42 protein-coding genes, 1 tRNA gene and 4 pseudogenes are annotated in these 41,382 nt (G+C 64.8%); 20 read left to right on the forward strand and 27 right to left on the reverse strand.

What is annotated here, in order from left to right:
- Nucleotides 1-194 precede the first annotated feature (194 nt).
- Nucleotides 195-1,466, reverse strand: a complete 1,272-nt coding sequence (locus JZ792_RS28045; RefSeq protein ID WP_216915036.1) for an MFS transporter — start codon at nucleotides 1,464-1,466, stop codon at nucleotides 195-197.
- 414 nt (nucleotides 1,467-1,880) lie between these two features.
- Between JZ792_RS28045 and JZ792_RS28050 the strand changes: the two genes are divergently transcribed.
- Together JZ792_RS28050 and JZ792_RS28055 are read left to right on the forward strand one after the other, a co-directional pair.
- Nucleotides 1,881-2,141, forward strand: coding sequence for a hypothetical protein (locus tag JZ792_RS28050; protein WP_216915038.1), 261 nt, complete (start codon nucleotides 1,881-1,883; stop codon nucleotides 2,139-2,141).
- 168 nt (nucleotides 2,142-2,309) lie between these two features.
- Nucleotides 2,310-2,717, forward strand: coding sequence for a VOC family protein (locus JZ792_RS28055; protein WP_216915040.1), 408 nt, complete (start codon nucleotides 2,310-2,312; stop codon nucleotides 2,715-2,717).
- Nucleotides 2,718-2,848: 131 nt separating this feature from the next.
- Here the strand turns inward: JZ792_RS28055 and JZ792_RS28060 are convergent, their stop codons facing one another.
- Nucleotides 2,849-3,166, reverse strand: a complete 318-nt coding sequence (locus JZ792_RS28060) for a hypothetical protein (protein WP_216915042.1) — start codon at nucleotides 3,164-3,166, stop codon at nucleotides 2,849-2,851.
- 408 nt (nucleotides 3,167-3,574) lie between these two features.
- Between JZ792_RS28060 and JZ792_RS43260 the strand changes: the two are divergent.
- Both JZ792_RS43260 and JZ792_RS42240 read left to right on the forward strand, forming a co-directional pair.
- Nucleotides 3,575-3,688: pseudogene (locus tag JZ792_RS43260) on the forward strand (MucR family transcriptional regulator); the annotation flags it as partial.
- Nucleotides 3,689-3,691: 3 nt separating this feature from the next.
- Nucleotides 3,692-3,868 carry a hypothetical protein gene (locus JZ792_RS42240; protein WP_254190469.1) on the forward strand — a complete coding sequence of 59 codons (177 nt, stop codon included), beginning with the start codon at nucleotides 3,692-3,694 and terminating at the stop codon, nucleotides 3,866-3,868.
- Nucleotides 3,869-4,322: 454 nt separating this feature from the next.
- Here JZ792_RS42240 and JZ792_RS28070 read toward each other — a convergent pair whose 3' ends face one another.
- On the reverse strand, nucleotides 4,323-4,631 hold the full coding sequence (locus JZ792_RS28070; RefSeq protein WP_216915044.1) for a helix-turn-helix domain-containing protein: 309 nt from the start codon (nucleotides 4,629-4,631) through the stop codon (nucleotides 4,323-4,325).
- A gap of 479 nt (nucleotides 4,632-5,110) precedes the next feature.
- Between JZ792_RS28070 and JZ792_RS28075 the strand changes: the two genes are divergently transcribed.
- Both JZ792_RS28075 and JZ792_RS28080 read left to right on the forward strand, forming a co-directional pair.
- Nucleotides 5,111-5,554: a hypothetical protein gene (locus tag JZ792_RS28075; RefSeq protein ID WP_216915046.1), complete on the forward strand. Its 444-nt coding sequence runs from the start codon at nucleotides 5,111-5,113 to the stop codon at nucleotides 5,552-5,554.
- A gap of 177 nt (nucleotides 5,555-5,731) precedes the next feature.
- On the forward strand, nucleotides 5,732-6,025 hold the full coding sequence (locus JZ792_RS28080) for a hypothetical protein (protein ID WP_216915048.1): 294 nt from the start codon (nucleotides 5,732-5,734) through the stop codon (nucleotides 6,023-6,025).
- Nucleotides 6,026-6,168: 143 nt separating this feature from the next.
- On the opposite strand, the gene JZ792_RS28085 is transcribed toward JZ792_RS28080, so the two are convergent.
- The 6 genes from JZ792_RS28085 to JZ792_RS28110 all read right to left on the reverse strand — a co-directional run bounded on the left by JZ792_RS28085 (nucleotide 6,169) and on the right by JZ792_RS28110 (nucleotide 8,847).
- Nucleotides 6,169-6,648, reverse strand: a complete 480-nt coding sequence (locus JZ792_RS28085; protein WP_216915050.1) for a hypothetical protein — start codon at nucleotides 6,646-6,648, stop codon at nucleotides 6,169-6,171.
- 13 nt (nucleotides 6,649-6,661) lie between these two features.
- Nucleotides 6,662-6,853, reverse strand: coding sequence for a hypothetical protein (locus JZ792_RS28090; RefSeq protein ID WP_216915052.1), 192 nt, complete (start codon nucleotides 6,851-6,853; stop codon nucleotides 6,662-6,664).
- Between the two features lie 207 nt (nucleotides 6,854-7,060).
- A complete protein-coding gene (locus tag JZ792_RS28095; protein WP_216915054.1) occupies nucleotides 7,061-7,291 on the reverse strand; it encodes a hypothetical protein in 231 nt (76 codons plus the stop codon).
- Entirely contained in the window at nucleotides 7,288-7,485 is a 198-nt protein-coding gene (locus JZ792_RS28100; protein ID WP_216915115.1) for a hypothetical protein, read from the reverse strand. Before JZ792_RS28100 ends, JZ792_RS28095 begins: the two co-directional genes overlap by 4 nt.
- Entirely contained in the window at nucleotides 7,482-7,757 is a 276-nt protein-coding gene (locus JZ792_RS28105; protein WP_216915056.1) for a hypothetical protein, read from the reverse strand. Before JZ792_RS28105 ends, JZ792_RS28100 begins: the two co-directional genes overlap by 4 nt.
- Nucleotides 7,758-8,100: 343 nt before the next feature.
- Nucleotides 8,101-8,847 carry a GntR family transcriptional regulator gene (locus JZ792_RS28110; protein WP_216915058.1) on the reverse strand — a complete coding sequence of 249 codons (747 nt, stop codon included), beginning with the start codon at nucleotides 8,845-8,847 and terminating at the stop codon, nucleotides 8,101-8,103.
- An 11-nt stretch (nucleotides 8,848-8,858) separates the two neighbouring features.
- On the opposite strand from JZ792_RS28110, the gene JZ792_RS28115 reads away from it, so the two are divergent.
- On the forward strand, nucleotides 8,859-10,016 hold the full coding sequence (locus tag JZ792_RS28115) for a DUF1152 domain-containing protein (RefSeq protein ID WP_216915060.1): 1,158 nt from the start codon (nucleotides 8,859-8,861) through the stop codon (nucleotides 10,014-10,016).
- 399 nt (nucleotides 10,017-10,415) lie between these two features.
- Here JZ792_RS28115 and JZ792_RS28120 read toward each other — a convergent pair whose 3' ends face one another.
- Both JZ792_RS28120 and JZ792_RS28125 read right to left on the reverse strand, forming a co-directional pair.
- Nucleotides 10,416-11,279, reverse strand: a complete 864-nt coding sequence (locus tag JZ792_RS28120; protein WP_216915062.1) for a phosphotransferase — start codon at nucleotides 11,277-11,279, stop codon at nucleotides 10,416-10,418.
- Nucleotides 11,276-12,667: a UDP-N-acetylmuramoyl-tripeptide--D-alanyl-D-alanine ligase gene (locus JZ792_RS28125; protein ID WP_308165492.1), complete on the reverse strand. Its 1,392-nt coding sequence runs from the start codon at nucleotides 12,665-12,667 to the stop codon at nucleotides 11,276-11,278. Before JZ792_RS28125 ends, JZ792_RS28120 begins: the two co-directional genes overlap by 4 nt.
- 382 nt (nucleotides 12,668-13,049) lie before the next feature.
- Here JZ792_RS28125 and JZ792_RS28130 point away from each other — a divergent pair, with 382 nt between their 5' ends.
- Nucleotides 13,050-14,357, forward strand: coding sequence for a helix-turn-helix domain-containing protein (locus tag JZ792_RS28130; RefSeq protein WP_216915066.1), 1,308 nt, complete (start codon nucleotides 13,050-13,052; stop codon nucleotides 14,355-14,357).
- Nucleotides 14,358-14,924: 567 nt separating this feature from the next.
- Nucleotides 14,925-15,566: an NAD-dependent epimerase/dehydratase family protein gene (locus JZ792_RS28135; RefSeq protein ID WP_308165493.1), complete on the forward strand. Its 642-nt coding sequence runs from the start codon at nucleotides 14,925-14,927 to the stop codon at nucleotides 15,564-15,566.
- Between the two features lie 1,638 nt (nucleotides 15,567-17,204).
- On the opposite strand, the gene JZ792_RS28140 is transcribed toward JZ792_RS28135, so the two are convergent.
- Together JZ792_RS28140 and JZ792_RS28145 are read right to left on the reverse strand one after the other, a co-directional pair.
- On the reverse strand, nucleotides 17,205-17,843 hold the full coding sequence (locus tag JZ792_RS28140; RefSeq protein WP_216915068.1) for an MFS transporter: 639 nt from the start codon (nucleotides 17,841-17,843) through the stop codon (nucleotides 17,205-17,207).
- On the reverse strand, nucleotides 17,840-19,237 hold the full coding sequence (locus JZ792_RS28145; RefSeq protein ID WP_216915071.1) for an FAD-dependent oxidoreductase: 1,398 nt from the start codon (nucleotides 19,235-19,237) through the stop codon (nucleotides 17,840-17,842). The genes JZ792_RS28140 and JZ792_RS28145 overlap by 4 nt, the downstream gene beginning before the upstream one ends.
- Nucleotides 19,238-19,354: 117 nt before the next feature.
- Here JZ792_RS28145 and JZ792_RS28150 point away from each other — a divergent pair, with 117 nt between their 5' ends.
- The gene (locus JZ792_RS28150) at nucleotides 19,355-20,170 is read left to right on the forward strand and encodes a helix-turn-helix domain-containing GNAT family N-acetyltransferase (protein ID WP_216915073.1); all 816 of its coding nucleotides are present in this window, start codon (nucleotides 19,355-19,357) and stop codon (nucleotides 20,168-20,170) included.
- Between the two features lie 580 nt (nucleotides 20,171-20,750).
- The gene (locus JZ792_RS28155; RefSeq protein WP_216915075.1) at nucleotides 20,751-21,092 is read left to right on the forward strand and encodes a hypothetical protein; all 342 of its coding nucleotides are present in this window, start codon (nucleotides 20,751-20,753) and stop codon (nucleotides 21,090-21,092) included.
- 16 nt (nucleotides 21,093-21,108) lie between these two features.
- On the opposite strand, the gene JZ792_RS28160 is transcribed toward JZ792_RS28155, so the two are convergent.
- A complete protein-coding gene (locus tag JZ792_RS28160; protein WP_216915077.1) occupies nucleotides 21,109-22,362 on the reverse strand; it encodes a hypothetical protein in 1,254 nt (417 codons plus the stop codon).
- A gap of 182 nt (nucleotides 22,363-22,544) precedes the next feature.
- Entirely contained in the window at nucleotides 22,545-23,927 is a 1,383-nt protein-coding gene (locus JZ792_RS28165; RefSeq protein WP_216915079.1) for a hypothetical protein, read from the reverse strand.
- A 127-nt stretch (nucleotides 23,928-24,054) separates the two neighbouring features.
- On the opposite strand from JZ792_RS28165, the gene JZ792_RS28170 reads away from it, so the two are divergent.
- The 5 genes and pseudogenes from JZ792_RS28170 to JZ792_RS28190 all read left to right on the forward strand — a co-directional run bounded on the left by JZ792_RS28170 (nucleotide 24,055) and on the right by JZ792_RS28190 (nucleotide 27,113).
- Nucleotides 24,055-24,432: an ArsR/SmtB family transcription factor gene (locus JZ792_RS28170; protein ID WP_216915081.1), complete on the forward strand. Its 378-nt coding sequence runs from the start codon at nucleotides 24,055-24,057 to the stop codon at nucleotides 24,430-24,432.
- A complete protein-coding gene (arsB, locus tag JZ792_RS28175) occupies nucleotides 24,429-25,553 on the forward strand; it encodes an ACR3 family arsenite efflux transporter (RefSeq protein WP_216915084.1) in 1,125 nt (374 codons plus the stop codon). Before JZ792_RS28170 ends, arsB begins: the two co-directional genes overlap by 4 nt.
- Nucleotides 25,550-25,954: pseudogene (locus tag JZ792_RS28180) on the forward strand (arsenate-mycothiol transferase ArsC); the annotation flags it as partial. The gene arsB and the pseudogene JZ792_RS28180, both read left to right, overlap by 4 nt.
- 42 nt (nucleotides 25,955-25,996) lie before the next feature.
- Entirely contained in the window at nucleotides 25,997-26,668 is a 672-nt protein-coding gene (locus JZ792_RS28185; RefSeq protein ID WP_216915110.1) for an arsenate reductase ArsC, read from the forward strand.
- Nucleotides 26,669-26,702: 34 nt separating this feature from the next.
- Nucleotides 26,703-27,113: an arsenate reductase ArsC gene (locus JZ792_RS28190; RefSeq protein ID WP_216915086.1), complete on the forward strand. Its 411-nt coding sequence runs from the start codon at nucleotides 26,703-26,705 to the stop codon at nucleotides 27,111-27,113.
- A gap of 161 nt (nucleotides 27,114-27,274) precedes the next feature.
- Here the strand turns inward: JZ792_RS28190 and JZ792_RS42245 are convergent, their stop codons facing one another.
- The gene (locus JZ792_RS42245; protein WP_308165494.1) at nucleotides 27,275-27,679 is read right to left on the reverse strand and encodes a DUF6262 family protein; all 405 of its coding nucleotides are present in this window, start codon (nucleotides 27,677-27,679) and stop codon (nucleotides 27,275-27,277) included.
- Nucleotides 27,680-28,010: 331 nt separating this feature from the next.
- Nucleotides 28,011-29,165 (reverse strand): annotated as a pseudogene (locus JZ792_RS28195) (IS3 family transposase).
- Between the two features lie 169 nt (nucleotides 29,166-29,334).
- Here JZ792_RS28195 and JZ792_RS28200 point away from each other — a divergent pair.
- Nucleotides 29,335-29,405: transfer RNA gene (locus JZ792_RS28200), tRNA-Cys, on the forward strand.
- Nucleotides 29,406-29,664: 259 nt separating this feature from the next.
- Here JZ792_RS28200 and JZ792_RS43545 read toward each other — a convergent pair.
- The 5 genes and pseudogenes from JZ792_RS43545 to JZ792_RS28220 all read right to left on the reverse strand — a co-directional run.
- Nucleotides 29,665-29,787: pseudogene (locus tag JZ792_RS43545) on the reverse strand (Lsr2 family DNA-binding protein); the annotation flags it as partial.
- A 181-nt stretch (nucleotides 29,788-29,968) separates the two neighbouring features.
- Nucleotides 29,969-30,964 (reverse strand): alpha/beta hydrolase family protein, encoded by a 996-nt coding sequence (locus JZ792_RS28205; protein ID WP_216915088.1) that lies wholly within the window; start codon nucleotides 30,962-30,964, stop codon nucleotides 29,969-29,971.
- Between the two features lie 221 nt (nucleotides 30,965-31,185).
- Nucleotides 31,186-32,823 carry a SulP family inorganic anion transporter gene (locus JZ792_RS28210; RefSeq protein ID WP_216915112.1) on the reverse strand — a complete coding sequence of 546 codons (1,638 nt, stop codon included), beginning with the start codon at nucleotides 32,821-32,823 and terminating at the stop codon, nucleotides 31,186-31,188.
- A 2-nt stretch (nucleotides 32,824-32,825) separates the two neighbouring features.
- On the reverse strand, nucleotides 32,826-34,649 hold the full coding sequence (locus JZ792_RS28215; protein WP_216915090.1) for a phosphoenolpyruvate carboxykinase (GTP): 1,824 nt from the start codon (nucleotides 34,647-34,649) through the stop codon (nucleotides 32,826-32,828).
- Between the two features lie 87 nt (nucleotides 34,650-34,736).
- Nucleotides 34,737-35,063: an ArsR/SmtB family transcription factor gene (locus tag JZ792_RS28220; RefSeq protein ID WP_216915092.1), complete on the reverse strand. Its 327-nt coding sequence runs from the start codon at nucleotides 35,061-35,063 to the stop codon at nucleotides 34,737-34,739.
- Between the two features lie 72 nt (nucleotides 35,064-35,135).
- On the opposite strand from JZ792_RS28220, the gene JZ792_RS28225 reads away from it, so the two are divergent.
- Nucleotides 35,136-35,939, forward strand: coding sequence for an alpha/beta fold hydrolase (locus tag JZ792_RS28225; protein ID WP_216915094.1), 804 nt, complete (start codon nucleotides 35,136-35,138; stop codon nucleotides 35,937-35,939).
- A 276-nt stretch (nucleotides 35,940-36,215) separates the two neighbouring features.
- On the opposite strand, the gene JZ792_RS28230 is transcribed toward JZ792_RS28225, so the two are convergent.
- Nucleotides 36,216-36,785, reverse strand: coding sequence for a hypothetical protein (locus JZ792_RS28230; protein ID WP_216915096.1), 570 nt, complete (start codon nucleotides 36,783-36,785; stop codon nucleotides 36,216-36,218).
- Between the two features lie 252 nt (nucleotides 36,786-37,037).
- On the opposite strand from JZ792_RS28230, the gene JZ792_RS28235 reads away from it, so the two are divergent.
- A complete protein-coding gene (locus tag JZ792_RS28235) occupies nucleotides 37,038-37,883 on the forward strand; it encodes an alpha/beta hydrolase (RefSeq protein WP_216915098.1) in 846 nt (281 codons plus the stop codon).
- 85 nt (nucleotides 37,884-37,968) lie between these two features.
- Here the strand turns inward: JZ792_RS28235 and JZ792_RS28240 are convergent, their stop codons facing one another.
- From JZ792_RS28240 to JZ792_RS28250, 3 genes are all read right to left on the reverse strand, one after another.
- Nucleotides 37,969-38,892 carry a universal stress protein gene (locus tag JZ792_RS28240; protein WP_216915100.1) on the reverse strand — a complete coding sequence of 308 codons (924 nt, stop codon included), beginning with the start codon at nucleotides 38,890-38,892 and terminating at the stop codon, nucleotides 37,969-37,971.
- Nucleotides 38,893-38,930: 38 nt separating this feature from the next.
- Nucleotides 38,931-39,587, reverse strand: a complete 657-nt coding sequence (locus tag JZ792_RS28245) for an SRPBCC family protein (RefSeq protein WP_216915102.1) — start codon at nucleotides 39,585-39,587, stop codon at nucleotides 38,931-38,933.
- 85 nt (nucleotides 39,588-39,672) lie between these two features.
- A complete protein-coding gene (locus JZ792_RS28250) occupies nucleotides 39,673-39,909 on the reverse strand; it encodes a hypothetical protein (protein WP_216915104.1) in 237 nt (78 codons plus the stop codon).
- Nucleotides 39,910-40,101: 192 nt separating this feature from the next.
- Between JZ792_RS28250 and JZ792_RS43065 the strand changes: the two genes are divergently transcribed.
- Nucleotides 40,102-41,085: a magnesium transporter gene (locus tag JZ792_RS43065; protein WP_216915106.1), complete on the forward strand. Its 984-nt coding sequence runs from the start codon at nucleotides 40,102-40,104 to the stop codon at nucleotides 41,083-41,085.
- Nucleotides 41,086-41,223: 138 nt separating this feature from the next.
- On the opposite strand, the gene JZ792_RS42740 is transcribed toward JZ792_RS43065, so the two are convergent.
- Nucleotides 41,224-41,382: ClpB D2-like domain containing protein (locus tag JZ792_RS42740; RefSeq protein ID WP_216915113.1), on the reverse strand; the 159-nt coding region annotated here is incomplete at its 5' end.

The following is a 41,382-nucleotide window of genomic DNA, read 5'->3' on the forward strand; positions in this document are numbered from 1 at the left end:
GGATGTGTGGATGGGGGGATGTGGGGCGGTGGCAGATCGGCGGTGTCGGTAGGTTTAGACCTCATTGGCCGCAGCCGAATCCGCTTCCCATACCTGGGCCGGGACCACCCGACCGAGGCCGCGCTCCGCACCTCGGGCGGGGCGTCGACGACCGCACTGCGCTGCCGGTAGTGGTCACATATTCCGAAGTTGCGTTATCGGTTGCTCGATGATTCTTCGAGTCGGGCGTGGCGGAACTGCGATCCGGTCAAGCCCAGAGCTGCTGCGGCGATTCCGGCGACGACGATCCAGAGTGTTGGGCGTTGGCCGCACCAGAGAGCGAGTGCACCGCCCAGTGGTGCGCCGATGACCAACGCGGCACGGTTCATCGACCTGATGGTGGCGCGCATCCGGCCCATCAGCCGGTCCGGTGTCACCGACTGGCCGTATGCCATTTCCAGTGGAGAGTCGATTCCGACCGACAGCCAGAACACGAATTGTCCGGCACACAACACGAGGGCACCGCCTGCCCCGCTGTGTGCCAGCGGGATCGACGCGTACCCGACAACCGCGAGCCAGCGGCCCAGGATGATCGCTTTCCCGATCCCCAGCCGGGTTCCCAGTCCGACTGCGATCGAGGAACCCACGACTGCGCCGACTCCGCCGACGGCCAGGGTCAGCCCGTATATCGCGGCATCGAATCCCAGGTCCGAGACGACGAACACCACGTAGATCGTCGCCACCATCGACGTGCACAGGAACCACGCGTGTGTCGCCCAACTCAGCGGGGCGAGCATCCGGTGTCGATAGACCCACCGCAGTCCTTCTCGTAGTTCGCTACCCATGTCTCGGGGCGGTGGTTGCGCCGGTATCGCTCGTTCGGCGACCCGCAGGCGTGTGATCACGACACCGGAGATCAGGTAGGACACCGCGTCGATCAGAATAGCTGCGGGTGCGCCGAGCAGCTTGATCAACAGCCCCGCACCGACTTGACCGCCGACCTGGGCGACCGCTGCTGATTGTTCGAGGCGGGCGTTGGCCCGGGTGAGCAGCGGCGGGGGAACCAGGTTCGGCAGTAACGACTGGTGGGCGACGTCGTAGGCCAGCGACACCGCACCGAAAACCAGCACCAGGCCGACCAGCAGCGGCATCGTCAACACCTGCACCGCCGCCGCGAGCGGGATCAGCGCCAGCACCGCGGCCCGGATGAAATCCGCGGCGACCACGACCGGTTTGCGTCGGTACCGGTCGATCAACACCCCCGCGACCAGACCGAACAATAGGTACGGCAACCATTGAGCCGCGCGCAGTACACCCAACTCGAAACTCGACGCGCCCAGAGTCAGCAGCGCGAGCAGTCGCAGGGCTTGAGCGGTGATATAGGTCCCGAAGATCGACACACCATCGGCGAACCAGAACCACCCGAAACCCGGCACCGCCAGCAGCGGGTACCGAGAACGCGATCGGACGACATCTTCCGCCGACACTCGACCCCCCTTCTCGTACACGAGATCAACCCTGCCAGAACGCAGTACACCAGCCACCCGGTTCCGACACGTGTGCCTCCGATGAACCCGCCGACCTTCGGACACGCGACCGTGCCCGCCAGCCCCCGGCCCGGACCGAGCAGGTGCCCGTTCGGACACGCCCGTGGGGACGGCTCGACCCACCCGCCGTCGCGCACCCGGTACAGCCTGCCGGGCTCGACCCGGCGGCCGCCGACGAAGTACTCCGGCACCCATGAATCGCACATGTGTTCGAATAATAGACCGATGGGTCCGCTATCCGGTGGGGGCGACGCGGGAGCGATCTCGGGAGCCGCCGCGTGCTGGGCCGCTACGCTCACCTGACCGCGAGGACGACCGAATCGGCGCGGCAGGATCGATAGGGGAGGGGGAACTTTGGTGATTCCGAGATACGAATTCGCCTGCACCTGCCTGGTCGGACGCCACCCCACGCCGACCTGCCCGTACAAAGCTATGGCGTCGGCCTCGGCCTGGAACAGGACCGCCAGCGACATCGACTACCGCACTCGCATGCTCCGGCGGCAGTGGGAACGCGACGGCCTGGCCGCCCCGGAGGAAGCCAACCCATGGCGGTTCCGCTGGTGGTGGATCCCGCTGGGCCTGACCGTGTGGATCGCGCTGATAATTCTGATCTGACCTGCGCTATGTCCGGTTTTCGACACCAAAATGTCCTCCGGACTTAGATATTTCTCGTCAGGTGGATGCCGGGATACCTCGCTGTCGGCCAACCGATCTGTGCGCGCGGTAGTGCGCGCACAGCGGCATGTGCGGATAGTCGGGGCGGCCAGGCCGTAGGCTTCCTCGGTGCATCTAGAGCTCATTGCGATTATCGTTGAGGAGTACGACTCGGCCATCGAATTCTTCGTTGAGGCACTCGGTTTCGACCTCATCGAAGACTCACCGTCGCTGACCAACGATGGACGTCCCAAGCGGTGGGTTGTCGTTCGCCCACCTAACTCGGCGACGGGAATCCTGCTCGCACAAGCAGACGGGGAAAAGCAACGCCTCGCTATCGGCGACCAAGCCGCTGGTCGGGTCGGCTTTTTCCTGCGAGTCACCGACTTCGCCGCGGCCTACCGACGGATGGTCGAAGCTGGTATGAAGTTCGAGACCGAGCCTCGCACCGAAACGTACGGTCAGGTCGCCGTCTTCACCGACATCTCGGGCAATCGATGGGACCTACTGGGTCCGCCGGAATCCGCACTGCTGTAGTTTCCCCGCCTCCGGCTTCTCGTTGGCCGGTCCGGTCAGCGCTGTCAGCGGGAATACCGGATGTTCGTGAGGCGCCGAGCTGCTGTCACAAAACGTGGCAACACCCAGCTGCCGGTTGTGTCGTTGCCACGCTAGCTCGTCGCGGGCTCACTCGCCTCGGGCCGGTGCTGCCGTTGGCTCAGCACGAGCGCGCCCGCTGCCAGCAGGTAGAACGGCGACGGGAGCAGCAAATCCCATCCCGCCGTGTCGTTGTGCTCGAGCGCCTTCATCCCGAGATATCCGTCTACCGTGCCGAGAACGGCCAGAATTCCTGCGGCCCAGCGTGTTCCGCGCCGGACATGCCTGCGCGGCAGCGCGAAGACGACTGCGGGCAGCAGCACCACAAGGCCGGACTCTGCGACGAATACGAGCAATTGCTCAAGCAGCGGCCGCGCCGGCAGGTAGCCCACCCCGACGACGGTCTCTGAGACGACTACCGTGGCCTCGCTGTGGTCCGCCCCGGCGTCACTGTCGGGCAGCTCCGGGAAGTGCGCATATACCACCCGTGGTAATGCGACCAAGACCAAGGTCGCCACGCGCCAGCAGGTGACACAGCGCCACCACCGCCCCAGCGACACCACCATGCCTCCATCCCCTCCGACCGAGCTCTGCGCGGGCGACGCTACCCGCGCAGCCCATCCGCGGCGAAATCCGGCCGCGTCTTCGGCCGGAAACCCACAAGCCGACAACGGATCCCGTCCGAAGGCATGCCGGGATGACGAAGATGGAGTGCTGCAGACCGCGAACGCCCGGGACACCAGAGCTACGGCACCCGGAGCTGCCAGCGAGAACTACGGGATCGTTCCCGACATCCGGTCACCTGCCTGATCTGCGGTCGTCGGTTCCGATCGCTGGGGCCGCACCTGTTTCGCGCCCATCAGATCAGCGCCACGCAATATCGGGCCGAGCACCACCTGCCCGCCACGACCGTGCTCATGGGCGCCGAGACCCGCGAGGTCCTCGCTGCGGCCCAGCTCGCCGAGGTCGCCGAGAATCCGGATCGGCTGACAGCGATGAGGGACGCGACACCGCCTCTCGCCGAACTCGCACGCCGATCCGCCGAAGCCCGCGCGCACCGACCACCTCGCCGCAGTCCGCGCGGCCCGCCGTGACGGAGCGCGGCGCACACTCCCCGCCGCGCAGCAGGCCCGCCGGGAAGCCCTGCTCACACAGTTACGCGCGGCCGGATTCGACTCGATCACCGAAGCAGTGGAGGCCACCGCCCACCTGTCCAGCCGCGCGGCCGCCCAACGCCTCGGAGTCGGCGCCACCACCATCAAACGGTGGCGCAAGCCGCCGAACTGAACTGAACGTCGAGTCGCCGTCGGCCAAACCAGAAACCTGCCGTTTAACAGTCTCGACGTGGGCATGCTCGCCTCCGAACCCGTTGATTAAGAGTCAGCTGCTCCTCAACCCATCAGTCCTGTGATGACCGTGGCCAATGCTGCCAGTCAGGATTTGAGAGAGAGCTGGCTTGGAGCACGGTCATCTGATCATGCTGGATGTTGATCCGGACGTGATCGGCGTTGTCTCGCATCGGGGCCGGTCCACCACTCGATGGTTGGCTCAGGCGTGATTGTTGCGCTTGGGCGCTCGGCTGGTGGATTCGAGGTGCTGTTCGGCGTTGGCGAGTAGGGCCGAGGGTGTTGTTTTCAGCGCTGAGGCTAGGTCCCACAGTCGATCGATTTGTATGCTGCTGTTGCCCAGTTCGATACGGGCGATGACTGGTCTGGACACGCCCGATGCGGCGGCCAGTTCGTCTTGGCTCAGTTCGGCCGCTTCGCGGGCTCGTCGAATCGCCGCGCCGACCGCATCCCGCCTCATCTTGCGCACCTTCCTTTGCTGCGGAGACAGCGAGGCTTCTGGTACGGGCATGGCCGAATCATCGCACGGCATGCCTCGGTGGAGGCCCCGCTGGCGGCGGAGAGCGGACCACATATCGGAGCATATCGTATCGCATGCGATACAAAAACCATGTGAAAGATAGTGACACGCGAACCGGAATGCGCTGTCCTGGATATGGGAGATGCGAGGCTGTGGCGTCATCCGTTCGGGCCGCTATAGTCGCGTCCCGTCACCATCTTCAACGCTCGAACGACCGACACGCGCGAAATTGTCGACGGCAGGTGTGAGTGTTCTGCCAGAGGCGCAGCCGTTCCTCTTCGTTGCCGATGTGCAGGTACGACAGATCTAGCCCCAACAGTGCCGCCATGCTGACTGGAAGCAACGGCAGTGCGGCGTCCATCAAGACAGCTGTCAGTTCATCCGGGGACCTGAGCGAATGGGGCTCGCGTCTCCGGTCGGCGAGATCCTGTGGCCATCGCTGTCGCAGGTTCGAGACTCAGGAGACCACCATGGAGAATCAGGCCGAACCCAGCGACCCGGACCTGCGTCGACTTATCCTGCGCAATCTGAAGGAGTGGACAGCGGCACTCGGCGTGAAACCCGCTGCGGTGCCGGTCTGGCAGTTTCCTTTGCGCGCTTTCGAAATTGCTGCCGAGATGGCTGGAACCGAGTCGGAACCGAACCCGAACCCGATGTCTGCCGAGTTGTGCCTGGAACTGCTGGCCTATACACCCATCCGGCTGCGCAGCTGTGACGGAGTCGAAATCACTACCAGCGTCGAAGCATTGGCCGCCGACGCCGGATCGACCCTGATCGAAGCGATCGCCGATTTCGAGAACGAACGCGACAACGGTGACCTCCGCTGGGAGCAAGGAGATTCCGACGGTGTGCATGTGTCCGCGACCATCAGAGGCCGTGAGACGCAAGCCACGAACGCGGCATCCAAAACGTGACCGGCTGCTTCGCTCGAAGCAACGCTCGAAAACCTGCGCGCGGATCACATCCGCCGCCACGGCAACGGACTGCCGATACGCCGGACCTGCCCAGCCCGTCGCGACGACCTTCACCGTGACTACGGGACCTCGTTCTACCCTGAAACAGAAACGTCGATCCGATGGAGGAAACAACCAATGGACCCCTGGGTTGACGGGGAATCAGATCGTGGCGAGCAACTCCGTGCCGAACTGTTCGCAGCCTACGGTCCTGACTGGCCGTTCCGATTCACAGAGAACCTGCGATTCGACCCCGATGCCGAGCCCGTCGACTTCGCGCCGCCTGACGAGGGCGTTGTCGTCGTCAGGAAGATATTCCTGCGGCTACCGATGGAAGCGGACGAGAAGTTCAAGAGTCTCGGTCGCCGCGAAAACCGGACTCCCAGTGAGATTGCGTCGACTTGGATCGCCGAGCGACTTGCCGACGAGTGATCACCGACGCTGCGAAGATGTGGTGCCGTAGTCTGCACCGCCTTTGAGCGGATGCGTCACTGTGGACACCGAGCCACGGCCGCCGAGCCCTCGGGCAATCTCAATATTTCGTGGTGATCGCGTGTGACAAGTCCCCGGACGCGCTACTCCCGCAGCGCGCCCGTCGGCCAGATAATGGTCACAGGCACTCCGCAGGTGCGGGCCAGCTCCACAACCGAACCCGTGCCGCCTCCTTGGCCGGTTTCACCGTCCCACACCGCCACCAGTTCAGCGATGCTTTCCAGGACCGCTTCGTTGGCGGCTTCGTAGGCTTGGCGACCGGCATCGTCGAAGTCCATCACGCGTACCTTCGCCGCTCGGGCGATGAGATCGTCGAACTCCGCAGCGTGGCCGGGCTTCACCTTCACGGCCCGGTAGTTCCGCGATGGCAACACCACCTCGAGTTGGCCTCCCACGTCGAGCACTGCCCGCGCGAACACGCTGTCGGCTCCGCGGGCGAGGCATGACACCCCTGTCAGCTCGTCGGCTCCGTAGGAGGTCACCAATTCGCGCACCGCCGCATACACCTGAACCGCAGTGGCCTCGGTGATGTTCATGTGTCCGGTGACACCGATACGCACCATGCTGTCTGCTCCTCTATGCCATGGCTGCGACCAGTGGCCGCATCCGTTCCCTGAGTTCGGCGACCGCGGGGATTTTGACGAAGTCGCCGGTGCAGTTGTAAACGGCGGTGAGTTTCTTGGCGACGCGGTCGGAAGCGGTCTGCTCAGTCACCGTCAACGCGGCGTGCCCGACACGGCGCGCTTCTACGTCCTCGCCCTGGATCAATCGGGCGAGCGATAGCGCCGCCTGGGATGCGTGAACGAGCCCATCACATTTGGGAAGGGTCGCGTCGGGAACGGTCGCCGTCGGTGATGAGCGCAACTAGGACATGCTCGATATCGATGCCATCTCTCCCGGCGGCGGATGCGTGTGTTCGGCGTGCACGAGAAGCTGCTCGAGTCGTGGGGTTCGCCTTACGTCTCGCCGCCTATTTCAAGCACGCGGGAAATTGTCTGCCGAGGTTTCGATCTCGATGTCTCGCACAGTGATTGCCCCGATGTCCACAACTCGACCGCCGATCTCAGCGAGCCCGGGCGGTGCCAGAAGATGGAGAACGGCCGGGTCGATCGATTCCTGCCATCCGCACTCGTTGACGATCGACCATGATCCGTCCTCGTGATGGACGAACCCCGCGGGGGCGTGATCGTCGAAGTCCGCGCTCACCGTGTACGCCCCGAGTCCGGCTTGAGTTTGCCGCTGTCGACCAACGTGGAGTGCGCGGTTGTCTTGGCCGCGCACTCGCCGACGACGCACTCGAGGTGCACCTGCATGGCGTGGTGTGCTGCGCGGATGTTCGACCCTGGCCAGTCGGTGTTGCTGCAATCGAGCTTGGCGAGCAACTCCTCGGTCGCCGTCATCTGTATGCCTCGCTCGCCACTGGGGGTATCTGGTATTTCCTGTATGTCGGCGACCGGATGACAGCTCGCCCGTTGAGGGTTATGGAGTACGCGGCGGGCTCGTTGCTCGTTCCGCGGGCGAGTCCGGTATAGATCAGACGTTCGATAGCCGCGCCCGCCGGAACGGCGTCGAGGCCGGTTCTGTCGCAAATATCGTGTGCCGTGAGCGCCTGTCGAGCACCCAGGGTGAACAGCGCGCTGAGCACGATTGCTTGTGGCTCGCTGAGTGCCATCATGTGCCCCCTTCGGTTCGTTGGTTTTTCCAGGCGTCGAGCCCTACGGCGTCCCGACGCCGGGAAGTATCTGCGGCTGCCCAGGTCGGCAGCGCGAGTGCGACGCGGCGAGTCAGTTCGACTCGTTCGGCGGAGGCCGGGCGGCACGGCGGGGCGATCGGGATTCGACTCGGTAGTGCTTTCGATGGCTTCATGGGCGGTCCTTGAGATCCGTCTACGTGTCTTTCCTGCAAGCTCTGGCGGGGCGAGCCTCGCGGCCACAAGTGAACTATGACAGAACATATCAAAGTGTCATAGGACAGTTGGGGAATCGTGTCAGAATTACGCCTGACGGGTATTCAATTCAAAGAATTACTGGATACTCTTGCCTGAACGCCCAAAGCTCCGGCGGGTAGACGGCTTCGTCGAACTGGATCGGTCTGTCGTTCGTGTCGTAGACTGTTAGCCAGTAGACAAGCGCCGCAGCATGTTCGGGCATCGACAGCATGTGACGCTCATCCTCTGTTGCCGCACGGGCGCACACCTGATCTCTGGCGTAGGCCGACCGGATACCGAGCGCCTGCGAGAGATAGCGGACCGTTCCGCCTCGTAGCCGCTCCGGGATCAACAGGCGGGGAGCCACTTCCGCCATCGATGACGCGAACCATGAGGTCGACAGCTCGACCGGACCGTTGACGCCGCTTTCGATCACCCGCTGGCGCTGGATCACGTCGGAACCAAGGGTGAGTCCCAGACCGGCCGCCACATGCGCGGGTGCACGAACGATTCCGACGAACGGGAACCGGACCGACTCCGAGTCGGAATACATCGTGCCCTGTGCCGCCGCGCGTTCGTATCGCTCCCGCGCTCGGGGCGCGGCCTGCGACGTACGCACGAATGTGCCACTTCCGCGGCGCGACTCGACAAGGCCTTGCTGCCGTAGTGCATCGAGAGCCTTGCTGGCCGTCGGCCGGGCAACATTCCATTGCGCGGCCAGTTCGCGCACCGAGGGAACCTCGGTGCCCGGAACAAGGTCGCCACGCACAATCTGATCCCGGAGATAGCCGGCGATTTGCAGATACTTCGGCAGTATCTCTTCGATCTCGGGCAACGTTCCTCCGGGTGTCCTATGTCGCTGGCCAGTGTACGATCAGGCAGCCCATGACCAGTAAAGCTATCGCCATCGCCGCCGGGGGAGGTGGCGACGTCGTCACTACGTCGGTGCTCGCGCCGAAGTTGCGACACCGATTCGACGTCGCGGCCATCATGAGCTACTCATGGGATCGGCTGATCATCGACCCGACACCTGGACCGCGTGGCGTCGGCGACTTCGACGGCCTGACCCGCCGTCATGAGATGGTCGCCGAGGTCACCGAGTCGGTTCGGCTTCGCGGTCCCGGCCGGTCGACACTGCCATCGCTCGCACCATATTTGGCACAACCACTACTGCTCATGGATCCAGCCGGTGGCGCGATCGGACTCGCGGACCAATTCCGCGCAGCGAGTTCAGGCTTCGGCGCGGACACGCTGATCGTTGTAGATGTCGGCGGCGACATCCTGGCCGAAGGACACGAGGCTGGTCTCCGCAGTCCGTTGGCTGATTCGCTCACACTGGCAGCCGCGGTGCTGTCAGGACTGTCGGTGCATTTGCTTATCGCCGGGGTCGGGCTCGATGGAGAGTTGACGCCGACAGAGCTTCGTGAACTCCTCCGCCGTCACAGTTCGACCGCTGTGGCACAAATCGACGCCGGTGATGCGTCGATGGTGGCCGAGGTATGGAATTGGCACCCGTCTGAGGCCAACGGACTCGTGTGCGTCGCGGCCGAGGGCTGGCGAGGTGTGGTGGAGTCCCAGCGTGATGCGCTCATCGACATCACCGATGACGCGACGTCGGTATACGAAGTCGATGCCTACGGTGTAGCAGCGCGCTCGCTATCAGCTGACCTGTCCGACACGGTCTCGTTGGAGCAAGTGGAGAAGCGTATCCGCGCTCGCCGTGGCTACAGCGATATCGACACCGAACGCGATCGGCTCTCTGTGCGCCGAGAACAGCGGACTCCGTCGATCGACACGATCGACGACATTGACCGATATGCGCAGAGTGCTGGACTCCGCGGTGTCGATGCCTTGACTATCCGGCGTGTCATCGAGCTGACCGGTGCTGGTGGCGTACAGGCTGGAGAGATGCTGCGCGACATGCTCGGGCGGGAGCGACCCGGCAATATGCGGCCACCGCTGTACCTGATACGACCATTGTCATCGACCGATGAATCATTCTGACGCTTACTGTTTCGCGAAAGCTGTCACACCATGGCCGCCACGCCGAGGTCCTCTTCCGCGGCCGCCGCATTCAGTCTCGGCGCAAGACCTTGCGGTTGGTGTGTGGAACGTCGACCATTCTCGCGTGCGGCCCGGTCGCAGCTGCGATAGAAGCGACGCGCAAATGCCTAGAGGCTGTCGGAGAGCCCGCCTGCCTGGCGGTGCACGAGGGGAGTCCGCTCGGACGCTCTACACCGCCCGAGCTGCGGTTTGAAGACGAAAGGGTTTATCGGTGCGGGTTGGCCGAGTTTCGGCACGGCAGTGTGGTATTTCGTGGCTGCGTAGATAGTTTGGTCGGAAGCAGAGTAGTCAGGCTAGACGCTTGGGCAGAGGAGCCAACCGCAACGGGTGTCACCAGCCCTACGGTGCCACCCACCGCCACGGCCGGTTGCCATGCTGACCGCGTAGGCACGCGAGGCGGTAGTCGGCTTGGTGTCGGGCGTGCGCGCTGACAGCAGCGTGTCGGAGCGCGAACAGGCACAGCTCGAGTGATCGGATATCGCGGAGCACGGGGTAGCCGTCCCATCGGGTGACGTCTGCGCCGTAGGCGTCACGGAAGGCATACCAGCGCGCTGATGGGTCGGCGAGGGTGTCGGATTGGAACGCGATCGTGGCTTGGTCCCATTCCGGTGGTCCGATGCAGCAGCGCTCGAGGTCGACCATGTGCCCGCCGTGGGTGGTGGCCACGGTGTTGTGTGGGCTGGGGTCGCCGTGGATCACGCACCACGGTGTGGGCCAGTCGATTTCGTCCCACCGGCGGGCCAGTTGAGTCGCGTGGGTTGTCAGCCATGCTTTGGCTTCGTCGTCGACCAGGGCGCGGGCGATCGGTGCGCTGAAGTCGGGCAGACCGAAGCGTGGCAAACCGAGGTGCGAGGGCACCCGGAGCCGATGCAGTCCGCGCAGCAGCGCTGCGGTCTCGACGGCGTCGACCGGTCCGCCGCCGCCGAGGTCTTCCCAGAACGTCACCGGCCGCCCCGCCACCACCACCGGATCGGGCACCAGCGGCTCGGGAGCGCGAACACGATGGGACCGAAGCCAATCCGCGGCGCGTAACTCGCGAACAGCGATATCGAGCTGCCCACGCTGGAGTACGCGGATCACTGTGTGGTCGTCGGTGCGTAGCATCGCGTTGTCGCGCAACCGGATCGGGCTGATCCGCCGCGCGGGTACGGCAGCGGACACACATGCCCGCCGCGCCAACTCCACAATTTCGACGTCGGTCATGACGGCCGCACCTGCGGTATCGGCATCGCCGCCAAGGCTGCGGCGGTCTCGAACAACGCCGCCGAATTCGCACCCTTGAACAACACCACCTCATCACCGCGCAACGCCGGGGCGAGCACGTCGAGTACCTCGTCGCGGTGGTCGAGTTGGATGACCCGCGCCGCGCCGGCCTCGCGCGCGGCGGAAGCCATCAACCCGGCGTTGTCGACACCGACGGTGATCAATTCACCGATACCCAGCTTCGCCGCGTGACGACCGACCTGCTGGTGCACGGCCGCCGCGATACGGCCGAGTTCACGCATCTCGCCCAAGACCGCGATCGATCGTCGCCCGTCGCCACAGATCGCCGCGAGTGAATCCAGTGCGGCCTCGACACTTTCGGGGCTGGCGTTGAACGCGTCGTTGATGATGGTCACGCCGTCACCGCGCTCGGTCACCTCCATCCGGCTGCCCGAGACCAACCCGACTTCGCCGAGGGCCTGGGCGACTGTGGAGAACGGCACCCCGGCACTCAACGCGAGCGCGGCAGCGGCGAGTGCGTTGGTCAGGTGGTGCTTGCCGACGACTCGCAACCGGACCGGCGCGGACTCGGTCCCGGACCGCAGGACGAACCCGGCGCGGGCCTGTGCATCGAGAGTGACGTCTTCGGCGCGTACGTCGGCTTCGGCGCCGATGCCGAACCAGACCACTCGTGCGGTCGTATGCTCGGCCATCGCCCGTACCAGCGGGTCATCGCCGTTGAGCACCGCGACACCGTCGGCGTCGAGGGCTTCGACCAGTTCGCGTTTGGCTACCGCGATCGCTTCGCGGCTTCCGAATTCGCCCAGATGCGCCGACCCGACACCCAGCACCGCCGCGATGCGCGGTCGCGCGATCCCGGCGAGGTGGCGGATGTGGCCCGCGCCGCGCGCGCCCATCTCCACCACCAGAAAGTCGGTGTCGGGGTGTACGCGCAGCACGGTGTGGGGGAAGCCGATCTCGTTGTTGAACGACCGCTCGGTGGCGACCACGCTGCCGTGGCGGGCCAGGATCTGGGTCAGCAGATCCTTGGTGCTGGTCTTGCCCGCGGACCCGGTGATCGCGAGCACCGTGCCGGTGTAGCGGGCCGCGACCTCCCGTGCCAGGTCACTCATCGCGGTTACGACATCGTCGACGATCACCGACGCCACACCGGTCGGCCGGGTCGCCAGCACCGCGACCGCGCCCGAGGAGATCGCGGCGGAGGCGAAGTCGTGCCCGTCAGCGTGCGCACCGACCAAACACGCGAACAACCCGCCCTCGACCACATTGCGCGAATCGAACGCCGTCGGCGCGCTCACCGTGCGCTGTGGGTCATCGACACCATCGAGGCGCCCGCTCGTGGCGACGGCGACCTCGGTAAGAGTCATCGGGATCATCGGTAGTCCTTTCCTTCATGAGCTCCGCAGCGACGAAAACCGTTGCCGCTGAGTTGATAGCGATACCGGGCGGGTACGGGCGGATACAGCTGTTGGGCCACGATCATGCTCCTTCATCGATATAGATCTGCCATCGACACAGCCGTTCATCCCTCATGCGTCCTGAACTTCGACGTAGCCGACCTATCGGGCCGACCGGGGAAGTGTCACAAGTTCTCTCGCTGGGGATGGGACCGTGTACTACCCATGTCATCGGTGAATGCGTGAGTGAGCACAGTGATCACATACGGCTGTCACAAAGCCTCACCCTTCGCGACCTTCGGGCCTATCGTGGACGGAAACAACAGGGCAAGGTTGAGAGCTGGGTGGGGACATGCTCGAGACAGAACATCCGACCGTGGGCGCACTGCTGGCCCGGGCCCGCCGCGACGCGGGACTGACCCAGGCCGTCGTCGCCAAGCAATGCCGAGTCGATCGCACCTATATCGCGCACGTCGAAGCCGGAAGGGCAGTGCCCGAACGCCGGTTCTGGATCGCCGCCGACGCAGCGGTCCGAGCCGGTGGAGCACTGGTGACCGCCTTCGACACCCATACCGCTCACCAGTTCGCGGTCGGCCCCGCCTTCTCGGCAGCGGTCGACCTGCACCAGCTACCCCTCGACCTGAAGGCGTGGATCGATATGAACCGACGTGAACTGCTGGCCTTCCTCGGCGCGACCGGAACACTGCCCGCCGCCGCCGTGCTGGCCGGACTCGATGACGCATCACGAAGCCGCCTCGGATATGCCCTCGGCGGCAAGGTCGACCAAGCCGCCATCGAACAACTCGAAGCTGTCTGCGAGGTCACCGCCCAACAGTACGAATCCTTCGGCCCCCGCGCTGTCGCCGCGATCCGACGCGGGCAAGCCGAACTGGTCGAGAGTTTGCTTCCGGACTGTCCCGCCAAACTCAAACCGCGCCTGCACGCCGTACGGGCCTCACTGGCGCGGGTCATCGGTTGGCAGGCATACGACTCCGGCGATATGCGTGGCGCAGCCACCCACTACGAAGTTGCCCGCACAGCCGCCGACGCCGCCGCCGACCCAGCACTCACCGCGCTCGTCCTGTGCAACGCCTCCCTCGCCGCCACCCGCGACGGCCGCCCCGGACTCGGCGTCGACCACGCCGCGGCCGCACGCTGGTGGGCGACTCAATCCCACGACCGGCTCCTCACCGCCTACGCCCTGGACATGGCCGCCGAAGCCCACGCCGATCGCGGCGACGCACGCCAATGCCGCAACGCGCTCGACGAAGCCGACGACCTCATCAACGACGCCGAGGCCACCGTGGCGACCTACGTATTCGATCCCGCGATTCACCACGGCTTCCGCTCCGAATGCCTGGTCAAACTCGGCGACCGACAGCCAGCGGTCACCGCCGCACGGCAGTGTGTCGACCTCATCGACCCTGCCTACGCCCTGTCACGCGGTTTCGGCGATATCGGGCTCGCCGCAGCGCTCGCCCAGGCCGGGGAGATCGAGGAATCCGCGCGCATCACCCGCGCCACCGCGACCGTCGCCACCGCGTACGGATCACCCCGCCTCGCCACCGAGGTCCAAGCAAATCGCCACGTCCTCAAAACCGCCGCACCCAACGCAACGGTGGTACGTGAACTCGACGAGTACCTAATTGCGAACACATGAGAACGATCGGCCCAACCAGTCCCGGTAGAGGTCGTGGGTTGAGGGGCGAGCAAATCAAATGACTCTTCGCGCTGATCGTTGAACGATCGACGTCCGGTTGCGCGCCACGCCACCGATATGCGGCACCTTTCGCATTGCTGACCGGCCACACCAGCGATGTTAGGTGATTTCGATTACGCTGCCCGAGCGGGGCTTTCAGCATCTGTGGACCGGCGCGCTTTCGTCCTGAACCGGACGAGGTGCCGGCTGTCGAGTAGTCCTCGAGGTCTTCCTGTGCGGCGAAATCCGAGTAATTCGGTAACGACACCCGCAACGATAGTGCGAGCAACTCTGCGGCGTCGGAAGGCATAGGTCGATACGCGCACGACCATGGCACCGCGTACCAACCGCAGACAGGCGGCTATGCCAGGTGTCCGGTGCAGACCTTCCGCCCGTAGTGCCAGGGCACGACATCGCCCGCCAGTACTATCGGTGCTCCGCCGTCAGGAACCTCGCATTGACAGACCGTTGCCCGCGCTTCCTCGCCCTGTTGGACGCGGTGCAAGCAGCCGGGATCGGGAGACTGGTGTGTTCTCCTCCACCGCGGCCGTCTACGGCGAACCTGCCGAACTGCCGCTGGTCGAGACCTCGCCGACCAATCCGGTCAACACCTACGGCGACACCAAACTCGCCGTCGACCGCGCGATCACCACCTACACCCGAGCGTTCGAGTTCGGGGCGATCTCACTGCGCTACTTCAACGTCGCCGGAGCACACGACTGCGGCGACGGCACCATGATCGGCGAACACCACATACCCGAAACCCATTTGATCCCACTGGCCCTGGACGCCGCACTCGGCCGCATTGACAAACTTTCCCTCTTCGGCGAAGGCTGCCCGACCACCGACGGCACCTGCGTGTGTGACTACATCCACGTCACCGACCTCGCTCGCGCGCACCTGCTCGCCCTCGCCGCCGTCCACCCAGGCGAACACAAGATCTACAACCTCGGCAACGGCTTCGGATTCTCGAACCTCCAAGTAGTACAAGCTATCCGAGAGGTTGCAGCCCTGCCCTTCGAGGTAACGAGTGCGCCCCGGCGAACCCGCCAACCTCTACCTCCTCCGAACGCGCACAACGCGCACTCGGCTGGACACCCCAAAACCCGACATCCGCGAGAACGTCGGCGACGCCCGGCGATTCCACCAATTGCTTCGTTGACCACGTGACAAGAAGTCAGGGTCCAGCTGACCAGCGCCTATCCCGGACCCGAGCCTTCCGATGTCCGCCACCGATCGCTGTCGCGGCCACCACGGTGGTCACCGGAGACGAACTGTGCGCGAAGATCTCGGTGGTAGCCGAATCAATCGAGTCGGTACGTGGCTCCCACTGGTGGTGGAGCGTCGAACGAGAATCTCTCCGGTGCGACCGATTCAGATCCCACAGGGTATTCCGCACAGGCTCAAACAGGCACAAGTGTCGCCGCAGGTCCTGGTCAAGCGTGCCCACGGTCTGAATCGCACGCGATACTACATACAGGTAGATCCTTGTTTTACGACACGCGGCATCAAATCTGACGTGTTTGACGTCGGCGGTGACACGCTGTGTCGCGCAGCTGGGTAGCGGCATTGCTACTCGCACTGGACGTGGAGATTCGGAGGCGCGGCGTTGACGACGGTGGTGGTGAAAGGTGTTGAGAACGATGTTGATCCCGCAGCGGAATCATGGTTGGCGACGACGTCTCTAGCGGGCAATAGCGATGCTGCGCTGAGGTTGTCGCGCGCGGTGTCGCCTCGTCGTCACGGATTCGGGGGTCGTGAGCCGTTGGACTTGGCCGCCGAAGGTATTTGTAAGACAGCTATTCTGGATTTACTGCTCGCTGAGCAAGTGCCCACGCCCGCCGCCGTCGCGACAGCAGTGGCACGGGCGCCTTCACTGGGAGTGCGGCGAGAGCGCCGTCAAGCGCTTCGGCTCCAGGCTGAGCGGTATGTGGGGACCGTGCGTGCCGATCGGGGTGCGCTGGGGGAGGTGATGTCTTCGGCGGTCGCGTTGCACTGGATCGATCACGGGGTTGGGCCGACCTGGCGAGAGGCATGGGAAGCCAAGCCGGTCCTAGACTGGTGGGCAGCCACGGTCGGCGATCCGCCACCGTTCTGGGGGTTCGTGCGAAACCCGGTTTTCGCGATGTTGCACGGCTCGGCTTGGTTGGCCTCCAATCGCGTTACCCGCTCGATGTGTCCGGGGCGTCAGTTCTATGTTCGGTTCTATGGCGACCACGTCTCAGGGAGGTCGGCGCATACTGTGGGACTTGCTGTGGCTCGATCCATCGATAAGTTTCGTCGGCGCAATGACTTTCGAAGTCCGACCTGGGAGGACATGGCGGCGTCGGCGACGGACCCATACGGTGTTCCGTTGTTCTTCAACGTCACCGACGCTCAAGCGCAACAGCGATGGTTGATCACGGAGGGCTGGCTCAGGCTGATGGACGGTGAACTACGCTGCGGCACGCGTGCCCACTCCGAGATTCGGAGCCGGGAAGTACTCGAACACGCTGTTCGGCGACGTCGCAGGGTGAAAGGCCGAGGAAATCCGCACGCGAAGAAGGTGTCTGCACCGCGATACGGTTCCGTTCGCGGTGCATAAATCGTCTGTAAGTGCCTGTGAACAAACTGATCGAATAGCGGCGTTGGTGACCTGAGCTGCGAAAACGTCCGGGGCACTGTTGGGGTGGTTGCTGGCGGTTTATCGTCGGTGCGGGGACCGATGGAGGCAGCGATGGTGTCCTGGCGTGAGGAGTTGGCGCGGCGGGAGGCCGGGCTGGCCGAAGAGGTGACGCGGCTGCGTCGCCGGATCGATGAGTTGACCGATCAGCTGGCCGCGGCCGGTTCCGGTGGGTCGGGCCAGTGCCCGCGCAGCCCGAACCGGTGCGCGAGGATTGTGACTGCTGCCAGGACGGTGGCGAGAAGCAGGTCGGTGGTGCGCCAGTCGGTGCGCGCGTCGACCGCAGCGGTCAGGGGCGCGAAGACGGTGCTGGCCAGCCCGCCGACGAGGGTGAGGATCATCAGCGCCCGTACGCGTTGTTCGCCGTGCCAGCGGGTCAGTGCGGCGAACGCTGGCGGGTAGAGGACCGCGCCCATCGCGGCCCCGGCCAGGATCCGGCCGAGGTAGAACACGGTCAGGGTCGGGGCCAGCGCGACCGTGACGACAGCCGGGACGGCCAGAATCGATCCGGTGGTCATCACCGTGCGGGGCCCGGTGCGGTCCAGGACGCGTCCGAGGGGGATGCCGGTGAGCGCGGCGGCGAGCTGGCCGAGGGAGAACGCGGCGGTGATCGCCGGTGGGGACCAGCCTGTGCTGATGGTGATGGAGTTCGACAGCACCGGAAAGGCGTAGTAGAGGATGCCCCAGCTGGTGATCTGCGTGGCACTGAACACGATCAGCACCCGCCGACGACCGGCCGCGTCCAGCCCGGGCACGGTCGGCGGTGTGGTGTTGGTGGCGGTCACGACAGACGTGGCCCGGGCGCGGTCAACGTGATCAGTTCCGGCACGACCTGTCCGGGGGTTTCGACTGCGGCCGGTGCCCCGCAGCAGCCGCCGCCGTCAGGTGCGGATGCGGTGTCCGCGGCGGGATCGTCGAAGACTCCGGCGCCCCCGCACACCCCGGTGTCGGGCAGGACGAGTTCGACGCGGCGGGCGGATTCGTGGTCACCGGCCAGCTCGGCAGCGATGGAGCGAACCTGTTCGTAGCCGGTCATTGCCAGGAAGGTCGGAGCGCGGCCGTAGCTCTTCATCCCGGCGGAGTAGAAGCCGGGTTCGGGATGGGACAGTTCGGTGACACCGTGGGGGTAGACAGTGCCGCACGAATGCACGTTGGGGTCGATCATCGGTGCCAGCCGCACAGGAGCTTGCAGCGTGGAGTCCAGCTCCAGGCGAACCTGGTCCAGCCATGACAGGTCTGGGGCGAACCCGGTCAACGCCACCACCGCGTCCACGTCCTCGACGCGGGCACCGGAATCGGCGACCAACGCCACACGCCCTCCGGCGGTGGGTTCGACTGTGGCGGTGCGGAATCCGGTCACCACCTCCAGGCGACCCGCCTGCACCGCGTGGCGTGCCCGTTCACCTAGCGCACCGCGTGCCGGGAGTTGGTCGGTGTCACCGCCGCCGAAGGTCGCGCCGATCTCGCCACGGCGCAGCACCCATGTCAGTCGAGTGCCCGGCGCTTGCTCGGCCAGGGCTGCCAACGCCACAATCGCGGTCAACGCCGAATGTCCGCTACCCGCGATCACGGTGTGGCGACCGGAATGACGGGCGGACACGATCGGGTCGTCGAGGTCGGGCACTCGGTAGCCGACCACTCCCGCTGCCGCCGCCGATGTTTCACCGAGCGCGCTGAGTCCGTCCCCGCCGAGCGGGTTGGGCACCCCCCATGTGCCCGAAGCGTCGATCACCGCGCTCGCGAACACCCGCTCCTCGCGGCCGTCGGCATGGCGCAGGTACACGGTGAAAGCCGCGTCCTCGCGCCCGGCGTCCACGACGCGGTCGCGGCCACGCCGCGACACCCCGGTCACCTCCACACCCGTGCGCAGCACGTGTGCCCCGAGCGCGGCGGCAAGTGGGGCGAGGTACTGCTGTTGCCAGTCCTTACCGGTCGGGTAGGTATCGGGGGTCGGTACGTTCCAGCCGAGGGGCTCGAGCAGTCGCCGCGCCGGTGGGGCGATCAGTTCGCCCCACCGGGAGAACAGACGCACGTGATTCCACTGGGCCACCGCGGTCCCCGCGACGAGACCGCGTTCGAACACCAGCACATGTCGGCCGCGTTCGTGTAGTTCGGCGGCGGCGGCCAGGCCCACGGGCCCGGCGCCGATCACGACTACGGGGAGATCTGCGTTGCTCATGTCCACTCCATTCATCGACGGTCATCGATTGATGCCTGCGACTGTATCGACGTTCGTCGATGAAATCAACCATCGATGACTGTCGATATTTTGCGGAAAGGTCCATAGACTGGCGATATGACCTCACTGGACATGCCCACCGTGCACGACTCCGCCAAATCTCGGCTGGCGGTGTTGCCGGTGGAGGAAGCGACCACCTACGCGGCGTGGTTCGCGTGCCTGGCCGACCCGACCCGGGTGCGACTGCTGCATCAGGTCGCCTCTCGCCCCGGCGGGGTCGCTGTCGGGGAGCTCGCCGAGATGCTGGGGGTCGGGCAACCCACGGTCTCGCATCATGTGCGCAAACTCGTCGAGGTCGGGTTCGTGACCGTCGCCAAGCACGGCACCTCCAGCGTCGTCGCGGTCAACCCCGCCTGCTGCACCGGCCTGCCGCACGCCGCCGATGCCGTCATGGGTGCCCTGGGTCAGCGGCCCTGCTGCCCCACCGACCTACCCGCCGACGTCACCGTCCGGCCGATGACCGACGACGACCTACAGGTCGTGGTCGGACTCGGCGGGCCGACATCGGTCGAGGGATGGCTGGCCGGGCATCGGTGGGTCGCCGAGATCGACGGCCGTATCGTCGGATTCGCCGCGCTGAGCAAAGCCGGGTTCGGCCCGTCGGTCGACGGGTTGGCCGAGAGCAGCGTGTTCGTCGCCGAGCAGATGCGCGAACGCGGGGTGGGCAAGTCACTGATCCGGGCACTGGTCATCGCCGCGGACGATGCCGGGATCACCACCGTGACAGCCGGAGTCTTGCCGACCGACCGTGCCGGACTCGCGCTGCACCACTCGGCCGGATATCGCACTGTCGGCGTGCGCGAACGACTCCTCCACCTCGACGGCAGCTGGCACGACGTCGTCTTCCTCGAACGCCGCAGCCCCACCAACTGACCACCCTTTCCGGCCATGGCGCCGATAGGGTCTTCGGACACGACCACCGAGTTGGTCGGGTCGCTCCCGTGAGCACGCCTCCAGCATGGCGCCCGAGGTCAAGGTCCCGCTGGGTCGAGGTGGGAGGCAGTATCGACACGGTCGCCGTGCTGGCTTTCGGGGGCGTCATTTCGGCATCGAGGCCATCGATGGTGACCTTGGTCAGCGTGCGGATGAACTTGATGCACGCCTTCGCGTCGGCCAGTCGCACCGTGGGACCGGCTGTCTTGCTGGCTGAACCGTCTCGCACCGCTTGCAGGACGCTGACCTCGGGCATCTTCTCGTCACCGTGGGCGATCGCATGTCGTACCTTGAGCCAGTCCCGTAGCTGCCCCTCGACCTCATGGGGTTTGTAAGTGACTGCGCGGCTGCCGGCCGCGCCGTTGGGCCATGTCCAATACGGACGCGGGTCGAATCCGACTGCCTGCAAAAGTTGGCGGGTGTTTTCGGCATTGGGTGTCGAGAATTTGTCGAGTTCACGTAGCACGAAACCTCGAAGTAGTTGTGCAACACCGTGGTTGGGATCAGTAGGGTTGGGCGTATGGTCGTCCAGCAGAAACCTGGTCATGTCTTGGACCACGGCTTGCCAGCTCGCGATGGCGATCACGATGACGGCGCGGTTGACCGAAATCTCCTCCCGGCGTCGCCCCTTGCCCTCACCGCCGGCACGTTGATGGACTCGCACGAGATTGTCGCAGTGCCCCATCGCGCGCTCGAAGTTGAGTATGACCGCGAGGACCAACCTGAATCCCATCACGAGATAGTAGAACTATGCGATCGAGGCGGGTTCGATGTCGCCGTGGTCGGCATCTCGATGTCGTCCCGCCGCCGCGTCGACGGAGCAGACGTGCGTTGCCGGCCTGACTTGCGCTGGCACGCGTGATGGTTTTGACGGGAGCTCAATCCGAATGATCGTTGTGATCGTCGAGGAATCCGAGCGCGTTGTCCCACCAGCTTTCGAGCCGTTCTCCGTGTGAGAGTGCCACGATGACGGTGCCGGACGAAAGCTGCTCATCGGCAGTACCTTTCAGCGCGACCGCTTCGATGAACGCGATGTCACCGACGGCAGCGGGTGATCGGCGGCGGTCATGTTCGAACCAGCGCTTTAGGTCCTCGGTCGGTGAGTAGTCGGCCATCGGTGAGATCGGTGGCCGTACGGTGTCGAGTACGATCGGAAGTACCTTGAGATCGCCGAAGATGTTGTCGAGGTCTTTTCCCGAGCCGGTTTCCAGGTAGAACACCGTGACTCCGATCGAGGGCAACAGCGGCGTCATCCATGGCCGCCTGGCCAGCAGTGCGGTCAGCGCCTTCGCTGTCTGCTGTTTGAAGGCGGCTGATTCACCCGATCGTGTCGGTAGCGGTCCTAGATCGACGGCGAGACCGTAGTCGAGGAGTCGATGCAATGCTTGGGTAGTCAGGGGTAGACCCACGCTGTCGCAGAAGCGCTTGTCGGCATAGGCGAAGACCACGGCTGCGGACAACTGGTCGGTGATCGCCAGGGAATCCAGTTGATCACGCAGTCGTCGGCGGACATGGTCACGCAGCGCGAAGTCGTTGATGGTGGCGGCATCCGCGCCGGCGGCCCGAAGGAATTCCGGCGACACACCCTCGTAGTACTCGTCGTCGCGGTGGCTGTGTGAATCGAGTTCCCAGTTGGCATCCCCGACGGTCCATCGGGTATCGAGGTCCTCGACTCTGCGCAGGCCGGCGCGAACCTCCGCGACCGTCTGGGCGGTCACCCAGATCGATGGTTCGTCGTTGTCCGTGCCACGATCCAGGCGGGCGAACAGCATCTTCACTTGGCGGTCATCGGCGTAGACGATCGGTTTGCCCTGCGTGCCGCCGAGATCGTCCAGCAGCCATTTGCAGTACTTGTCGATGCGAGCGGGGTCACGCAGGGTGGTCCGCATCGCGATGTCGAGTACCAGGTCCGCGCGCGGTCGCGGCCACCGACCGCCGTACTGTCCGTCCATGCGATGCCACGTGGCAGCATCGCGGAGCATCAACTCCTGCAACTCTCGCTTTCGGGCCTTCCCTTTCGTCGCCTTCGTGATCGGATTCCGGTCGAGGCTCAACCGCAGCGTCGAGACCGACCGGTAGACGTCCTTGAGACGCAGACCGGCTTCAGTAGTCCAGTACGACTGCTCATACATCGCACAATACGAACACCCCGTGATGGCACGAGACAAGCCGATATCAACGACCGGCACGCTGGTCAAACCCTGTGACGATGACGGCCGGTGCCGACATCGGTTCGCGGGGACGTCGAACGCCGCAGTCCTTCTCACTCAACGTGCTGCGGCGATCCGCGGTGGCCGATGATCCGGCATCGGCTCTAGGGATCCGACTTGCCCGGCGGAATGTGGACGGTGGCGATGCACACATGCACAGTGCGGCCATCGACCTCGTATTCGAAGATCGGCCACCCGCTGGGGCCCGGCGCTTCCCCGATGAACCCTGCGACGGTGCGCAGCGCCGCGAGGCGGTCTCGGACAGCGGCATCGAACATCTTCTGTTTGACGAACAGCAGCAGCACTGCGGCAGTGTCGTGAGTGTTGAGGTAGCTGAACAGCTGCGGATCGAGCGCGCGTATCACTGTGCCGTCGTCCTTGGCGATCTTCGCCTCGCAGATGAACACTGTTTCCGGCCCGCGACCGGCGTCGAGCGTGTTGGCGTAAATGAAGATGTCGGACTTCCCTGTGCGGGAGTAGACCTCGCGTTGCGCTCCGGGCAATGACGAATTCAACGCCGCGGTCAGTACGTCGCTGAGCGGATCTTCCCCGATCTTGCTGAACGTCGCCGGGTACCTCTCGACCGAGTCCGCCCACAGTCGAATGACCCGTTGCACATCAGCGAAGGTCGCTTCGTCAAGCCTGGAGCGATGGGTGAACCTGACTCTCGCTCCTTCGGTGAGTGCGTCTTTCTCGGTGGCCGGGTCGGCGACCTCGGGCGAGGGACTGGTGACCAATTTCGGAATCGACATCGGCCAACTCGAGGGGAAGGCGAGCGCGGCGGTGACCCCTTCGCGTGCGGTCAACTCATCGCGCCGATCCATGATGCGTTCTTTGAACCAGTGCGGCAGTTCGGTGTCGAAATAGTCCGCTATCTGAGTGGCGATGCGTTCGACGATCTGCGTAGCGAATTCGATGCGCTCAGTGAAGATCGACTGAATCTCGCGCTCACCGGCGCTGATGGCTCGCTCCTCGTCGCGCGACAGCTCGACGAAGCTATAGAGGGCCCAGATCTCCTCTGTGCCGGTCGGAGGATCCGGCGTGCCCAGGGTCCAGGTCTCCTCCGCGATGCGAAGGCGCTCCAACTCGGCGAACCCGGGTTTCTCACACGCATCGTATTCGGCTCGCGCCGAGGCGTCGACCGGCTCCAGGCCCTCGTCGGCGTTGTCCGGCCAGGTGGCCAGAAGATCGAGGTCCCCGTCGGCTTGGACGGCGATGTAGTGGCGAGTGACTTGTTCGCCGGTGTTCTCATCGGTGCGGCGCCACCGACTTGCGGCGCTCGAAGCGGTCCGGGTAGCACCGAGCGCTGGCGGCATCGGACGTAACGCATCGATCGCGCCAGGCAGGTCAGCCTCGAATTTTTCCAAGTCGCTCACCGAGGTGATCCGGGCCAGTTGTCTCGGCAGCCCGGATTCATCGACGCGTCGCTCGAGAACATGCGACAGCGGTCTTTGACGCTGCACCAGGGAACTGAACACCTCCGCCACGGGTAGATATCGTATTCGCCTCTACCCCTGTGGCGGGCGTGGGCATCCGATCGATCGCCGAGCCGGGACATCTCGTTCACCGACTGTTCGCTTGCCGCCTTACTTCGATATCCGTCAATATAGGTATATGTCGAAGTCGAAGTTGCCGATCGTGTCGGTGCAGGACTGCACCGCCTCACCGCTGGTGCGTGAGCCGCTCTCGGGTGAGGCCGCGGCCGAGTTGGCGAGCGTGTTCAAGGCGCTGTCGGATCCGGTCCGACTGCGACTGTTGAGCGCGATCGCCGCGCGCGCCGGGCAGGAGGCGTGCGTGTGCGACCTGTCCGAAGGTATCGACCTGACCCAGCCCACGATCTCCCATCACCTCAAGGTGCTGCGCGAGGCCGGCTTGCTGGAGTCCCAACGCCGCGCCTCCTGGGTGTACTACCGCATCGTTCCCGAAGCACTGCAACGACTCTCGGATACGCTCCTCGTCGAGAGCGGGTCCACCACGGGAGCGAACGCGTGAGTGTCGAGACCGCCCCCGCCGAGCACGGCGTCGTCGGGAAACTCTCGACTCTGGACCGGTTCCTGCCGGTATGGATCGGGGTCGCGATGGCCGCGGGACTGCTGCTGGGCCGCCTGATCCCCGGGCTCGGTGACGCGGTGAGCGCGGTCGAGATCGACGGGATCTCGCTGCCGATCGCTATCGGGCTGCTGATCATGATGTACCCGGTCCTGGCGAAGGTCCGATACGACCGCCTCGACACCGTCACCGGTGACCGACGGCTGCTGCTCGGTTCGCTGGCGTTGAACTGGATCCTCGGGCCCGCGTTGATGTTCGCGCTGGCGTGGCTGTTGCTGCCGGATCTGCCGGAGTACCGGACCGGTCTGATCATCGTCGGGCTGGCGCGCTGCATCGCGATGGTCATCATCTGGAACGACCTGGCCTGCGGAGACCGTGAAGCCGCCGCGGTACTGGTCGCCTTGAACTCGGTCTTCCAGGTGATCATGTTCGCCGTGCTGGGCTGGTTCTACCTGTCGGTGCTGCCCGGCTGGCTCGGCCTGGAACAGACCAGCATCGACACCTCGCCGTGGCAGATCGCGAAATCTGTACTGATCTTCCTCGGCATCCCGCTGCTCGCCGGATACGCGACGCGCCGATTCGGGGAACGCGCCAAGGGACGGGACTGGTACGAATCCCGACTACTCCCGGCGATCGGGCCGTGGGCGCTCTACGGGTTGCTGTTCACGATCGTGATCCTGTTCGCGTTGCAGGGCAAGCAGATCACCTCTCAGCCACTGGATGTGGTGCGGATCGCGATCCCGCTGCTCGCCTATTTCGCGATCATGTGGGGTGGCGGATACGCCCTGGGCGCGGTCATGGGCCTGGGCTACGAACGCACCACCACGCTCGCGTTCACGGCGGCGGGCAACAACTTCGAACTCGCCATCGCCGTCGCGATCGCGACCTACGGCGCAACCTCAGGGCAGGCCCTCGCCGGAGTCGTCGGCCCACTGATCGAAGTCCCGGTCCTGGTCGGGCTGGTCTACGTTTCGCTGGCCCTACGCAAACGATTCACACCGAAAACACCGAGTATCGCGCGCGCCCCGGCGGTCACGACGACCGATAGGACCCCGTGGGCATGAGCACCACACCGGCGGTAATGTTCGTATGCGTCAAGAACGGCGGCAAATCTCAGATGGCCGCCGGGCTGATGCGCCACGCCGCCAACGGCTCGGTCCAAGCGTTCTCCGCAGGCACCCACCCCGGGGCGCACCTCAACGCCCTGTCGGTGCGGTCCCTGGCCGAAGTAGGCGTCGACCTGCGTGACGAGTCACCCAAGCCCATCGATCCTCGACTACTTCGCTCGGTCGACCTGGTCGTCACCCTCGGTCGTGAAGCCCGGGTCGAACCCGTCGAGGGTGTGCGAATCATCAACTGGGACACCGACGAACCCTCCGAACGCGGTATCGACGGCATCGAACGCATGCGCCTGGTCCGCGACGACATCGCCGCCCGCGTCGACCAGTTGCTAACCGAACTCACACCACCCGCCTGGCCCTCTCCCTGCGAACAACGGATCACCGCAATGACCGAGAGCCCTCTCGCGCACGCCATCCACGTCCGTGACGACCTGACCATCGATCAGCAACTCGCCCTCAAAACCGCCGCCACGCGCCTGCAACGCGAATTCGACGCCACCTTCGGCGTCGAAACCATCGAACGCTTCCTGCACTCGAGCTACGACCAATTCGCCGGACGCGCGACCGTCATCAACTTCCTGCCGTTGCTGGCCGAACGCTTCGCCCGCCAACGGCTGATCGCCTTGGCCCGTGTGGAGGGCAAGGCCCACACCGGCAAACCCACCGTTCTGTTCCTGTGCACCCACAATGCGGGTCGCTCCCAGATGGCGCTGGGGTTCTTCGCCCATCTCGCCGGTGAGAACGCTGTCGCCTGGTCCGGTGGTTCCGAACCCGGTGACGAGATCAACTCGGCTGCCGTCGCGGCGATGGCCGAGGTCGGGATCGACATCACCGCCGAGTTCCCCAAGCCCTGGACCGAGGAAATCGTCCAGGCTGCCGACATCATCATCACCATGGGCTGCGGGGATGCCTGCCCGCTCTACCCCGGCCGCCGATACGAGGAGTGGGATCTGGACGATCCTGCAGGCCAGGACCTCGCCGCGATCCGCCCGATCCGCGAAGAGATCGAAACCCGCGTCCGGCACCTACTCGCCGAACTCGACATCCCCACCTCCTGACCGTCCTCCCGACATCGAAAGGTGTTGTTTTCCTATGGCTTCCAAGCCCAGTGTGCTGTTCGTCTGCGTCCACAATGCTGGACGTTCCCAGATGGCCGCCGGATTCCTTGCTCACCTCGCCGGTGACAGTATCGAGGTCCGCTCCGCGGGTAGCGCACCCGCCGAGACCATCAACCCGGCCGCTGTCGCAGCGATGGCCGAACTCGGTATCGACATCTCCGACCAGTCCCCGAAGATCCTTACCTTCGACGCGGTCGAGGCCTCCGATGTGGTCATCACGATGGGCTGCGGAGACACCTGTCCGGTATTCCCCGGCGTCAGCTACCGGGACTGGGTACTCGAGGACCCGGCAGGCAAAGGCGTCGAATCTGTGCGCCCCATCCGTGACGAGATCAACGCCCGGGTGCAAGCGCTCGTCGCCGAGCTGATACCAGCGCACGCCTGAACCGCACGTGCACCGCTTCGCGATCAGTGGGATGCAGCGATCCGAGCCAGGCCTAGTGCCGCTTGTTCATGTTCGCGAACAACTCTCGGTACGCGGCACGAGCGGCGTCGAGTTCTTGCTCGCGTTCCTCGAGTTGCCCCCTCAGGTCGACGACCTGCTGTTCAAGAGTGGTGATCCGTCGTTGGAGTTGTTCGATGTCGGTGGGTGCGCCGAGACCGGATTCTCGCCACGCTCGCTCGCCCCATCATCTCCGAGAGTTTGCGTTCGAGCTGCTGGTTACGCGAAGCGAGGCGTTGGTCGGCGTTGGCGAGGTAGGCTTTCAACGATTCTCGGCTCACCGGGGCCGGATTCTCCGCCGTCGACGGTGCGGCGGTTTGGGTTATATGGACTTGAGCAAGAAGGTTGGGATGACGGTACAGAAATGACCGGTCGACTCCGGCCGCGCGCGCGATCGCGGAGACGCTGATCTCACCTCCCTGGGCCTGGGTGGTGGCGAGGGTTCTGAGGACGCGCTTTCGGCGCCGCATTGAATCGGCGCGGCGACCGTCGATCATCGGGTTGGCCATCGGCTACGCGCTCCTGTCCGGGCGGACGTCGGGAAGGGGTTGACGAACCCATCGACCTGAACGCCGGCATCCGCGTGGCGTTGAGCGTAGGTGTGACGGTAGGTGTAGGGACGATGCGGCGCTCGTCGAACGGCACCAGTTTGACCACCGTTACGCCGTTGACTTCGACCCCTGATCGCCACACTGACTTCTGGAATGTCTGCGACCCAGTCGCGGTGACGTGCCCCGAGGGTGCCTTCGGTGATGGCTCTGCTTCCATGGGGATTCTCGGCGGGTGTGGGCAGCAGTTTCACAGTGCTGCTGGGTGAATCCGCCCGGTGAGTCCGGAGACTTACTGGTGTGACAGTTCAGCGATCTGCTGAGCTGTTTGTTGAGCGTAGTGGGCGGCCTCCAGTTCAGCGGGTGGTATGTCCCCGCAGTCCTGGTAGAGGCGCCGGTGGTTGAACCAGTCGACGTATTCGGCGGTGGCGAGTTCGACGTGGTCGGCGCTGCGCCGGGGCCCACGCGGTCTGATGAGTTCGGTCATGAAAAGGCCGTTGATCGTTTCCGCGAGCGCGTTGTCATAGCTGGATCCGACCGCACCGACCGACGGTCGGATACCAGCTTCGGCGAGGCGTCGGTGACCGCAAATGATGTGTATTGAGATCCCCTATCCGTATGGTGCACAACATCTTTCACGCCATGCCCCTCCGCGTTCACGGGACCAGGTCGCGTGCTCGATCGCGTCGAGTACGAGCGTGGTCGTCATCGACGTGGACGTGCGCCAACCCAGGATCCGCCGGGCATAGGCATCGATGACGAAGGCGACATAGACCCAGCCCGACCAGGTCGACACGTAAGTCATGTCGGCAACCCACAGACGGTTCGGCCCCGCCGGCGCGAACCTGCGTTGCACAAGATCAGCCGCCCGGACCGCGGCCGGATCCGCGATCGTGGTGCGTTTGACCTTGCCGCGGACCACGCCACGCAGACCGAGCCGACGCATCAACCTCTCGACGGTGCAGCGGGCCACAGCGATGCCTTCCCGGTTCAGTTGCAACCACGAGTTCCACCTCACGCAACTCTCGCGCCGACGTGATCCGGTTGCGGTGCTCGTAGTAGGTCGAAGGGGCAACTTTCACGCTGAACTCAGCGAGTTCCGCGCAGATCGACTCGATGCCCCACCGCAGACCGCCGCCCTCACGACGACCCTGGTGCTCGGAGATGAACTCGATGATCAGCGGTGTGGCCGGTCGATCTCGGCCGCGAAGAAAGCCGAGGCAGCTTTCAGAATTCCGTTGGCGCGCTTCAGTTCTGCATTCTCACGCCGCAAACGCCTCAACTCCTCGGACTCCTCACTACTCACCCCCGCACGCACACCGGCATCGACCTGGTCGAGGCGCACCCACTTACGAACCGTCTCCGGCGTCCCCACCCCCAACAGATCCGCGACCACCCTCATCGCGGCCCACTCCGACTCATGCTGCCCCCGGATCTCCACGAACATTCGCACAGCCCGCTCACGCAACTCCGGCGGATACCTCTTCCTCGATGACACGACTCCATCCTCTCCAAGAGATGAAGTCCCCGGACATGCCGGGCGGATTCAAGGTTCGGCAACTCCTCGTCAGAGGCTTCCACAGATAGCTCTGTTACTCTGACCTGACACTTCTGATGGTGGGGTGGCCGAGAGGCGAGGCAGCGGTCTGCAAAACCGTCCACACGGGTTCGAATCCCGTCTCCACCTCATTCGAACGGTTCGACCGATGACGTATGTCGGAAGCAGTGTCACAATTCAGCTCAGCTATCCAGGAGAGATAGAGTTGCGCTTCGGGCAATCGCACTCTCCATTCGCGGCGTTTGCCGGTGAACCCTATTTCTGTGCGACAACGGGGACGATGGCATTCACGTGCCAAACCTGTCCATAGGAATAGGCTGCACAGGTGAAAGGGTCGATGCTCTCGCCGACTCTCGCTATCGGAACGACACGGTCTTCTGAATGGTGGTCAGAGATTCACCGCTCGGAATTCGCAGTGTCTCTGGTCAGCTCGTGGCCGTGGTGTAGGCGGAGACGATTCTGTCGAGATTCGGCCTCGGTCCGAAATCCTGTGCCCGTTCTCGCGAGCCCATGGGTAGGTGCAGAACCTATCGAACTACCGATCTATAGGTTGACCTCGCGTTGCTCGGAATCGCCCCGTACCGTTCAATACGTTTCGGACAAAGGGCCTGTCCCAACCTCGATTTTGTCGTGACCCGCGAGGGGCTGCTGCTCGCGATTCGAGGTCGGGCAGAGTCGAGGCGGAGTGGCCGTCATCGGCCGAGACAGCTGGCGAAGAAGTCGAGGACGGGGCGGTTGTACTCGTCCTGCCATAGATGATTCGCCAGACTGCGCCGTGCGCCGCGAAGTAGGAAGTCCGGTTCCCCGGGATAGCCGTGCGCGCGTAGCTGGCGAGCGACCTTCTCGGCGCACGAAACATCGTTGATTCCGTCCATCTCGTGATGGAAGAGTCGGAATGTCGGCTTCGACGGTTCCTGCCCGTCATCCCAGACGGACTCGTTCGGGTAGCTCTGTGATAGGCAGGAATTCCGCTCGGTGATCTGCTTACCGGTCTCGTTGTCATATCCCGCGCCCTCGACCTTGCGGCGAGGTGTCAGGCCCGGCTCGCAAATCCGATGCCAGCCGTAGGGGTCTCCGCTGGAAACAGGCGCGAAAGCAGTGACGAGGGCGTTGAAATGCGTGGCCGCCCGGACAGTCATGTACCCTCCGGAGGACAATCCGGTGAGGAAGATCGCACCCTCGCTGCCGGCAGGGCGCAACGGTGGAATCATCTGCTGTACAACCTGTTCGATGAATGGTAGATCCAGATTCGGGCGGTCGCGAACCTCGTCGTCCCAGACCTTGCCGCAGATGCGACCTTGGCTGTCGCTCACGTCGCTCGACGAGTTCAGCAGAAAGACGGCGAACCCTTCTTCGACGGCGAGTTCACTGAAACGCACTTGCGCCGCCGCCGAACCGAAATTCGACCCGCACCATTGGACATGTTCGCCACCGCCGCCGTGCATGACGATGATCGCGCCTTTGGGCCAGGATTTTGCGGGCGCCTTCCACAACACCTGGCGTGGCTTGCTCGATACGTCGATGACGCCGGATTGCCATCGGTGGTCCGCGCATTGACGTTCCTGGGGCGAGGTGGCGCCCTGATCGGAACCGTGATCTTGCGCGACCGCACCGGCAACCAGAACCGATCCCGCGACGACGGCCGATAGCAGCAAGGCGATCGCCAACCGGGACTTCGGATACTTCATCCTTCGGCAACCTATCCAAGAAAATCAGATCCGACCGATCAGCCTCCGCCACAAGCTACACACCCGAGACCGGATAAGGCCATAGCCCTGCCGCCCGCTACGGCGGCTGGAGCGCTCTCCAAAGCCGTAAGCATCCTCGATGGGAGGTCGCAAGCAGAGCTGGCAGTTCGCCGGAATTCCCGATATCAGTGAGTTCGGCGAGTAGCGGGTAGGAACCGGCATCAGTGAGTTCGGCGAGTAGCGGGTAGGAACCGGCGTGCGTAGGTGATGGCCGCACCGGTGTCGGGGAACACCGCGTCGTCACCGCCCGCTGGGAGCGCGCTCATCGCGGCCAGCCGCCGGCGGTGGTCCTCGCGCAGGCCGGACATGAGCACTGTGATGTGGCGATGCTGCAACTTGGTGATGGCATCCTCGAGGACCCGTGCGCCGGTGGTGTCGAGGGCGGTGACACGCGACATCCTCAGGATCACCACCTTCACATCGGCGACGTCGGCCAATTCGAGCAGGAAGCGGTGGGCGGCGGCGAAGAACAGGGGGCCGTCGATGCGGTAGGCGACGATATGATCGCGCAGCAGTTCGTGTTCCTCGCCCAGGTGGTCGGTCTCGTCGAGCGGCACCTGATGCAGGTTCGCCTCGCGGGCGATCGCGCGCACCGCCAAGACCAGCGCGAACCCGATACCGATCACCACGGCGGCGACCAGGTCCAACGCGACGGTAACGACGAAGGTGGCCGCCATGACGATCGCGTCGCCCCTCGAAGCGCGGGCGATCGCGGCGAGTGAGGCCGCCTCCACCATCCGCACCGTCGTCGCCAGTAGCACACCGGCCAGCGCCGCGATCGGGATATCGGCGACCAGTCCGGCGGCCAGGTACACGATGCCCGCCAGGATCACCGCATGGGTGAGCGCCGCCAGCCGGGTGCGCGCGCCCGAGCGCACATTGACCGCGGTGCGGGCGATCGCGCCGGTCGCGGGTACACCACCGAACAGCGGCGCTGCGATATTGGCCAAGCCCTGCCCGAACAGTTCCCGGTCGGGGTTGTGGCTGGTGCCGACGGCCATGGCGTCGGCGGCGGTGGCCGACAGCAGCGATTCGAGTGCGGCCAGCGCGGCGACCGCGAGCGCGGGCAACAGCAGGCTGGTCAGGTCATCGAGTCGCAGGAAGCCGAGCGAGGGTGCGGGCAGACCGGCCGGGATCGTTCCGATGCGCGCGAGCGGCAAGTCGAAGATGTTCGCGACCACCGTCGCCACCAGCACAGCGACCAGCGCGAACGGCAGTTTGGGTAGATATCGCCCGCCGATCAGGATCACCACGGCCACGACGAGCGCCGTCACCGGTGCGGTCGCGTGTGGATCGTCGGCGAACTCGCGTACCGCGTCGAACGCGGACTGCCAGACCTTCTCGCCCTCGGCTCCGGACACTCCCAGCGCGCCCGGAAACTGTTGCAGGGCAATCACGACCGCGATGCCCGCGGTGAATCCCTCGATCACCGGGGCCGGCATGAAACGTACGGCTCGGCCGACACCGGCGAACGCCAGTGCGACCAACAGCACCCCGGCCATCAAGCCGACGGTCAGTACCCCGGACGTGCCGTGTTCGGCCACGATCGGCACCAGCACCACGGTCATCGCGCCGGTCGGCCCCGACACTTGAAAACGAGAGCCGCCGAATACCGCGGCCAACGCACCGGCGATGACCGCCGTCGCCAGACCGGCGGCGGCGCCGAGGCCGGAACTGATGCCGAATCCCAATGCCAGCGGCAACGCCACCAGCGCCACGACCAGCCCTGACAACAGATCCGTGCCCGGCGCCCGGAAAGCGGGTTTCCATTCCGACCAGGTCGGCAGCAGTGCCCGCATGGTCATCGGTTGCCGAACAGGCGCATCTTCAGTGCGGCGAGTTGCTCGCGCAGCTCCTCTGGTAGCCGATTGCCGCCGATGCGGGCGAACCATTCGTCGATGGACTGGGTTTCGGCGACCCACTCAGCGGGGTCGACGGTCAGTGCCTGCTCGGCCAGTGCTCGGTCGGCGTCGTCGAAGCCTGCCAGGTCGATGGCGTCGGCGGTGGGGATGTAGCCGATCGGTGTCCGCTCGCCGTCGGCGGTACCGTCGAGGCGTTGCAGCGCCCACTTCAGCACGCGCACGTTGTCACCGAAGCCTGGCCACAGGAAGGTGCCGGCGGCGTCGCGCCGGAACCAGTTGACCTGGAAGATCTTCGGCAACTTCGCGGGGTCGGCCTGCGCGCCGAGCCGTAGCCAGTGCGCGAAGTAGTCGCCCACGTGGTAGCCGAGGAACGGCAGCATGGCCATCGGATCGCGCCGGACGACGCCGACCGCGCCGGTCGCCGCGGCGGTGGTCTCCGATGACAGCACCGAGGCGGTGAATACTCCGTGTGCCCAGTCGAACGTCTCGGTCACCAGCGGCAGCGTGTTCGCACGGCGGCCACCGAAGAAGATCGCCGAGATCGGCACGCCGGTCGGGTCGTTCCACTCCGGCGCGATCGACGGGCACTGCTCGGTCGGCGTGCAGTAGCGCGAATTCGGGTGTGCGGCAGGGTGTCCCGACTCAGGTGTCCAGTCATTGCCGCGCCAATCGGTGAGGTGCGCGGGCGGTTCCTTCGTCAGACCCTCCCACCACACATCGCCGTCGTCGGTGAACGCGGTGTTGGTGAAGATCGAGTTGCCGCGGTCGATGGTGGCGATCGCGTTGGGATTGGTGCGCGCGTTGGTGCCGGGCGCGACACCGAAGAACCCGGCCTCCGGGTTCACCGCGTAGAGCCTGCCGTCGGCACCGAAACGCATCCAGGCGATGTCGTCGCCGATGGTCTCGGCCTGCCAGCCCGGCAGCGCGGGCTCGAGCATCGCCAGATTGGTCTTGCCGCACGAGGACGGGAACGCGGCCGCCACGTAGTGCGTCTTGCCTTGCGGCGAGATGAGTTTCAGGATCAGCATGTGCTCGGCCAGCCACCCTTCGTCGCGGCCGAGTATCGAGGCGATCCGCAGCGCGAAGCACTTCTTGCCGAGCAGGGCATTGCCGCCGTAGCCGGAGCCGTAACTCCAGATGGCGCGCGACTCGGGGAAGTGCGCGATGTACTTGGTGCGGTCACACGGCCACGGCACGTCGGCCTGGCCCATGCCCAGTGGTGCGCCGACCGAATGCAGGCATTGCACGAATTCGGTGGTGCCCGTGAGCTTTTCCCAGACGGGTGCGCCGGAGCGGGTCATGATCTGCATCGACACCGCCACATACGGCGAATCGGTGATCTGCACACCGAACTTCGGCTCGGCGGCTTCGAGCGGGCCCATGCAGAAGGCGATCACGTACATCGTGCGGCCCGCCATCGCGCCGCGATAGTGTTCGGTCAGCACCGTGCGCATGTCGACCGGGTCGACCCAGTTGTTGGTCGGGCCCGCGTCGGTGGGGTCCTCGGAGCAGATGAATGTGCGGTCTTCGACCCTGGCGACGTCGTCGGGGTCCGAGACGCACCAGAAGGAGTTCGCCTTGCCGGCGATCCGGACGAAGGTGCCCTTCTCGACGAGTTCGTCGGTGAGGCGATCCCATTCCGCGCGTGATCCGTCGCACCAGACGACGCGGTCGGGCGCGGTGAGTTCGGCGATCTCGTCGACCCAGGCCAGGATGGCCGGGTGGTCGGTGGGGACTGTCGTCGGCGCGGAGCTAGTGATCACGGATACTCTCCTTCTCGGCTTGCTAGATTTCTAATTTAGAAAGTATGCAACTAGTGGAAATGGGAGGTTCGGTCCTGTTCGGCGGGATCAGGTGGGGTCGAGTAGCTCGGCTTGTCCTGCGACGACGCCGGTGAGAATTGCGCGAGCCACGATCAGCAGCTCTTTCACCTGCGGCGAGGTGAGTTCGTAGGTAACCGACAGGCCTTCGCGGCGAGCCGTCACCAGACCGGCCCGGCGCAGGATCGCCAGCTGCTGAGACAGGTTCGCCGCCTCCACGCCGACCTCGAGTAGCATCTCCGAGACCGCGTATTCGCGCTCACTGAGCAGCTCCAGCACTCGGATGCGGATCGGATGGCCGAGGGTTTTGAAGAAGTCGGCCTTCATCTGGTAGAGCGGCCTGCTCAGTCCTGGCATCGTGGCTAACCCCCGTCCTGTGGTGGCGGTAGTGTACTTTCTAACTTTAGCAAACAGGATAACAGGAGAGATATGCCCCTCGCCTCGCTCAATGGCATCCAGCTGAATTACGACGTCACCGGTTCGGGACCGCTGGTTCTGCTCGTGATGGGTAGTGGTAGCCCCGGCCGAGTCTGGCGCACCTATCAGGTGCCTGCCCTCGTAGAGGCCGGGTTCCAGGTCGTCACGGTCGACAACCGCGGGATCGCGCCGTCCTCGGAATCGGAGGCCGGCATCACCATGGCCGACCTCGTCGGCGATACGGCCGCCCTGATCGAACGCTTGGGTGCGCCCGCGCACGTGGTCGGCACGTCGATGGGCTCGCGGGTGGTCGCCGAACTGGCGCTGGCCCGTCCCGATTTGCTGGGCAAGGCGATCATGTTTGCCGCCACCGCGCGTCCGGACCCGATATCGAGCGCGCTCAATCGAGGCGAACAGGCGTTGTTCGACAAGGGAATCCAGCTGCCGCCGGAATACTCGGCCGCGATCAAGGCGATGCTCAACCTGTCACCGCACACCCTGGCCGACCCGGCCAAGGCGCAGGAATGGCTCGACATCTTCGAATTCACCTCGGGCAAAGGCACTCCGGGCACCCGCGCCCAGCTCGGGATGGACCGTACGCAGGATCGGCGCGAGGCCTACCGTCGGATCACGGTGCCCAGCCTGGTCGTCGGGTTCGGCGACGACCGGATGGTGCCGCCCCGGTTCTGCCGCGAGGTCGCCGAGGCTATCCCGAACGCCCGTTACGCCGAGATCGAGCGGTGCGGCCATTACGGCTATCTAGAGCGGCCGGACGAAGTCAACCGCATCCTCGTCGAATTCCTCTCCGCCGCTTGATCGGGAGTTGCCATCAGCAGCTCACAGCAAATCAAACCCACGCGGGGACGCCCACTCCGATTGCGACACAACCTTGTTCACGCACCGGCCGTGACGTGCTGCGATAGCACCGCCCGCCCCGAGACTCGATCGCGTCCGTCGATACGGTGCGCCGGAAGGACCACCATCAGTTTGCGGGTAAGGATGCGGAGCAGGACAGTTCGGTGCGGCCCTGCGCGGCGTGGATGAAATCGTAGAGCGCCCACCGGCATCGGATCTCGGACAACTCTTGTTTTCTTATCGGGGCAGGTGTCTGCTCCAGTCGATACGGGCGAGCATTACGACAGCAACGATCAGGACGATCTGAATTGTGATTCCGTAGGGCGAAGTAAGTGAAGCAATGAGCGTTGCACCGAGATTTCGCTCGGCGACGCCGGCCGCAGCCATGTAGAAGGAGAAGCTGACCAATCTTCCCAGCACGTGCGCAACTGTTACCGGAACCAGGGGAACGCCCATCAGCCCGGCCGCTTCGAACATTTGCGCGGATGGCAAGGGGGAGACCAGGAACAGCCCGAGTCCTGCGAACGAGCGACCACGATGACCGGTGAGATAGTCGTTCGCGGCTTGCAGACTGGCTTTACGGTGCGGACCCAGATGGTCGCGGACGCGGTTGGTCGCGACGGCGAGAAGATATCGACCAGCGCCCGAACTGAGGGCGCCGAGGATGACGAGTGCGATCGGGTCGAGGTGCCAATTCAATCGGAACAACACAAGGACCAACGAGTTCGGTGGACCGAATGCAGGCAACAGATTGACCGCGAATATCGTAGTGACCACGATCGCGAAGTGCAGCAGAATCGTGTTCACCGCACGAGGGTACCGGTCGGAGTGGCAACTTTCTCGATGAGCTGGACGAGCGAAGAGTCGGATAAGGGCCGATCGAAATCGTAGGCTGCGTTCTTGTAACAAGTACTGTAGCCAAGCGCGCCGACGCAACCGTCGCTGTGCTGAAACCGGTTCACCGGAACGGACTACAGGAGCTGCATGTCCGAACGTCATGATCCGTCGACGCCGATCGCTGAAGGATGCGCTGTCGCTCGTCGGGACGACCACGTTGATATGCCGGTTCGCACGCTCGATCGAACATTGCCGGGAAGGTGGGGCGGCGCGATCCCCATTCGCGACTACCACCCCGCAGAATCCCGTGCGGACTCGCCTGCGGTGCTGTGGCTCCATGGAGGCGGATTCGTCTCCGGAAACCTGGAACAGTCGGAATCCCATTCGGTCGCGCTGGGCATCGCCTCGTCTGGGCGCCGGGTGCGCACCGTGGACTACCGGCTTGCGCCCCGCTTCCCGCGGGGGCATTCGTCGACCGTCGACCCCTCGCTCAATCACTACCCCGCTGGGCTGGACGACGTGGTCGACGCGGGCCGCTCGCTGGCGCAAGAAGGCGGCCGGATCGTGCTCGGGGGTGCCAGCGCCGGCGCTTGCCTGGCTGTCACCGCCGCGCAGCGGCCGCCTCATCCGGCCGGGTTGCTGCTCTGCTACGGCGTGTACCACGCCGAGCTGCCGCCGCTACCGGAATCGGTGCGCGCCAGCGTACGTGGGCTCGCCGGATACCGGCAGTTGACTCTGCCCGCCGTTCATCGGATGAGCCTCAATTATGTCGGGGACGAGAGTCTGCTGAGCAGTGGTGCTTTTCCCGGTGGTGGCGAGCTGACCGGCCTGCCGCCCGCTCTGCTGCTCGACGCCGATCACGATACTTTGCGTGCCTCGGGTGAGGCCTTCGCCGCCGAGCTCGCCGCCGCTGGCGTCCCGGTGACGTACACCGTGGTGCCACATACCTGGCACGGATACCTGAATCGCCGTCACCTCAACGGATTCCGCTACGCCATGGCCGCAATTCGAGGCTGGTTGGACGAGCTGGACGGAGAATTGGTCACCCGCCCGCTCGAACCATCCTGAGGCCGCTGTCGAACCGCGGGTATCGCCAGGGCGGGGTCAGCCTTGCGCGGTCGGGCAGTTCGCTCCGTTCGTGGCGGTCAGTGGTTCATGTTCGCCGTTCATGGGTGATCAGCACGGGGCAGTGCGCGTGCTGGACCAGAAAGTTGCTGGTGGATCCGAACAACAGACCTGCGAACCCGCCACGGCCTCGGCTGCCGACCACTATCAGTTGGGCTCTGATCGACCAGCGGGTCAGCTGCTCGGTAGGCCCGGCCAGATAAACCTTGCGGGTGACGGCGACATCGGGGTACTTCTCCTGCCACCCGGCCAGGCGTTCGGCGAGGATCGCGGACTCCGCGGTCTCCAGTTGGTTCGCGTCGATGGACAGGGCCTTCTTACCCGCGAACTCACCGGCATCCCAATCGCTCCAGGAGTGCACGGCGACCAATTCTGTTCGGCGTTCGGATGCCTCCGAGAATGCTGCCGCGATGGCGGCTTCGCTCGAGGGGCTCCCGTCGATGCCGACCACGACGGGGCCGTCGCGGCGAATACCCTGGTCGGTGCCCGAAGCGCGGACGACCACGGTCGGACCGTGACCGTGGCTGGTTACCGCGAGCAGCGTCGAGCCGAGGTGCGCGAAAATCCCTGTGTCGACTGTGACGCCCAGGACCACCATCCAGGCAGTCTTCGAATAGTCGATCAGCAGACGAGTGGGTGAGTCGTCGGAGATCTCGGTTTCTATTTCCAGCTCGGGGGCGATTTCGCGCGCCGATACCGCCGCTTTGTCGAGGACTGCCCTCGCATGCTCGCGGACCGCGTCGATGATCGCGGGTGTGATGACGTCGTGGCTTTCCACCGAGGAACTCAGCGTCAGGAGATCGATACCGTGCACGATCCGCAAGGGACGACGGCGCTGTGCCGCAGTCTCGGCGGCCCAGCGAACAGCCAGATCGCTACCGCGAGAGCCGTTTACGCCGACTACCGCTGATCCCTGCTCGTGTTGTGGTGGGGTGTCGGGATGGTGGTCCATGGTGAGTACCTTTCAAAAGAGTGCGGGAATCGAAGGAATCAGATCCGGGCCGGCGGTGCGGCCGGTAAAGCCGTGCACTTCTGTTCGGCGCGTCGTGCGATGCCCAACAGCATCTTTCGCTCCATGACCCAGCTCCCTGGTTCCATGATCACGCGATTCAACAGTCGGACGGGCGCGGAGGCGGTGGGTGTCACGATGCGATTGCGGCTGATCAACCGGGTGCCGCTGACGCCGGGGTACAGCCCGAATGCCCAGATCCAGTTTCCGTCGGTCGAGCCGAACACGAGGGTGCGTTCGGGCTCCAGTTCGGTGACTCGCATTGTCGGCCCGCTGGTCCCCAGGCTGAGTGTGTCTCCGACGGCGAGGTCCTGGAATTGGGGCAGAATTTCATCGGCGCTGTGCATATCCAGTCCGAGCAGGTTTTCGATCCAGTCATAGGTGTAGGCGCCGCCCCGGCCGGGCCCCATTTGTACGAGCCAAGGCCATATCGCGGAGGGCGGGGCTTGGACGGTGACGGCTCTGGTAGCGACGATGTCGGGTGTGGGGAGCAAGTCGTCGCCGGGCATCGTCCGTGTCGCTTCGTCGGGCGTCGTGCCCCAGTTGAGGCATCGGTCGCGAAGCAGTACCTGGTAGCCCACTGCCAAACCGGCGAGGTAGGTACCGAGTCCGATCGCGCATGCCGTGGTCTTCTTCATACCGATACGGTCCGTCCGACTGTCGTTATCGAGAAAGGGCACTTGGGCCGTAGTGGCGTTGACCATGGTCGTTTGCTGCCATCGATCAGCGACGGCGGCGCTTGCGGACCGCGACGCCCCAGCACAGGAGCCGCAATGTCGCGGCGAGGTAGAGGATGAGGACCACATACAGCAACGGCCCGTAGTCCGCCGACCACCCGGAGATCCTGCTGCTGACGACCAAGGGGGCGAAGAGCATCGTCAGGGCGAGAAGGATCGCAGGCACGCCCAGCGGTGCCGCAGGATCATCTGCCTGGGGAACGGGGCGTGTGGTCTGCGTCATAGTCGAAGTGTGTCGGACCCGACGACTTCGCACGTAGAGGACTCCGACCTCGGAAACAGGGTCCAAGGCAGGTGACTGTGAGTGCCGCAGCTGACCTGAGCTGCCTGTCTACAGCCGCGTACCGATTCGGGGACGCGAGATCGGAGCGGAGGCTGTCGTGGTGATCCGGTGAAACCGCGCTACCGTTCGCCGGTGAGTTCCGCCGTCAGCCCAGCAGAGATTTCGACAACCGCAACCGCGGCCGCGCACGCGTGCCGTGATGTTCCGACGGCAGAACCCGGCGACACTGTGGCCGCGGTTCTCGCGCGGATCCGGGGACATCTGTTCGCCAGCGTGGCGGTTGTCGTGATCTGTGAGGAACAGCGGTTGGTGGGTTTGCTGACGATCGAGAACTTGCTCGCGGCCCAGGACGACTACACAATGGCGCAGGTGATGGATCCTGATCCGCCGATGGTCGTGGGGGATGAGGATCAAGAACGTGCCGTGTGGGAAGCGTTGCGCCACAACGAGCCCGGCTTGGCGGTGATCGATGCCGATCACCATTGGGTAGGGGTGATCCCGCCTCAACGTCTGCTGTCGGTGCTGTTGGAAGAACACGACGAGGATGTCGCACGCTTGTCGGGTTATCTGGCCTCTACTGCGGGGGCTCGTTCGGCCAGTACCGAATCCGTCGCTCTCAGGCTATGGCACCGCCTTCCGTGGCTCCTGGCCGGATTGATCGGATCGATGCTGGCCGCGGGACTGGTTGATGCCTTCCAAAGCCAACTGGAACGCCAAGTGCTTCTTGCCTTCTTCATACCCGCGATCGTCTATTTGGCGGACGCGGTGGGCACTCAGACAGAGGCCCTCGTCATCCGCGGCCTATCGGTGGGGGTCGGTATCAAACGAATTCTCTGGCGCGAGGCGGTCACCGGACTCCTCATCGGTGCGATCGTCGCCGCCGTCGCCTATCCGATCACTCTGCTGTTCTGGCACGATGCCGCTGTCTCGCTCTCGGTCTCGTTGTCCCTGCTGGCCGCATGCTCGGTAGCGGCGGCTGTGGCCATGGTGTTGCCGTGGTCGTTCTCGAAACTCGGGATCGATCCCGCATTCGGTTCGGGCCCACTGGCTACCGTGATTCAGGATCTCATCTCGATCTTCGTCTACTTGACCGTGAGCGCGGTTGTTGTCGGTTGACCGGGGTTGCATCGCCGAGCGTCCACGCTGCGCTGCGGACCTTTCAGCGCATCCGTGTTTCGAACATTCGCAGTGCTGTCGATGGCGACCGACGTGAAGGGCTGTTCGCCATCGACGGGCAGGTGCCGCAGGGTCGGCTCATGTGCTGACAATGAGCGAATCACCGTCTTCATTCACCTTCACGGTGTCGCCGTCGATGATCTCTCCGGCCAGCAGTGCCTTGGCGAGGGTGTCGCCGATGGCCTGCTGGATCAGCCTGCGCAGCGGTCTGGCGCCGTAGACCGGGTCGTAACCCCG

It is taken from the genome of Nocardia noduli (assembly GCF_019038455.1).
GTDB classification, from domain to species: Bacteria; Actinomycetota; Actinomycetes; order Mycobacteriales; family Mycobacteriaceae; genus Nocardia; species Nocardia noduli.

Bases quoted from the DNA above. Each gene is read 5' to 3' on its own strand.
- JZ792_RS42240 (WP_254190469.1), top strand. From the start codon at position 3,692: ATGGGCGCCGAGACCCGCGAGGTCCTCGCTGCGGCCCAGCTCGCCGAG.
- JZ792_RS28070 (WP_216915044.1), bottom strand. From the start codon at position 4,631: ATGCCCGTACCAGAAGCCTCGCTGTCTCCGCAGCAAAGGAAGGTGCGC.
- JZ792_RS28075 (WP_216915046.1), top strand. From the start codon at position 5,111: ATGGAGAATCAGGCCGAACCCAGCGACCCGGACCTGCGTCGACTTATC.
- JZ792_RS28080 (WP_216915048.1), top strand. From the start codon at position 5,732: ATGGACCCCTGGGTTGACGGGGAATCAGATCGTGGCGAGCAACTCCGT.
- JZ792_RS28085 (WP_216915050.1), bottom strand. From the start codon at position 6,648: ATGGTGCGTATCGGTGTCACCGGACACATGAACATCACCGAGGCCACT.
- JZ792_RS28100 (WP_216915115.1), bottom strand. From the start codon at position 7,485: ATGACGGCGACCGAGGAGTTGCTCGCCAAGCTCGATTGCAGCAACACC.
- JZ792_RS28105 (WP_216915056.1), bottom strand. From the start codon at position 7,757: ATGGCACTCAGCGAGCCACAAGCAATCGTGCTCAGCGCGCTGTTCACC.
- JZ792_RS28120 (WP_216915062.1), bottom strand. From the start codon at position 11,279: ATGACCGACGTCGAAATTGTGGAGTTGGCGCGGCGGGCATGTGTGTCC.
- JZ792_RS28125 (WP_308165492.1), bottom strand. From the start codon at position 12,667: ATGACTCTTACCGAGGTCGCCGTCGCCACGAGCGGGCGCCTCGATGGT.
- JZ792_RS28130 (WP_216915066.1), top strand. From the start codon at position 13,050: ATGCTCGAGACAGAACATCCGACCGTGGGCGCACTGCTGGCCCGGGCC.
- JZ792_RS28145 (WP_216915071.1), bottom strand. From the start codon at position 19,237: ATGAGCAACGCAGATCTCCCCGTAGTCGTGATCGGCGCCGGGCCCGTG.
- JZ792_RS28150 (WP_216915073.1), top strand. From the start codon at position 19,355: ATGACCTCACTGGACATGCCCACCGTGCACGACTCCGCCAAATCTCGG.
- JZ792_RS28155 (WP_216915075.1), top strand. From the start codon at position 20,751: ATGGTCGTCCAGCAGAAACCTGGTCATGTCTTGGACCACGGCTTGCCA.
- JZ792_RS28160 (WP_216915077.1), bottom strand. From the start codon at position 22,362: ATGTATGAGCAGTCGTACTGGACTACTGAAGCCGGTCTGCGTCTCAAG.
- JZ792_RS28170 (WP_216915081.1), top strand. From the start codon at position 24,055: ATGTCGAAGTCGAAGTTGCCGATCGTGTCGGTGCAGGACTGCACCGCC.
- JZ792_RS28185 (WP_216915110.1), top strand. From the start codon at position 25,997: ATGACCGAGAGCCCTCTCGCGCACGCCATCCACGTCCGTGACGACCTG.
- JZ792_RS28190 (WP_216915086.1), top strand. From the start codon at position 26,703: ATGGCTTCCAAGCCCAGTGTGCTGTTCGTCTGCGTCCACAATGCTGGA.
- JZ792_RS42245 (WP_308165494.1), bottom strand. From the start codon at position 27,679: ATGGCCAACCCGATGATCGACGGTCGCCGCGCCGATTCAATGCGGCGC.
- JZ792_RS28205 (WP_216915088.1), bottom strand. From the start codon at position 30,964: ATGAAGTATCCGAAGTCCCGGTTGGCGATCGCCTTGCTGCTATCGGCC.
- JZ792_RS28210 (WP_216915112.1), bottom strand. From the start codon at position 32,823: ATGCGGGCACTGCTGCCGACCTGGTCGGAATGGAAACCCGCTTTCCGG.
- JZ792_RS28220 (WP_216915092.1), bottom strand. From the start codon at position 35,063: ATGCCAGGACTGAGCAGGCCGCTCTACCAGATGAAGGCCGACTTCTTC.
- JZ792_RS28225 (WP_216915094.1), top strand. From the start codon at position 35,136: ATGCCCCTCGCCTCGCTCAATGGCATCCAGCTGAATTACGACGTCACC.
- JZ792_RS28235 (WP_216915098.1), top strand. From the start codon at position 37,038: ATGCCGGTTCGCACGCTCGATCGAACATTGCCGGGAAGGTGGGGCGGC.
- JZ792_RS28240 (WP_216915100.1), bottom strand. From the start codon at position 38,892: ATGGACCACCATCCCGACACCCCACCACAACACGAGCAGGGATCAGCG.
- JZ792_RS28245 (WP_216915102.1), bottom strand. From the start codon at position 39,587: ATGAAGAAGACCACGGCATGCGCGATCGGACTCGGTACCTACCTCGCC.
- JZ792_RS28250 (WP_216915104.1), bottom strand. From the start codon at position 39,909: ATGACGCAGACCACACGCCCCGTTCCCCAGGCAGATGATCCTGCGGCA.